This window comes from Arhodomonas aquaeolei DSM 8974 (assembly GCF_000374645.1).
Taxonomy (GTDB): domain Bacteria; phylum Pseudomonadota; class Gammaproteobacteria; order Nitrococcales; family Nitrococcaceae; genus Arhodomonas; species Arhodomonas aquaeolei.
This window is the reverse complement of sequence record NZ_KB894815.1, coordinates 1-55,194: the sequence shown is the minus strand read 5'-3', so window position 1 is coordinate 55,194 and position 55,194 is coordinate 1. Positions and strand designations below refer to the sequence as shown.

The window sequence follows — 55,194 nt, the reverse complement described above, 5'->3', positions numbered from 1 at the left end:
TTCGATACAGCCTACAGGGCCCTCATGGTAGCGCGCTTACCCGGCCTGCCGGCTGGGAGGTGCGTCGCAGACTGACTGCCTCGTGGAATACGCACGCGCCTGCGTCGACGGGCTCAGGCCGGTGCCACGACGACCCGGTCGCGTCCCGTTGCCTTCGCCTCATAGAGGGCGGCATCGGCGCGCTCGGTCAGCATTGCCAGGGTCCAGCCGAAACGCATCTCCGCCACCCCGAGACTCACCGAGACGGGGCCGACGCCGGGGAACGGGGCGTCGGCGACGGCACGGCGGATCCGCTCGGCAAGCACCGTCGCACCGCGGAGATCCGTGTGTGCGGCCAGCACCAGGAACTCCTCGCCGCCCCAGCGCCCGAACTGGTCCGCCTCGCGGAGGATCGCGGCGACCCTGTGGGTGAGCTCGATCAGGGTACGGTCGCCGACCGGATGACCGAAGCGGTCGTTCACGGACTTGAACCAGTCGATATCGAAAAGCACCACGGAGAACGGTGTCGAGTAACGCGTGAACGCCGACTCCGCGGCCTGCAGCAGCGTGTAGAGCCTGCCGCGGTTGGTGACACCGGTAAGCCGGTCGTGGGTGGCCAGGTGCTCGAGCTCCGTTAGCAGACGCTTGTGCTCGCTGATGTCGTGGAACACGCAGACGTAATGCTCGACCCGCCGGGCATGGTCGTAGACAGCGGCGATCGATTCCCAGTGGGGCTGGACGACACCGTCGCGGCACCGGTTCCAGATCTCGCCCTCCCACCGGCCGTGCTCGCGCACCGCCGTCCACATGCGCGCGAAGAACGCCTCATCGTGGTGCCCGGAGCGCAGCAACGCCGGTGTCGCCCCCACCGCTTCCGACGCCGGGTAGCCGGTGAGGGTGGTGAACGCGGGATTCACGCGCTCGATCACGCCGTTCGCGTCGGTGATCATCAGCGCCTGGCTGGTGCGGAAGGCCTTGGCCAGTAGCCGCTGCTCGGCGGCAAGCGCCCGCCGTTCGCTGATGTCCTCCACGATCCCGTCGATCCAGCGCTCGCCGGCGCTGTCGCGGACCCGCGCGGTGACTGCGACCCAGACCTCCCGTCCGTCCAGCGTCCGCAGCGGCAGCTCGCGGGCACGCAGCACACCCGCACGCATCAGCTCGGCCGCCACTGCACGCGCCTGGGCGGAATCGGGGTGGAAAGAGGCGGCGGACCGGCCGATGAGCTCATCGGGTGTCGCCGCCCCGAGGATCCGGGCCATCGCGGGATTGGCATCGGTGACCCGCCCGCCGTCAGCGGGGCGGCTGCTGTACACGCCCACCGGCAGCGACTCGAAGATCCGCCGGTAGCGCTCCAGCCACTGCTGATAGCGATGCGCGCGGGTGACATCGTGAACGATGGAGTGGAGGTACTCCCGGCCGTCGATGAACACGGGTCCCGAGTACACTTCCACCTCCCGCAGCTCACCGTTCGCGGTACGGTGGCGGAAGCGGAAGAAGCGCTCCTGCTCCCGGCGGGCCCGGTCGATCTCCCCCGTCAGCATGTCCGGGGCAAGCGTGTTCAGATCGCCGACGTGCAGCGTGGTGATCTCACCGCGGGTATAGCCATAGAACGCGAGGGCCGAGTCGTTGGCGTCCGCGATACGCCCCGTCGCCGCCTCGATGAGCAGCTTCGGGGCAATGTTGAGGTGGAAGCTCTGCCGGAAATACGTCCGTTCGGCACGGCTGCGCTGCACCGCCTCGCGCCGCTCGTCCAGGGCCTCCAGCATCACATCGGCCCCGTCTTCCAGCGCCCGGACGGTCACGACCAGCCACCGGCCCGGCACGCCGCCGGGCACGGGCAGACACAGTCGCAGCACACCCTCGCCGCCGGCGAGCACCGCCTCGAACGCGGAAGAGCACACGGCGCCGGGATCGAGCAGTGCCACGATATGCCGGCCAACCGGTTCGTCGACGCCCGTCAATCGCACTGCGGCGGGGTTGGCCTCGGCGACCGCACCCTCCGCAGTGACCTGAAGACGGCCCACCGGGGCGGCCTCGACGAACCCCTCCAGTGCTGCAAGCCGCCGCCGCAGCGCATGCTCGCCGGATATCTCTCCCTCAGCGGGTCGGCCCGTCGTCACACGCCGCCCACCCCGGGGCCGGCGAGCGCACCTGCAGGCAGCCCCCACCGGCCGTGCCCGCCGGGAGCGACGAGCCGGGAAGGATACGTGTGTGAATCAATTCGCATGCCCGGCATTATGCCAAGCAGCGGAGACAGGTGAGATGTTTAGTGAATCAGACACCTGTGCTTAATGATAACGATTTCCCCCCGTCCGCGGCGGCCGTGGACTGCTCAGCCGACGTCCTCTCCCGCCGGCTCCCGCTTGCGCCCGGTAACCATGGCGCGGGCCAGGTTCTCACCGTGACGAACGCTGGCCAGGACCACGCCCGCGACGTGAAGACCGATCAGCACCAGCAGCGAATTCGCCAGGAAGGCGTGAGTCTCCTCGACCCACTCGACCCCCCAGAAGGCGTCCAGGGTGTACATCCAGCCGGTCAGCGCCGTGCCCGCGAGCGCGAGCAGCAGCACCACGATCATCGCCGCCCCGGCCGGATTGTGCCCGAGGTGGCGACGCTCACGACCGGATGCCATATCGACGATATAGCGCAGCACGGTGGCGGGCGGGCGCACGAACTGGGTGAAACGGGCGTAGCGTGGTCCGACCAGCCCCCAGAGCAGCCGGAAGCCGATCAGCCCGGCCACGATATAGCCGGCCCACTCGTGGATTTCCCCCCACTCGTCACCGGTGAGCCAGGCCACGGTCACCGCCGTGACCATCCCCCAGTGGAAGACCCGGACTGCCGGGTCCCACACACGGATCGTGCGCTCGCCCATCGCGTCAGTCCTCTCCCTTGACGCGCACCGGCTCCAGCGTCTTCGGGTTGAAATAGGCCTCCACCCGGTCACCGTTCTCGTCGTACGCGTACGCCTCGTAGCAGCCATCCTCAGTGCGGATGCTCTTCACTTCCCAGCCCTTGTCCATCAGCGCCTGTCGGAAGGTATCCCGGCTCTGCCACTCGGACTTCGGCACGTCACAGCCGTCCGCCGCCTGCGCCGCACCGGCCGCCGCGACACCGAGCATCACCATCGAAAGCACAAGTCCGCGCTTCATCACTCAAGCTCCTTCAATCACCGAATGACGGTGGCCATCATCCCGGCGCAACCTGACAGGATCCTGAAAGACGGTGACGAATCGTGAAGCCGGTGTCCGGGTTACAATCGGCGCCCGGACACCGAAGGGGACGGCCATGCGCATACTGCTGGTGGAGGACGACGCGAGCCTGGGCACCGCCGTCGTCGATCAGCTCGCCGCCGACGGGCACGCCGTCGACCGGGTGGATCACCTCTGCCGGGCCCGGCCCGCCCTGGCGGCGGTGGCCTACGACCTCTGCCTGCTCGACCTGATGCTGCCCGACGGCGACGGGCTCACGCTGCTCGGCGAGCTGCGCGGGCGCGGCGAGCGGCTGGCGGTGATCATCCTCACCGCCCGGGACCAGATATCGGACCGGATCCGCGGCCTGCGGGCCGGCGCGGACGACTATCTGGTGAAACCCTTCGATCTCGCCGAGCTCTCCGCCCGCGTGCTCGCCGTGGGCCGGCGCAGCGCCGGCGACGCCGGACCGCGGATCGAGGTGGCGGGGGTCGTGATCGATGAGGCCGCGCGGACCGTCCACCGCGATGGCGAGCCGGTACGCCTGACCCAGCGCGAGTGGGCCCTGCTGGAGGCGCTGGCGCACAACCGCGGGCGCGTGCTCTCGCGGGGCCAGCTCGAAGACCGGCTCTACGCCTTCGGTGCCGAGGTGGAAAGCAACACCATCGAGGTCTACATCAGCCGGCTGCGCAAGAAGCTCGGCACAGGCCTGATCGCCACGGAGCGAGGCCTCGGCTACCGGATGGTGCGCTCGTGAACGGCAGGGCCTTCAGCCTGCGCCGGCGTCTGGCGGGGATGCTCACCGCCGGTGTGCTCACACTGTGGCTGGTAGCCACGGCACTGTCGTGGGTGCTGGTTCGTCACGAGCTCAACGAGGCCTATGACGAGTCCCTGGCACAGGCCGCACACCGGCTGCTCGCGCTCGGGGCCGCGGGGCCGGCCGGCAGGGAACCGACGACGGTCGGCGCCGGCGAGGGGCTGCTCACCTACCGCGTCCGCGACGCCGCCGGCCGGGTGGTGCTGAGCTCCCGCAATGCCCGCGACACCGGCTTCCCCGCACCGTTGCGGCCCGGTTTCGTCACGACCGCGTCGCACCGGGTGTTCACCGAGCGCGACGCCGACACCGGTCTGCTCATCCAGGTCGCCGAGCCCCTCGCCCACCGCCGCGAGGCGGCGATGGAAACGACGCTGAGCCTGCTCCTGCCGCTGCCGTTCCTGGTGCCGCTGAGCCTGCTCGGCGTGTGGTGGCTGGTGCGCCGGACCACAGCGCCGGTGCTCTCGCTGCGCGGCGAGATCGAACGCCGCGCCCCCGGCGATCTGGCCCCACTGACCGCGAGCGGCCTGCCCGCGGAGATCCGTCCGCTGGCGGATGCCGTCAACCGCCTGATGGCACGGCTGCGTGACGCACTGGCGGCGGAACGCAGCTTCACCGCGAACAGCGCCCACGAGCTGCGCACGCCCATCGCCGGGGCCCTGGGCCATACCCAGCGGCTGCTCGCCGACACCGGCGACCCGGCCGTGCGCGAGCGCGCGCGGCACATCGAGGCCGGCCTGCGTCACCTCGCCCGGGTCTCCGAGAAGCTCATGCAGCTCGCCCGCGCCGAGGCCGGGGTCTTCGCCGCCGACACGCTCCAGCCCCTCGACGACGTGCTCGCCCTGGTGGTCGACGAGTTCAGTCGCCACGCCGGCAGCGGCGATCGGGTGACACTCACGGTACCGGACGGCGTGCGGCTTGCCGGCGCGCTGGATCCCGACGGCTTCGCCATCCTGCTGCGCAACCTCATCGAGAACGCCCTGCGCCACAGCCCGGCGGACAGCCGGGTGGCGGTGGTGGTGGACGGCGCCCGGCGCCTGCGGGTGATCAACGACTCGCCCGTGATCCCCGCCACCACGCTCCGGCAACTGCGGGCGCGTTTCCGGCGGGGGACGACCCGGCCCGGCGGCACCGGGCTCGGGCTGGCCATCGTCGAGGCGATCGCCGAGGGCGCCGGGGCCTCGGTGACCCTGAACTCCCCCGCCCCCGGCCGTGCCGACGGCGTCGAGGCAGTGGTCACCCTGCCGGACGGCACCCATCCGGCATGAGCGCGGGCACGCCGGTCATCGCCCCCGCTGGCGCTCACCGCGGGCCAGCAGCGCCCGGGCGCGCAGGAGCACGGGGCGGTCCACCATCCGGCCGTCCACGGAGAACACCGCGCCATCCGCCGGGGCGGCATCGACCACGCGCCGCGCCCAGTCCAGGTCCGCCTCGCTGACCGCGAACGCCGCGTGGACGGGCCCGATCTGGGCGGGATGGATGCACAGCGCCCCCGAGAAACCGAGCCCCTGTGCCGTCTCCAGCTCGGCGCTCAGGCGCCCGGTATCGGTGTAGTTGGCGATGGAGCCGGGGAAGCCGATCGCCTCGATCCCCGCGGCCCGCGCCGCCCAGGCGACGCGGCGGGCGGGCTCGGTGAGCAGCGCCGCCCCGGGCGTGCCGCCCAGGTCCAGGGCCAGGTCCTCAGGCCCCAGGGCCAGGGCCGCGAGACGCGGCGTGGCCGCGGCCAGCCCGCCCGCGGCCAGCAGCCCCCGCGCGCTCTCGATCATGCCGATCACCGGCACTCCGCCCGGTTCGAACCCCCGCTCCGTCTCCAGCTCGGTAAGGATGCCGTCGGTGACCACGGGCTCGTGGGCGTGCTCGACCTTGGGCAGCACGATGCCCGCCAGCGACGGCCCGACGGCGGCCTCCAGGTCGTGGACCTGCTCCCGGGTGCCGGCGTTGACGCGCACCAGCACGGCGACGCCGTCGGCCGCCAGCCGGGCGACCGCCTCGGGCAGGGCGGCCCGCGCCGCCGGCCGCCGCCCGGGGGCGACGGCGTCCTCCAGATCCAGGATGCAGGCGTCGGCACCACGCCGTCCCGCCTTCTCCAGCAGGCGCTCGTTGTCGGCGGGCACGAACAGGAGCGACCGCCAGCCGGGCCATTGCGTCATCTCGTTCCTCCCTTTCCGCCGGGCGCTCTGGCGGCCCGGCTCGCGACGGGGGCGGTGAGGCCGCGATACGCCCGCCCTGTCCCCGTCTCCGCGGTCATTCCACCCGGCCGGTCAGCGCCAGCGCCCCGTCCGGCCGGGTGACCCACAGGCGCGCGCCGTCGTCCTCGGGCACGCCGGCGGTGGTGAAGGCCATGTCGTCGAACACCGGCGCGCGGGAGCGGTACTCGAACCGGCGCACCGGCGTCCCGCGCTGCTGCACGGCCAGGTCGAGCATGAGCGTCGCCATCAGGGGGCCATGGACGACCAGCCCCGGATAGCCCTCGACGCCGGTGCAGTAGGACCGGTCGTAGTGGATGCGGTGGCTGTTGTACGTGAGCGCCGAGTAGCGAAAGAGCAGCACCGGGTCGGGGCGCCAGGTCGCCCGCCACGCGGGCTCGGGCATGTCGTCGCTCCCGGCGGTGTCCGCCCCGCCGCCCGGTGCCGGGGCGCGGTAGACGATATCCTGGGCCTCGTCGATGCGCCCGCCGCGCTCGCCCTCGATCTCGTGGCTGACGGTGACGAACACCAGCGGCCCGCTGCGGCCCGCCTTGGGCACCACCTCCGCCACGGTGGAGCGGCAGTGCACCCGCTCGCCCACCTGCAGCGGCCGCTCGATGGTCATCCGGCTGCCCGCCCACATCCGCCGGTGGCCCGCCGGCAGCGCCGGCAGGAAGGCCCCGAGGCGCTCGTGACCGTCGCCACCGGAGGCGGAGGCGCGGTAGAGCGGCGGGAACAGCAGCCACTGCCAGCACGGCGGCAGCGGCGTGCCGTCCGCGGGCAGGGACGCCTCCCGGTCCAGGGCCGCATTGAAGGCGGCGACGCGCCAGGCGTCGACGGTATCGACACCCTCGCGGGTCCGCCCGATCCACGCCCGCGGGTCGGTTTCACTCATGGCCGAACTCCCGGCGTATCGCCTCGGTGTTCTCGCCCAGCGACGGACAACGGCCGAGGTGGTCACCGTACCACCGGGCCTGCACCGGCGGCGCGGGGATCTCGGCGTCGGCACCGCCGGCCAGGGCCACATGGGCCTGGCGCAGGGCCGGGTGGTCCAGCACGTCGGCGGGCTCGTTGAGCTTGCCGTAGGCGATCCGCGCCCGGTCGAGGCGCTCGATCAGCGCCGCCTCCGACAGGGCGGCCGTGGCCTCGGCGACGGCCGCCTCGACCCGCTCGCGCTCGGCGGTACGCCGGGCGATGCTGGCGAAGGCAGGCTCCTCGAACAGATCCGGGCGCCCGAGCACGTCCCGGCACAGCCGCTCCCATTCCCGCTCGTTCTGGATCGAGATCACCACCTCCGTGCCGTCGGCGGTGGGGAACGCCCCGTAGGGCACGATGGAGGGGTGGCGCATGCCCATGTACGCCGGCGCCTCCCCGGCGTAGCGGGTCTGGAGCAGCGGCACGGCCATGAGGTCGGCCATGCTGGAGAACAGCGACGCCCCCAGGCGCTCGCCCTCGCCGGTGCGCTCACGGCGGATCAGCGCCTCCAGGATGGCGCCGTAGGCGTTGATGCCGGTGACGATGTCGGCGATGGACACGCCGATGCGCCCGCGCCCGCTGATGCTGGAGAGCCCGCTCTCCGCCTGGATGAGCATGTCGTAGGCGCGCATGCTGGCGTAGGCGTTGTCCTCGCCGTAGCCCGAGATGCCGCAGACGATCAGCCGGGGGAAACGGGCGTTGAGCGCCTCCCAGCCGTAGCCGAGGCGGTCGATCGCGCCGACCGAGAGGTTCTGCACGAACACGTCGGCGCGCTCCAGCAGGCCCTCGAAGACGGCGCGGTCGGCGTCGTCGCGCAGGTCCAGGCACACCGACTCCTTGCCGTGGTTGGCCCATACGAAGTAGGTGGCCTCGCCCTTGACGTATTCGTCGTAGCCCCGGGCGAAGTCGCCCTCGGGGCGCTCTATCTTGATCACCCGGGCGCCGGCATTGGCCAGCCGGGCGGTGCACACCGGCGCGGCGACCGCCTGCTCCAGCGAGACGACCAGCGAGCCAGCGAGCGGCTTGTCCTGGGCCTGCGTATCCATGGTGACTCCTTCAGAACGACCGCGGCATCCCCAGAACGTGTTCCGAGAGATACGCGAGGATGAGATTGGTGGAGACGGGCGCGACCTGGTAGAGCCGGGTCTCGCGGAGCTTGCGCTCGATGTCGAACTCGCGCGCGAAACCGAAGCCGCCGTGGGTCTGCAGGCAGGTATCGCCGGCCCGCCAGGAGCAGTCCGCGGCGAGCAGCTTGGCCATGTTGGCCTCGGCGCCGCAGGACTCGCCCGCGTCGAACCGCCCGGCGGCCTCGTGGACCATGAGCTCGGCGGCCCGCATGTCCGCGTACGCCCGGGCGATGGGGAACTGCACGCCCTGGTTGCGCCCGATGGGCGCCCCGAAGACCTCGCGTTCGCTGGCGTAGGCGCTGGCGTGCTCGATGAAGAAGCGCGCATCGCCGATGCACTCGAAAGCGATCAGGATGCGCTCGGCGTTCATGCCGTCGAGGATGTAGCGGAAACCGCGCCCCTCCTCGCCGATCAGCGCGTCGGCGGGCACCGAGAGGTCGTCGAAGAACAGCTCCGTGGTGTGGTGGTTCATCATCGTCTCGATGGGCTGGACGGTGAGGCCGTTGCCCGCCGCCTCGCGCAGATCGACGAGGAAGACGCTCAGCCCCTCGGTCTTGCGCGAGACCTGGTCCCGGGGCGTGGTGCGCGCGAGCAGCAGCATCAGGTCGGAGTGCTCGACGCGGCTGATCCACACCTTCTGGCCGTTGATCACGTAGCGATCGCCACGGCGCTCGGCGAACGTCCGGATCGCGGTGGTCTCGGTGCCGGCACCGGGCTCGGTCACACCGAAGGCCTGCAGGCGCAGCTCGCCGGAGGCGATGCCCGGCAGGTACGCCGACTTCTGCGCCTGCGAGCCGTGGCGCAGCAGCGTGCCCATGGTGTACATCTGCGCATGACAGGCCCCGGGATGACCGCCGGAGCGCGCGATCTCCTCGAGGATCACGCCCGCCGCCGTGAGCCCGAGCCCGGCGCCGCCGTATGCCTCCGGGATCAGCGCCCCGAGGAAGCCGTCCTCGGTGAGCCGCCGCACGAACGCGTCGGGATAGCCCCGGGTGGCGTCGAGCTCGCGCCAGTAGCTGCCCGGGAAGTCGCTGCACAGACGGGCAACGGCGTCGCGTATCTCGCGGATGGTGTCGGGCTCGTTCATCGATCCTCCCCTGCATGAGTCCTCGGATCGCGCGCCGGGTCCAGCCGCGCGAATGCCTGCCGCTCGGCGGCGTCGAGGCGCGGCACCAGGCCCTGCTCCCACTCCAGGTAGCGGCGCGCGGCATCGAGGTTGCCGTCGTGGCGGTCGTGGACGAAGAACAGCCGGTCGATGCAGGCCCGGTCCGGCGGCTCGTCCGGCGTCTCCACCACCGGCCCGCCGGCGGCGGCCCAGGCGTCCAGGCCGCCGTCGATCAGCGCGACGCCGTCGATACCGTGATCAGCGAGGTCGCCCGCCACCAGGGCGGCACGATCCGGGTCGTCGGCGAGCAGGCGCACGCCGCTGCGTTCCCGCGCCAGCACGGGGATGAACTCGCCGAGGCGGGAGCGGGTCAGCCAGCGCGCCCCCGGCGGGTGGCCGTGGCGGTGGGCGGCACTGCCGCGCAGGTCGAGGACCGGCGGCCCGTCGCCGCCCGCATCCTCGGCGACCGCCGCCACCGCCTCGCAGCGGGCGAGCGCCGGCAGCGCGGCCGGCGCCGGTGCGTCCGGCAGCAACGCCGTCTCCGCCACTGGCAGCACCCGCGCGTCCAGCCCCATCAGGCGCAGCCAGTAGGCGCACAACGGCGCGCGCACGCCGTCGTCGTCCGCCAGCACGACCCGGGCGGTGGGCACGGCGATCCACGCCTCGGTGGCCTGGATGAGCTCCACGCCCGGGGCACGTACGGTGCCCGGCAGGGGCGGCGCGGCGGGGTCGCCGGGCTGACGCACGTCCAGGCAGTAGACGGGCTCGCCGGCGGCCCGCCAGGCGGTGACGTCACCGGCGGTGACGGCGCTCACGCCGGCATCGGCGGCGAGCGCGCGGATGCGCGCGCGCAGCCCCGGCGACGGCGTGGCGGGCGCGTCCGTGGCGACGACGTCCTCCGCCCCGTGGGCGCGGGTCAGGCCGGCGAGCTCCCAGCCCATGGTGCCGTTGCGCAGGGCATAGACCGGGTTGGACACGCCGAGCTCGATCAGCGTCTGGGCGCCGATGATGCCGCGGGTACGCCCGGCGCAGTTGATCACGATGGGGGTATCGGGGTCCGTGACCAGCGATTCCAGGCGCACGGGCAGCTCCACGTTGGGACAGCAGCGCGCCCCGGGGATGCTCATGCGCCGGTATTCCGCCGGCGGCCGCGCGTCGAAGAGGTGGAAGCGTTCGCCCTCCTCGATACGCGCGGCCAGCTCGCCGGCGTCGATCATTGGCGTGTGCCGGCGCATCTCCACCAGCTCGCCGAAGGCCTTGCTCGGCACGTGGACCCCGGCGAACTCGCCGTAGCCGGCGCGGCGCCAGGCGCGCAGCCCTCCCTCCAGCCCGAACACCCGCCGATAGCCGAGCGCCCGCGCCCGGCGCACCGCGAGCCGGGCCGTTGTGCCGCCCTCGTCGGCGATCACCAGCGGTACACCGGGGTCGGGGACGAGCCGGGGCAGGTCGAGCTCGAAGCGGCCGTAGGGCAGGGGCACCGCCCAGAAGGGGTGGCGCAGGCCGAACTCGCCGGGCTCGCGGACGTCCAGCAACGCCAGCGTCTCGCGGGCGTCGAGCCGGGCCTTGAGCTCGCGGGGGCTGAGGGTGTCCATGCGCATCACCGCCGGGTCTGCACGCCGATGTCCATGGGCGCGCAGGTACCGGCCTCCGGATCGAAGCGCGTCCGCCCGGTGAGCGTCTCCAGCGCACGGCCGTAGAGATGGAGGTGGCGGATGACCCCGCCCGGCGGGATCCGGACCGAGTGGATGTCGTCGGCGAGCAGCGCCACACCCTTGCCCGGGGCGAGCTCGACCTCCTCGCGCACGGCCAGCCGGGCACGGCCCTCGACCGAGCCGTCGTCGAGACGGCGGTAGAGGGTGTTGTGCTCCACGCCCTCCACCGCGGCCACGCACGCCCAGGTGGTGTGGTCGTGGGGCGGGATGCGCTTGCCCGGGCGCATGACGTTCAGGTAGAGGGCATAGCGGCGGTCCGGGTCCTCGCTCAGCAGGTAGCGCGCCTGGCGCTCGTCCACCGACGGCGCGGGGAAATCCGCCTCGCCCCACAGGGCGGGCTCGCGGGCCAGCTCGATGAGGGCCTCCAGGGCCCGGCCCAGCGGCTCGCGCTCGCGCACCTCGCCGGGCAGCAGCGCCCGCACCCGTGCCAGGGTCTCGTTCACCCGGGCCTCACGTTTCGCCTGCGTGTCCATTGCCTTGCCTCCTCAGTACACCCGGGCCACCGGCTCGACGCTGGCGAACTCCGGCGTGCCGGTCTGCAGCCGCACGGGGCGCTCGCCCAGGCGCACGGCGCCGTTCGCGTCCAGCCAGGCGAGGCTGTGACGCATCCACTCGGTGTCATTCCGATCAGGGAAGTCCTCGCGGGCGTGGGCGCCGCGGCTCTCGGTGCGGTGGCGGGCGGCGTGCACGGTGGCCGCGGCGCAGCCGAGCAGGTTCTCCAGCTCCAGGGTCTCGATCAGGTCCGTGTTCCAGATGCGCCCGCGGTCGGTGACCGACACATCGGCGAAGCCCGCCAGCAGGGCGTCGATCCGGCGGCAGCCCTCCTCCAGGGTCTCGCCGGTGCGGAACACCGCCGCGTAGTCCTGCATGTCCCGCTGCAGGCCATCGCGCAGGCGAGCGGTGGGCGTCTCGCCGTCGGCGGTACGCAACCGCTCCAGGCGCTCGATCGCTGGCGTCGATGCCGCCGCCGGCAAAGCGCCGCGGTCCGGGCCCTCGCCGCGCAGCACCTCGGCCGCGCGAAGCGCGGCGGCGCGGCCGAAGACAATGAGGTCGAGCAGCGAGTTCGAGCCCAGGCGGTTGGCGCCGTGCACGGACACGCAGGCGGCCTCGCCGATGGCCATGAGGCCGGGGACCACCGCCTCCGGGTCGCCGTCACGGGGGGCGACCACCTCGCCGTGACGGTTCGTGGGGATGCCGCCCATGTTGTAGTGGACCGTGGGCAGCACCGGGATCGGCTCGCGGGTGACATCAATCCCGGCGAAGATACGCGCGGTCTCAACGATCCCCGGCAGGCGTTCGTTGATGACCTCCGGGCCCAGGTGGGCGAGGTGGAGATGGATATGATCGCCGCGCTCGCCGACCCCCCGGCCCTCGCGCATCTCCACGGTCATCGCACGGCTGACCACATCGCGGGAGGCGAGGTCCCTGGCGTTGGGCGCGTAGCGCTCCATGAACCGGTCGCCGTCGGCGTTGGTGAGGTAGCCGCCCTCGCCGCGCACGCCCTCGGTGATCAGACACCCGGAGCCGTAGATACCGGTGGGGTGGAACTGCACGAACTCCATGTCCTGCAGCGGCAGCCCGGCGCGCAGGGCCATGCCCGCGCCGTCGCCGGTGCAGGTGTGCGCGGAGGTGCACGAGAAGTACGCACGCCCGTAGCCCCCGGTGGCGAGCACGGTGATGCGCGCGCGGAAGCGGTGGACGCGGCCGGTGGCGAGCTCCAGGGCGACGACGCCGCGGCAGGCACCGTCGCCGTCCATGATCAGGTCGATGGCGAAGAACTCGATGTGGAACTCCGCCCGGTGCCGGAGCGACTGCTGGTAGAGGGTGTGCAGGATGGCGTGGCCGGTGCGGTCGGCGGCGGCGCAGGCGCGGTTGGCGCGGCCCTCCCCGAAGCGGGTGCTGTGCCCGCCCAGGGGCCGCTGATAGACCCGGCCGTCGCCGGTGCGCGAGAACGGCACCCCGAAGTGCTCGAGCTCGGTGATCGCCGCCGGCGCCGCCTCGCACATGGCGGCGATGGCGTCCTGGTCACCCAGCCAGTCGGAGCCTTTGATGGTGTCGTAGGCGTGCCAGCGCCAGTCGTCCTCATCCATGTTGCCCAGCGCCGCGGCGATGCCGCCCTGGGCGGCCACGGTGTGGCTGCGGGTCGGGAAGACCTTGGTCACGCAGGCAGTGTCTAGCCCCTGGGCGGCCATGCCCAGGGTGGCCCGGAGGCCGGCGCCTCCGGCGCCAACGACCACCACGTCGTGGTTGTGCTCAATGGTCGGCTCGGCGGACATGGGCGTGTTGTCACTCCTTTTCAGTCACGGATCGTCCCGGCAGGGGACGGCGGGCCACCGGGGAGGGACGACGGTGCGGCGGCGGACCGACTGCGGCCGGGGATGGCCGTAGTCAAGCGTACAGGGAGGTATTCACGGCGTGTCCGCCGCCGCACCGTCCCTCCCCGAACCGCGCGGCGCTCACACGCAGCGCGCCCCATCCACCTCCAGTGCCACGCCGCTGATGAACTCGGCCTCGTCGCTGGCGAGGTAGAGCGCGGCGTTGGCCACATCGGCGGGGCGAGACATGCGCCCGAGGGGGATGGTGGCGAGGAACTTCTTGCGGTTCTCCGGGGTGTCCGGCACGCCCATGAAGCGCTCGAGCATCCCGGTCTCGCCGATCACGGGGCAGATGGCGTTGACCCGGATGTTCTCCGGGCCCAGCTCAACGGCCATGGACTTGCTGGTGACGATGGCCGCGCCCTTGCTGCCGTTGTACCAAGTCAGCCCAGGGCGCGGCCGGACACCGGCGGTCGAGGCGATATTGATAATGTTGCCGCCGCCGCGCTTGCGCAAGTGCGGCACCGCCTCGAGGGCGGCCAGGTAGATGGACTTCACGTTGACCGAGTAGCAGCGGTCGAAGTCCTCCTCGGTGACGTCCATCATCGGCTGGTTCACGTGGGTGAAGCCGGCGTTGTTGACGATGGTGTCGAAGCCGCCGAAGCGCTCGACGGCGGTGTCGATCATCGCCTTCACGTCGGTGCGGTTAGCGACGTCGGCGCGCACGCCGATGGCGCTGTCGCCGATCTCGGCGGCGACGGCCTTCGCGCCCTCCTCGTTGAGGTCGGCGACCACCACCTTCGCGCCCTCGCGGGCGAACACCCGGGCGATCTCCGCGCCGAAACCCGACGCCGCGCCCGTGACCACCGCGATCCTGTCCTTCATCCTCATGGGACTCTCCTCCTCGCTATCCTTCATTCATATGTGACCGGGGTTTGGGCCGCGCGGGGTGAGAGGATCCCGCCGGGACACGCTGTGAACACCTCCCTGTACGCTCGACTGCGGCCATCCATGGCCGCAGACGGTCCCGGCGGGACCCTCCCACCCGCGCGCTCCGATTGCCGTCGCATCAGCCATGGTTGAGCACGACGGTCTTGACCACCGAGAACTCGCGCAGCGCCTCGAAGCCCTTCTCGCGCCCGTGGCCGCTCTTCTTCATGCCACCGAAGGGCAACTCGATGCCGCCGCCGGCGCCGTAGCCGTTGACGAAGACCTGCCCCGCGCGCACCCGCCGCGCCATGCGCATCTGGCGGGCTCCGTCGCGGGTCCAGATGCCCGCGACCAGGCCGTAGTCGGTGCCGTTGGCCAGGGCGACGGCGTCCGCCTCGTCGCGGAAGGGAATGGCGCAGAGCACCGGCCCGAACACCTCCTCACGGGCGATGGTGTGCTCCCGCGGCACCGGCCCGAGCAGCGTCGGCGCGACGTAGTAACCTTGCTCCGGCGTGCCTTCGGCGATGCGCCCGCGGGCGATCACCGGCACGCCGTCCGCCTCCGCGTCGGCGAGCATGCGCTGCACCCGCTGCTGCTGGGCGCGACTGACCAGCGGCCCACAGTTCGCGTCCGCGTCGTGGCTGGCGGTGACCAGCTCGCCGAAGGCGGCGGTCAGGCGCTCGATGAAGGCGTCGAAAACGCTCTCCTGCACCAGCACCCGGCTGCCGGCGGAGCAGGTCTGGCCGGCGTTCTGGACGATGGCCTTCTGCACCACCGGCAGCACGGCGTCGAAGTCGGCGTCGTCGAAGACGATCTGCGGCGACTTGCCGCCGAGCTCCAGCACGCAGCCGACGTGATTGCGCGCCGCCGCCTGCTGGACCAGCGTCCCCACCTCCGGGGAGCCGGTGAAGGCGAGGAAGTCGATATCCGGGTGGGAGGCCAGCGGCGCGCCGGCCTCCTCGCCGAGGCCGGTGACCACGTTGATGGCCCCCGGCGGGAAGCCCGCCTCGATGGCGAGGTCGGCGATGCGCAGCGGCAGCAGGCAGGCCTCCTCGGCGGGCTTGAGCACGGTGGCGTTGCCCATCGCCAGCGAGGGCGCGAGCGAGCGCCCGAACATCTGCGCCGGGTAGTTCCACGGAATGATGTGACCGGTCACGCCAAAGGGCTCGCGCAGGGCCATCACCGTGTAGCCGTCGAGGAACGGGATGGTCTCGCCGTGGACCTTGTCCGCCGCCGAGCCGTAGTACTCGAAGTAGCGCGCCGCGGCGACCATGTCCGCGCGGCCCTGGCTCAGCGGCTTGCCGGTGTCCCGGCTCTCGAGCTGGGCGAGCTCCTCGGCGTTGGCCTGGATCAGCTCGCCGACGCGCATCAGCAGCCGGCCGCGCTCGATGGCGGTGAGCCGGCCCCACTCGCCCTCCTCGAAGGCGTGACGGGCGGCGGCGACGGCCTCGTCCACCTCGGCGGCACCGCCGCGGGCGATCTGCGCGAACGCACCGTCGTCCGAGGGCGCGTGCACGGCGACCGCGCCACCACCGGCGGCGGCGCGCCACTGGTTGTCGATCAGGATCGTGACCGCTTCGCCGTCCGGCGAGATGTCGAGCTTCGTGCGGGTCATGAAATCTCCTCCTGTGTGGCGGCGTCCGCGTGGCTGCGCTCCAGGCTGCCCTCGCTCACCTCGCCGCGCTCTATGACGAGTGTCCGGTCGGCGAACTGCCGCAACAGCGCCGGGTTCGATTCGGTGATCACCAGGGTGATGTCTCGGTCACGCTCGCGCAGGGTGCGCAGCGCCTCCGCGTAACGGTTGGCCAGTGCCGGGGCGAGGCCCTGGAAGGGCTCGTCGAGGAGCACGACCCGGGTGCCGATCATCAGCGCCCGGCCGAGGGCGACCATCTTGCCCTGGCCGCCGCTGACCGTGCCGCCGGGGCGCTCGGCCATGTCCCGGAGCTCCGGGAGGATCTCGTAGACCCCGTCCAGCCGGCGCCGGATCTCCTCCGGTGCCACCCGCGCGGCGCGGGCCGGCAGCAGGATGTTCTCGCGCACGTTGAACGCGGAGAACAGCCGCCGGTCCTCGGGGGCGTAGCCGATCCCCAGACCAGGCCGGGCGTGGGCGGGGATGTCGTCGATGCAGCGATCGCCGAGATACAGCGAGCCGCTGTCCGGGGCGATGAACCCCATGACCGTGCGCAGGGTCGTGGTCTTGCCCGCGCCGTTGCGCCCGATCAGCGCCACGGTCGCCCCGGGCTCGAGGGTGAAGTCCACGTCGCGCAGGACGGGCACCCCCTGGATACGCGCATTGATGCCTTCAAATCGCAGCATGGCTACAACCCAATCACGTCGCGTTGCACGCCGGCGTCGGCGAGCACCTCGGCGGGCGTCCCCTCGATACGGATGCGCCCGGCGTCCCAGACCGCCACCCGCTCGGCGTAGCGCTCCACCATCTCCATGTCGTGCTCGACGAACACCGCCGTGACCTGCTGGTGGGCGAGCACCCGCAGCAGGGTGTCCATCACCTGGAACTTCTCCTGGGAGCTCACCCCGCTGGTGGGCTCGTCCATCAGCAGCACCCGCGGCTTGAGCGCCAGCGCCAGGGCGATGTCGATGAGCTTGCGCTGGCCCTCCGGCAGCGCGGTGACCACCTGGGCGGCGACGTCCGCCACGCCCATGAGCTCGAGCAGCTCCATCATCTCGTCGCGGGCTGTGGACGCGGACAGCGGCCGCCACAGCGAGCGCACCCGGTCCCGGGCGGCGGCGCCGATGAGCATGTTCTCGATCACCGTGTGCTCGAGGAACAGCTGCGGGATCTGGAACGCCCGGGCGATGCCGCGCCGGGTGATCCAGCGCGGGCTGCGCCCGGTGATCTCGGTGCCGTCGAAGCGCACCGTCCCGGACTTGGGCCGCAGGTAGCCGGTGCAGATATTGAGGAACGTGGTCTTGCCCGCCCCGTTGGGGCCGATGATCGCGAGATGGTCTGACTCGTGGACCGACAGGTCCACGCCGTCGGCGGCCTTCACCCCGCCGAACTCGATGTGCAGGTCACGGGCCTCGATGAGTGCCTGGCTCATGATGCCTCCCTCCCCGCCGGCGCGAACCGGCCGGATATCCGGTGCCACAGGCCGACGAGCCCCTCGGAGGCGAACAGCACGATCACCAGCAGGACCACGCCCAGCAGCAGCTGCCACATGTCCGCGGCGAGCACGGCGAGGTACATGCGCACGCCCTCGTAGACCAGCGCCCCGGCGAACGCGCCCAGCACGTGGCCGGCCCCGCCGAGGATGGCGATGAACACGAACTCCCCGGAGCGCACCCAGTAGGCATACTCCGGCGTCACCAGGCCCTGCATGACCGCCGCCAGGGTGCCGCCCACGCCGGCGAGCATCGCCGAGATCACGTAGGCCACCAGCAGCGTGCCCCGCGCCGAGATGCCCAGGTACTCCAGGCGGGTCTCGTTGGTCTTGATCGCCGCCAGGGCCCGGCCCGGTGCCGAGTTGAGGTAGCGGTGCACCAGCCAGCCGAGCACAGCCGCCGTCGCCAGGGCGACGTAGAACAGCGTGTACTCGAAGGGCAGCCGCTCCAGGCCGATGCCGAGCACGCTCGGACGCGAGAGGATCAGCCCGTCGCTGCCGCCGGTGTAGTGGTAGAACTTCTCCAGCACGGCGTAGAAAACCATGGAGAACGCCAGGTTGAGCATGCCGAAGAAGATGTAGCGGTAGCGCACCACGAACAGCCCGACCAGCAGGCCCAGCACGCCGCTGCCGAGGGCGCCGATCACCAGCAGGGTGAGCAGCTCGCCGCCACCGAGCAGCCGCGCGGCGAAGGCCGCCACGTAGGCGCTGGCCGCGAAGAACAGGGCGTGCCCGAAGGAGACCTGGCCGGCACGCAGCAGCACCACGATGCCGAGCACCGCGAGCCCTTTGGCGATCGCCAGCACCAGGAAGGTCTTGCTCCAGGGCGCGAACAGGGGCATGAGCGCGATCAGCGCCACCACCCCGAGCAACAGAAACCGGCCGCCGCGCATGTCAGATCTTCCTCGTCTGGACCGTGCCGAACAGCCCGTTGGGACGGACCAGCAGCACGAGCATCATGATGAAGTAGGGCATCAGCACGTCGAGCTCGGGCATCAGGTAGATCGCGAACGAGCGCCCCAGGCCGATCAGCACCGCGGTGACCGCGGCCCCCTCGACCTGCCCCAGGCCCGCGGTGACCACCACCGCGAAGGAGAGCACGATCATGTCCGCGCCCATGCCGAGCTGCACCGCCGTGGTCGGCGCCGCGAAAGCGCCGCCCAGGGCGGCCAGCACGGTGCCGATGGTGAAGGTCAGCAGGAACACCCGGTTGGCGTTCACCCCCATGGCCGTCGCCGCCTCGCGGTCCTCGGCGGTGGCGGTGATGAGGTGGCCGAGCAGGGTGTGATGCAGGAACCACCGCAGCCCTACCAGCGTGAGCACGGCCACACCGGGCAGCAGCAGCACCTGGTAGGCGTTGTAGGGGATGCCGAGCACGTTGATGGTGCCCATCGCGTCGACCAGGCTGCTCGCCGCGTAGGGCTGCACGCCGAAGACCAGGCGCTGGACGTCCTCGAGGATCATGAAGATGGCGAAGGTGACCAGCAGCTGCAGCACCTCCTCCTTGACGTAGATGTAGCGCAGCACGAAGCGCTCGATGACCAGCCCGAGCACGCCGCCGGCCATCGCCGCGCCGATGACCAGCGCCGGCAGGTGCAGCCAGGGGCTGAGCCCGGCGGAGGCGATCGCCAGGCCGATGCCCGCCGACAGGTACGCGCCGATGGCGTAGAAGCCGCCGTGGGCGATGTTGAGGATGCGCATCACGCCGAAGATCAGCGTCATCCCGACCGCCACCATGAAGACCTGCGAGGCATACGCCAGGCCGTCGAGCACGGCGAGCGTGAAGATGATGAGGTCCACGGTTCCCCTCCCGCTTCAGGCCGCGGGGCGCCGGAGCGCCCCGCGATCAGGCCGTCGTCGATCCGCCGGGCTTAGTGGCAGCCCGGATAGGTGGTGACGTCGGTGTCCAGGAGGTCCGCCGACAGGCCCTTGAGCCACTCGGTGGAATCCTCGCCGGCCGGGGTCGTGATCGCCTCGGCAGGGAAGACCGTGATGTCGCAGAGCTCGGCGATGTCCTTGCCCTCGACCTGCTTGGCGGTGCCGAGCATCTGGTCCTCCAGGCCCTGGTGATCCGCCGGGCGGATGGTGATCTCGCTGGTCGCACCGCGGAAGCTCAGACCCTCGAAGGCATCGGCCAGGGCCTCGGTGTCCGGCCACTCGCCGCCGTTGGCCTCGATGGCGCGGTCGTAGGCGGCCTGAAGCGCGTCGAACGCCTGGACCATGTGGAAGGCGGAGTAGATCGGCACGTTGCCGGTCTTCTCGCGGAAGCTGCTCACGAACTCGTTGAACTTCTCGTCGTCGGCATAGCCGGGATGGGCATAGTAGTGATCGCCACGGGCACCGACGATCGCCCCGGTGGGCATGTCCTCACCCAGGCGCTCCAGCGAGCTCTCGGCGAGGGGCAGCACCAGCGTCGAGCGCTCGTCGAGCCCGCGCTGCTTGGCCTGGCGCACGAAGTTGTCGAGATCGCCACCCCAGGAGGTGGAGAGCACCACGTCCGGGCGCATCGCCAGCAGCCGCGTGATCTCGGTGGAGAAGTCCGGGGTCCCGAACTTGGGGAAGAACTCGGCAACCACCTCGACGTCCGGCTTCAGGGTCTGCAGGGCGGTGCGGAAAATATTCCAGGAGTCGCGGCCCCAGGCGTAGTCCTGGTTGACGACGGCGATGGTCTCGAAGTCGGGGTGGGTCTTCAGCAGATACAGCACCGAGGCCAGCATCTCGGGGGTCGCGTTCGCCTGCGTGCGGAAGACGTAGTTGTAGTCGCCCTCCTCGAACACCCGCTGGGTGCCGCAGTCCCACATCAGGTTGATCACTTCGAGGTCCTCGGCGAGCGGCGCCACCTTCAGGCAGTTGCCGCTGGAGATCGAGGCGAACATGACGTCATAGTCCTCACTCTGCACCAGCCGACGGTACTCGGAGAGCAGATGCGCACTGCCCGCCCCCTCGTCGATGAAGCTCAGATTGACCGGCACGCCGTGGATCCCGCCGTTGGCGTTGATCCGCTCGGCCATGATCTCGGCGGCGGCACGGGCGGGCTCACCGAACACGGAGGCCGGGCCCGAGAGGAACGCGGAAATGCCGATGTCGATCTGCTCTGGCTTGTCGGCGGCGCCGGCCGTGCCGATGCCGAGCGCGCAGACGCCGGCGAGGAATGCGCGCCCCAGCGGGCGCAGCGGATTGCTCGTACCCATCATCTCTCTCCTCCAGCGAGGTTGTTCGTTCTGGTCGCTCCCCGTGGGGCGGCGACTCCGGACAAGCATGGCCGAGGAGAGGAATATCTCAATTATATATTTTTGATCCCGGCTATCGTTTTGCCGCATACCCCTGGGTATCGCAGAGCTCACCGCGCCAGCGCCCGTCCTCCACCAGCCCGCGGGCGCAGTGGGTGAGCAGCTCCGCCACCGCGCGGGCGGCATGGGAGATCGGGCGGTCCGAGGGCTCGGCGACGTAGACCGTGCGATCGATAGCAGGATTGACGATGCGCCGCGCCACCAGCTCACCGCGGGAGAGCTCCTCGTAGACCGCGGAGTGCGAGAGCACCGCCTGTCCGAGCCCGCGGCGCACCAGCGCCTTGATCTGGGTGAGGGCGTCGATCTCGGTGCGGATCCACAGCCGCACGCCGTTGTCCCGGGCGGCCTTCTCCACCAGCTCGCGCAGGCCGTGGGGACGGGCGGGCAGGATCAGCTCGAAGCGCTCGAGCTCCTGCATGTCCACCGTCTCATCGTCGCGGCCGGCCCCGGGGAGGCTGACCAGGTAGAGGTCCTCGGTGAGCAGCTGCCGGGCGGAAATACCCGGGGAGCGCTGCACGCCGTAGAGCATGGCGAGGTCGAGCTGGCCGGCGCGCAGCCAGTCCAGGATATAGCCGCTCATGCTCTCGACCACCCGCAGGGAGACATTGGGCAGCTCGTGATGGGCCATCTCCACCAGCGGCACGCCGAGCACCAGGCTCACCGAGTTGGGCAGCCCCAGGCGCACGCTCCCGTGGGGGTCGACGCTGCCCGCACGCAGCGCCTCCCGCGCCTGCTCCAGCTGGGAGAGGATGCTGCGCGCGTAGCCGAGCAGCTCCACGCCCGCCTCCGTCGGCGAGACCCCGCGGGCGGAGCGGGTGAGCAGGGTCACGCCCAGCTCCTCCTCCAGGTTGCGCACGTGCTGGCTGAGCGACGGCTGGGCGACATACAGCGACATCGCGGCCCGCTTGATGGAGCCGCTCTCCACGATCGCCACGAAATAGCGCAGCTGCCTCAGGTCCATCGGATGCTCTCCTCACAGCGGTGTTGCCCGGCCCCTCGCCCGGGCGACGCCGATAACCTATCCCGCCTATAGGAATTTTGTATCAATATCAGCGAGCACAATAGAAATCCTGAATTATGCTCCAGCACAGGTGCCGCGGATACCCCGACGGAACCGGCACCCCGTCCGCCGTAACGGCGGGCAGTACAACAACTATCGACTCTACAGGAGAGAAACCATGTCCAGTCACGGCATTACCATCGCCGCGCGTCCCCTGGCGCTCGCGGCCGCCGCAGTGCTTGGCCTGGCGGCCACGGCCCCCGCGTTCGCCGAGACCCCGATGGAGCGCCTGCAGGCGGACGCCCCGAAATCCTGGGGCCAGTGGGGCGACGACGACCAGGTCGGTGCGCTCAACTACCTCGGCGCCGAGCAGGTGAAGAACGGCGCGGCCGCCGTCTCCGGCGGCGAGATCTTCTCGCTGCAGATCCCGATGAGCCACAACTTCGGCCCGGTCTTCCCCGGGCGCATCCCGATGATGCATTACATGTCCCAGGACGAGAGCACCTTCGCCGCGGGCAAGAAGGACCCGCTGCCCGGCGGCGTGAAGTTCTCCGACGACGTCGCCTTCATGTATCTGCAGGGCACCACCCACGTCGATGCCCTGGGCCACGCCTGGTACGGCGAGCGGATCTACGGCGGTGTCTCCGCCGAGACCACCGTGGACGGCCACAGCCACGCGGACGTCGCCGCTATCGGCAAACGCGGCGTGGTGGGCCGGGCGGTGCTGCTCGACGTCGGCCGCCACATGGGCGGCGACGACACCCGCCTGGACAACGGCGAGTGCATCACCCTGGCGGACCTGAAGGCCACGGCCGAGGCCCAGGGCACCACCATCGGCAAGCGGGACATCGTCATCGTGCGCACCGGCTCCATGGCCCGCTATTTCGACGAGAAGACCAACAGCGAGTGGGACGCCATGTCGGAGCCGGGCCTGTGCTATAGCCACGAGATGGTGCAGTGGTTCGCCGACATGGAGACCCCGATGATCGCCGCGGACAACCTGGGCGTGGAGAAGGTGGTGCAGGAGATCGACGGCGACACCGTCGTGATCCCGCTCCACGGGGCGCTGATCCGCGACCTCGGCGTCGTCCTCTCCGAGATCTACTGGCTGGAAGGACTCGCCGACGACAGCGCCGAGGACGGGCAGTACACCTTCATGTTCGCCGCGGCACCGCTGCAGGTCGAGGGCGGCACCGGTGCACCGGTGAACCCCATCGCCATCAAGTAGGAGCGAGGGCGGCGGTGCCGAGGCATCGCCGCCCTGCTGGCGGCCCGGGGATCACCGGCCATAAACTCGGGGCGGACCGGCACACCGCCGGCGGACACCAGCAGGAACCCCGGATGCCCGACGTGGAATACCGCACCGACACCCCGGTCACCACTGCCCAGTTCACCGCGCTGCTCAACGCCTCCTCCCTGGGCGAACGACGGCCGGTGGACGACCCGGACTGCATTGCCGGCATGCTCGACAACGCCGACCTCACCGTCTCCGCCTGGGCCGGCGGACGACTCGTGGGCGTCGCCCGCTCGGTGACCGACTTCCATTACGCCTGCTACCTCTCGGACCTCGCGGTCGACCGTGCCTGGCAGGGTCGTGGCATCGGCCGCCGGCTCCTGGCGCTTACCCGCGACGGGCTTGGTCCGCGCTGCCGGGTGTTCCTGATCGCGGCCCCCGGCGCCGACAGCTACTACGAGCATATCGGGCTGACCCGCCAGCCCCGCTGCTGGGTGCTCACCAGGGACGATGCCCTGTCGTCGTGACCCCGCCCCTTGGAAAAGGTACCAAGTGAGCCTATATTCGGGATCACATGAACGGAGGTACGCCATGTCCGCCCACACCGAGGTCCAGCAGCTGGGCGAACTGCTCGGCCTGCCCGATCCCGCCGGCCTGTCCCACCTGAGCCTGTCCGAGGAGCTCGTTCACGGGCTGTCGGTATCGGCGCTGGACCGTCTCGCGCAGGAGATCGCCCCTGGGGACAAGGCGTTCCCGGAGATGATCGTCTCCCGCGCCACCCTCAAGCGGCGCCGGCGGGAAAAACGTCCACTGAGCGCCTACGAGAGCGAAAAGCTCGCACGCACGGCGGGCGTATGGCGCATGGCGCTGGACGTCTACCGCGACGAGGACCACGCCCGGCGCTTCCTCCACCAGCCCCACCCGCTGCTGGAGGGCCGGACGCCGCTGGCACTGGCCGTGGAGAGCAGCGTCGGCGCCGAGGCGGTTGAGCACATCCTCGGGCGGCTCAAGTACGGCTCCGCGGCGTGAGCGTCCAGCGCCTAGACCGGACGCTGAGCGCCTACCGCATCGGCGATCCGGACGGCGACTACCCGATCTACGACGCCACCGGCTCGCGGCGCTACCCCGGGCGCTGGAACACCGCCACCACCCCCGTGATCTACGCCTGCGAGCACTACTCCACCGCCATGCTGGAGAAGCTCGTGCATGCCGGCGGGCTAATGCCCCCGAACCAGCACTTCATCGAGATCACCCTGCCCCACGGGTTGAGCTACGAGATGGTCACCAAGGACGCGCTGCCTGGCTGGGACACCCCCGAGCCCTCCGTGTCCGCCGGGTTCGGTGCGCGCTGGGCCGCCGAGCGCCGCTCCGCGGTCCTGCTGGTGCCCTCGTTCGTCGCCCGGGTGGAGCACAACGTGGTCATCAACCCGGACCACGAGGAGTTCGAACGCATCGGCCACGGCCTGCCGACCCCGGTATGGTGGGACGACCGGCTGTTCGCCGAGTGAGACCGGCCCGCCGCCGGGGCGGCCGACCAGGAGACAGACCATGGACGCATTCATGCAGGCCGCACTGGACGAGGCCCGTCAGGGCTACCGCGAGGGCGGCATCCCCATCGGCTCCGTGCTCGTGCGCGACGGCCGCATCATCGGCCGCGGCCACAACCGCCGGGTCCAGGACGGCAGCGCGATCCGCCACGCCGAGATGGACGCACTGGAGAACGCCGGCCGCCTGCCCGCATCGGCCTACCGCGCCAGCACCCTCTACACCACGCTGTCGCCGTGCCCCATGTGCACCGGCGCCATCCTGCTCTACGGCATCCCCCGGGTGATCATCGGTGAGAACCGGACCTTCACCGGCGAAGAGGCACTGCTGCGCTCACGGGGTGTCACCGTGGAGGTCCTGCAGGAGACGGCGTGCATCGAGCTCATGAGCGCGTTCATCCGCGAGCGCCCCGAGCTCTGGAACGAGGACATCGGCGTGTGAGGCGCGGCCACCTCGACCCGGCGTGACACGGACACGCTTGAATCACGGCCGGGTGGCATCCATCCCTTTCCGGTGAATCCCTCTCGGCCCGTGCCACCGCCACGGGCCCGGGCCCCACGCCAACGGAGGCAGCATGGAATACCGCCAGCTCGGCCGCACCGGCCTCAAGGTCTCGCCGCTCAGCCTGGGGACGATGACCTTCGGCTCCAACTTCATCAACATCGCCGAGGTCGGCCAGGACGGCGCCGACCGCATGGTCGCCCGGGCCTGGGAGGCCGGCATCAACCTGTTCGACACCGCCGACGTCTACTCCTTCGGCGAGTCCGAGGAGATCCTCGGGCGGTCGCTGCGCAACGTCGGCATCGACCGCGACCAGGCCGTGATCGCCACCAAGGTCCGCGGCCCGATGAGCCCCGCCGCGGCCGAAGGCCGGGGCGACCCGAACAACGTCGGACTCTCGCGCAAGCACATCATGGCCGCCTGCGAGGCGAGCCTGCGGCGCCTTGGCACCGACCATATCGACCTCTACCAGGTCCACGGCTGGGACGTACGCACCGATGTCGAGGAGGTCCTGCGCGCCCTCGACGACCTGGTCCGCCAGGGCAAGGTGCTCTACACCGGCTGCTCCAACTGGCCGGCCCGCCACCTGGCCCGGGCGCTGACCCTGGCGGAGGCCCACGGCATGGAGCGCTTCGTCTCCCTGCAGGCGTACTACGCCCTGGTCGGGCGCGAGCTGGAGCACGAGCTGCTGCCGCTGTGCCGGGAGCAGGGCCTCGGGGTGCTGCCGTGGTCGCCCCTGGCCGGGGGCATGCTCAGCGGCAAGTTCCGCCGGGACAACACCGCCCCGGAGGACGCGCGGCGCAGCGGCTTCGACTTCCCGCCCATCGACCGCGAACGCGTCTGGGATGCGATCGACACGCTGGAGGCCGTCGCCGGCGAGACCGGCAGCACCATCCCCCGCGTCGCCCTCGCCTGGCTGCTGGCACAGCCCGGGGTAAGCAGCGTGATCGTCGGCGCCAAGCGCATGGAGCAGCTCGAGGACAACCTCGAGGCCGCCGAGCTCACCCTCAGCGACGAGCAGATCCGGCGGCTGGACGAGGTCACCCGGCCGGACCCCATCTACCCGGAGTGGATGGTCGAGCGCCAGAACGCCAGCCGCTAGCGTCCGCGAAACCGGTCACCGGGACCCGGACGGCGTCTCAGGCACGCCGCCGGGTCGCCAGTGACACGCCTGCGCTGGCGACGGCGATGCCCAGCCATCCGGCGGGCGTCACGGCCTCGCCCAGCACGACCCGGGCGATCACGGCAGCCATCGGCGGCACGAAGAAGAACAGTGACGCCACCCGGGCGACCTGTCCCGCCCGGGTCATGGCGAGCAACAGGGTGACCGCGACGAGGGAGTTCCCGATCACGAGATACCCGAGCGCGGCGGCGAACGGCACCGTCCATTCCAGGTGGCCTTCCCCGAGGAAGACCAGGGGGAGACACAGCGCCGCACCGAGGGCGTACTGGATCAGGTTCACGCTGACGGGGTGATGCCCCACGCCGAAGCGTCTCTCGTAGAGCATGGCGGCGACGATCCCCGCCAGCGCCCCCACGGCCAGTGCGACACCGGCAGGGGTCAGGCTCGTGCGGCCGCCACCGGCGAGAATCACCGTCATCGCGCCGGCGAGGCCCAGTACCAGCCCGCACCACTGTCCGGCACGCACACGCTCGCCGACCACCACCGGGGCGAACACCGCCACCAGTATCGGCTGGAGCGAGACGATCAGGGCGACCACGGTGGCGGAGGCCCCGCTATACAGCGACAGGTAGGTCAGCCCGAAGTACACCACCTGCACCAGCACACCCACGACCGCCACGTCGCGCCACTGCTGTGCCCCCCGGGGCAGCGCCGGGCGCAGGATTGCGAACAGCACCGCCATCGCCCCAGCGGCGCAGAGGTAACGCAGCTCCAGCAGCACGAACGGCGACGACGCGTGCAGCGCGACCTTGGCCACGGGGAAACCCGCAGACCAGAGCAGGACGAACACGCAGGGTGCCAGCGCCATCAGCCGCCGGGGATGGGCCGGGACGGCCCCGCTTGTCTCGGCCATGGGTAACGGCCTCCCGATCACTTGCCATAAGGGTCACGGGATTGAAGCACGGGGGGGTAACGCGCAAAAATTCACCAAATTTGCATATTATTGTGCAGATATGCGCAAATTCGACTGGCAGGATCTCCAGCACTTCCTGGCCCTCGCACACGGCGGCTCGCTCTCGGGCGCTGCCAGGGCGCTGGGCGTTGACCACGCGACGGTCAGCCGCCGCATAGCGGCGCTGGAGGCGGCACTGGACGTCAAGCTTGTCCACCGCCTGCCGCGCAGCGTGCGTCTGACACGGGAGGGCGAGGCCCTGCTCGACCGGGCCGCACTCGCCGAACGCGGCATGGTCCAGCTCGGACACTACCTCGACGCCCGCGCCGGCGCGGCGACTACGGAGGTCCGCGTCAGCGCCTCGCCGGCGGTCGCGACCCGGCTGGTGGCACCATCCCTGCCGGCGTTTCACCGCGACCATCCGGAGATCACGCTGACGCTGGCCGTCACCCCGGAGATCGCACAGCTGGACCGGGGCGAGGCCGAATTGGCGATCCGGCTCGTCGAGCCCACAGAGGGCGAACTGCTCGCCCGGCGGGCCGGCAGCATGGCATTCGGACTCTACGGCCCCCCGGGCTACGCCGCACGCCCCGGCGCAGAGTGGTCCTTCATCGGCTACGACGACACCTACGAGCACGTCACCCAGCAGCAGTGGCTGCGTTCGGTCGTCGGCAACCGGCCGGTCGTCTTCCGCTCCAGCGATCTGCTCGCGCAGCAGGAGGCAGCAGCGGCCGGCCTCGGCGCGGTATCGCTGCCCCGCTTCATCGGCGACGCGGACGACCGCCTGGTACGGCTGCCCCAGCAGCAGCCGCACCCGTCGGCCCCCATCTGGCTCGTCACCTACCCGGACCTGTTCCGCGCACCGCCCGTGGCCGCGGTCATGGCGTTCCTCGCCGGTATCGTCGCCGAGCACTGCCCCCGGGAAGACTGAGGGCCTGGACGGACGACGACGGCTCAGGCGCTCCGCCGTCCGGTCACCAGCCGCACCGCCAGCGCCCCCAGCACGAACCCCATGACGTAGCGCTGCACGGACAGCCATAGCGGCCGGCGCCGCAACCTGGCGGCGAGCGTCGACGCGGACAGCACGATCGCCAGGTTCACCGGCAGGCTGACGGCGATCTGCACCAGCCCCAGGAGCACGCCCTGGGTGAACAGCGACCCGTACGCCGGCGAGACGAACTGGGGGAACACCGAGAGGTAGAACACCGCGATCTTGGGGTTGAGGGCATTGGTCAGAAAGCCCGTCAGCAACAGCCGCCGGGGGCTTTCCTCCGGCAGCGTCCGGGCCTCGAACAGTAAGCCGGGGCCGGGGCGCACCATCCGCCAGGCGAGATAGAGCAGGTACGCCGCACCCAGCCAGCGAACGAGCTCATAGGCAAGGGGCACGGCCAGGAACAGCGCGGTCAGCCTGCCCGCGGCGGCGAGCACGTGGACGAGGAAACCGGCAATCACGCCCAGCAGCGAGAACACGCCCGCGGTCCGCCCCTGACAGATCGAACGGGAAACCAGATAGACCATGTTCGGGCCCGGACTGAGGACCATCACCAGCGCGGCGGCGGCGAAGACCAGGAGCTCCCCCGGTGGGATCATGACACGCCCTCGCGGATACGGCGGTAGTCCAGCCTGACCGGAACCGCGTTCCACGGCGAACGCCGGGCCCCTCGGGGGAATCACGATGCCCCCTTGCAGAGCGATTATCCCGCCTTCATTTAGTCAATCGGGATGACGGGGCACGGAAAGACGCTTATCAACCCTCGCAGGAGGTGCCTTGTGGACCTGATACGAATTATCTTCGCGATCCTGCTGCCGCCCCTCGGCGTGTTCCTCCAGGTCGGCCTGGGCGGACAGTTCTGGATCAACATCCTGCTCACGATCCTCGGCTACATCCCCGGCATCGTGCACGCGGTCTGGATCATCGCGCGGCGGTGAGCATCGACGCCCGGCCACGGGACGAGGCCGCCGCCCTACGCCGTCTCGAGCGCTTCGCCGTGTTCATGGACGCGGCGCTGCCCGTCCCGGGCACATCGTGGCGGATCGGTGCGGACGCCCTGGTCGGGCTGCTGCCGGGGATCGGCGACGGCGTGATGGCCGTGCTGGCGCTCTACCCCGTGTTGGAGGCCCGCCGCCTCGGGGTGAGACGGCGGACACTGGCGCGCATGCTCGCCAACATCGCCGTGGACTTCGCGGTGGGCAGCATCCCGCTGGCGGGCGATGTCTTCGACGCCGGCTTCCGCGCCAACCGCCGCAACGTCGACCTGCTCCGCCGGACACTGGCGGCGCGGCGCCGCGAATGAACGCTCGGGCGCGGACACCCGGGTCCGCTATCATGGCGCGGCAGCACACGCGAACGGAGGAGACCATGGCCGCCACCGCCGAGGAGATCATCCACGCCCTGTCCCTGGAGCCCCACGTGGAAGGCGGCTACTACCGGCGGACCTACCAGGCGGATGCCCAGCCGCGGGTGCTCACACCGGGGGGCGAGCGCCACGCCATGACCTCCATCCACTACCTGCTCACCGCCGCCGCCCCGGTCGGCCACTTCCACCGCAACCGCTCGGACATCGTGCACTACTTCCACATGGGCGATCCGGTCCGCTATCACCTCATCCACCGGGACGGACGCCTGGAGCAGGTGGAGATGGGTCACGACCTGGGCGCCGGCCAGCGCCTGCAGCTCACCGTCCCCGGGGGGGTGTGGAAGGCCTCCGAGCTGCTCGCCGGCGGACACGGTTACGGGTTCATCAGCGAGGCGGTATCCCCGGGCTTCGACTTCGCGGACATGACCCTGGCCGAACGCGACACCCTCGCCGCCGCCCACCCGGAGCACGCGGCGCTGATCCACCGGCTTACCCGGGGGTGACGACTGCGGGGGCCGCGCAACGCGGCCCCCGGCAGTGATAGACCCCGCCCGGCGGCAGGTTACGCCAGACCGGCTCGAACGCCACCGCGCGGAAGAACCGACGGTAGAGACCGTAGTACACCCACGGCATCACCGTGATCTGGCTCACCCAGGGACCACCCCGCTCGGCCAGAACGGCGAACACCCGCTCGCGCAGCACCGGCGGCAGGCTCGGCGTGGGCAACCCGCTGAGCACGCCGTCGAGCCGGGAGATGCCACGCTCGCGCAGCAGTGCGTCGAGGTCGGCGACGTCGGCGACCACCACCTCCGCCCGGGGCACGGTCCAGGCGGCGAGCGCGGCGAAGTCCGCGTCGCGCTCCACGGCGATGAGGCGGCTGTCCGGATGCATCCGTGCGGCAGCGGCACGGGTGATGCTCCCGGTGCCGGCACCGAGCTCGAGCAGCCGCTGCGGCCGCGCCGGGTCCACGCCCCGGCAGGTCGCGGCGGCGAGGTGACGGCTTGACGGCGCGAACGACGCCACCCGTCGGCCCTGCTGGAGGTACTTGCGCAGGTACAGCCGCCGCTCGCCCTGCGCGTGTACGTGCATCCGCGTCATCGTGCCTCCGCTGTGTCGCCGCCCTGATACCGGGCCCGTCGGCGTAGGCTAGCGGCGGGGTGCTACACCACCACGACAGCGGGGTTACACAAGGTCGACGGCGGTTGGCGGAGGCGCTGGGATGAAATTCGCTGATGCGCGCCCCGGTCACCGGCGCCGGAGGACTACGCCCCAAAGACGGATCGGCGTGTATCCGCTGCCGCGGCCCGGATTCAGCCGGCAGATTGTCATGCGCATGCAATCCGCAAAGCCTACGGTTGGCGAGCGCGAGCCGGTCCGGAGCACCGGCAGCGGTGTCCTTTCCCAGCAGGCAGTACGGCTATTATGCGCGACGTCACCATCCGCGCGAGACTCTGGATCACCCTGGCCGTCCTCGTCGGGGCGATCGCCGCAGTCTCGCTCACCGGCTTCTGGCAGATCTCCCGGCTGGACGCCGCGGTCACCGCCGTCGCCGACCGGGCGCTGGCCCGCGTGCGCGACGCCCAGCAGGTCCGCGGCACGATCACCGCGATAGAACGCGCGGACAAGGGCGCGCTGCTGGCCAGGGCCTCGCTGGACATCCGCGGTGCCAAGACCTACTTCGCCGAGGCTAAGCAGGCCTTCGAGACCCTGGACACACTGATCGCCCGGCTCGACGCCACAACCACCGGCTCCGCGCAGAGCGAGCGCCTGGCGCGCTTTCGCGAGACCATAGAGCGTTACCGCAAGCTCCATGGCCAGCTCCGGGACAAGGCGAACAAGGGAATGGTACAGCCGGCCATCAAGCTCAGCGAGAACCAGGGGGATGCGCTACTGGGAAGCGCCCAGGAGACGCTCAACGCCTACATCGACGGCGTCGACGCCGCGGCCGCACGGGCCCGCACCCGCGCCGTCGAGGGCGCCCGTGCGGCGCGGCTGTGGATTACCGGCGTCGCCTCCGTGGCGGTACTCACCGGCCTGCTGCTCACCGCCCTGCTTGCGGGCCACATCCGCCGCGGGCTGGCCCGTGTGGTCGCCGCCGCGGACGCCGTCGCCGGCGGCGACCTCACCGCCCGGGTGAACTGGCCACGCAACGACGAGATCGGCCGCATGAGCCGCGCGCTGGAGCGCAGCTTCGCCGAGTTCGCGGGGTCGGTAGACGCCATTCGCACCGCGGACCGGGCCCTGGGCGCGGCCGCCGACGCCCTCTACCGGCGCAGCACCGAGACCCTGGACGGGGTCCGGCAGCAGGACGAACGCCTGGAAGAGGCCGTAACCGCGGCCACCCAGAGCGCGGGCGCAGTCGAGGAGGTCGCCGCCGCGGCGAGCGAGGCCGACGGCACCACCGCGGACGTCGACGCGCGCATCCGCGACGGCCGCGCCCGGCTGGAGGCGGGCCTAGAGCGGGTGCGCGCCGCGGAGCGGGACCTTGGCGAGACCGCGGAACAGCTGGAGGCGCTGAACGGCCACTGCGAGACCATCGGCGAGGTGGTCGAGGTCATCGATGGCATCGCCCGCCAGACCAACCTCCTGGCGCTGAACGCCGCCATCGAGGCCGCTGGGGCGGGTAACGCCGGCAAGGGCTTCGCGGTGGTCGCCGAGGAGGTCCGGGCGCTCGCCCAGCGCAGCAGCCGGTCCACGGAAAACATCCAGACCAGCGTCACCGAGCTCCAGCGCCTCGCCGGCGAGGGGCGGGCGGCGATGTCGCACAGCCTGACCTCCGCACAGACCGCCCGGGAAGAGACCGGACGGGCCAATGAGGCCTTCGGCGACATCGCCACCGGCGCCCGACACATCCGCGAGCACACCGAACGCATCGCCACCGCCTCCGAGGAGCAGACCCGCGTGGGCGCAGAGCTGCGCCGCCAGCTCGAGGCGGTCAGCGAGATCGCCACGCAGACCACCTCCAGCAGCGAGGCCAACGCCGAGGTCGCCGAATCCCTACGCACCCAGGCGGCAGAGCTTGCCCAACGCGTCGAACGCTTTCGCACCGCCTAGCAGCCTCTCGGATTTAGGCTGAATTGGCTGCGAAATGGTACAGTGGTCCTTCTGGATGCTTCTTCTCGTTGCATAAGACCCACTATGCGCCTCGAATGAGCATCCAAATCGCCTCGCTGCCCCACACCCACGCTCGAATCCACCTAAACCCGACAGACCACTAGCCGTCGGCGGCGGCGCCATCCACAGCCCCATCGACGGACGCCGACTCGCCGTCCGGCCGGCACCGGCGGTCCACGAACAGGCTGTTGCCCGGCTCGCGCTTGGCGCAGTGCTTGATCTCGGCGAGCACCGTAGCGACCTGGTAGTGGCTGGTGAAGCGCCGGTCCAGCACGGGAACGGCGGCGAGGGAGATGGAGAGCAGGGGGAAGCGTTGCGGGCTGCCCTGGCGGTCACGGGTATCGATGCCGCCGCATTCGCGCTCCCGGGCATCGTAGAGGGACGGCACGTGGGCGGCGAAGTCCTCGAGCAGCGCCTGGCAGCGGTACTCCCAGTCGCTGCCCCTGAGCAGCAGCACGAAGTCGTCGCCGCCGACGTGGCCGGCGAAGTCCCCGGCGTGGAGCCGCGCCTGCAGGATCCGGGCGGTGGCCAGGATGGCCTCGTCACCGCGTTGGTAGCCGTAGAAGTCGTTGTAGGCCTTAAAGTGATCGAGGTCCGCGTGAACCACGGTGAACGGCGTACCCGCGGCGAGCAGGGCGTCGATATGCTGCTCGATGCGCACGTTTCCCGGCAGTCCGGTCAACGGGTTGGCGTGGCGGGCGCTGTGGATCTGGAGATCGGTGATCCGGCGCAGCAGGTCGAAGACGCTGCCCACGCCCAGGTAGCGCCCGTCGGCATCGGTGATGAGGATGGCCTCATCGGCGTCGTCGGCCTCGGTCACCCGCCGGCTCAACGCCTCCAGGGGCAGGTCGCCGGGGACAGTGACCGTGGAAGACTCGACGAAGGCCGTGACCGCGCGCCCGGCGAACAGGGCATGGCCGTAGTTGTGCGCGAGCCTGGAGAGTAGGGTATCCCGGCGCACGATGCCCACGGCCCGGCCGTCCCGCCCCACCAGGGGCACACAGCGGAGGTCCGCTTCCGCACGGAACCGCGCCGCGACCTCGGCGACGCTGGCCGTGGGCGCCGCCGGGACGACCTCGCGCGCGAGCACCCGCGCGGTGGGCCGCTGGACGGCGGCACCGGGCACGCCGCCGACGTCCTCACCGGGCATGGGCTGGTCCACGCTGAGTGGGCGCGCCGCCGGCCGGCCGAAGAGGTAGCCCTGGGAGTGGGTCATACCCAGCGCGCGCAGCGCCGTGTACTCCGCCTCGGTCTCGATCCCCTCGACGATGACCCGCGTGCCCATGCGCCGAGCCATGTCCAGCACCGAACGCACCACCTCGCGCTTGCCGGCATCGGACTCGACGCCGCTGGCGAAGTGGCGGTCGATCTTGACGTAGTCCGGGCGCAGCTCCGACCAGTGACGCAGCCCGGCATAGCCGGCACCGAGGTCGTCCAGGGCGACCGCGAAGCCCATCGAGCGGTAGTGATCCACGGCGTGGCGCACGATGGCATAGTCGTGGATGGGGAACTGCTCGGTGATCTCGATGACCACCCGCTCCGGGGCGACGCCGGCACGTTCGAGGAAACGCAGGGTCTCACCGGTGGGGTGATCGCTGGCGACCACGGCGTCCGGGGTGACGTTGAGGAACAGCCGCCCGGGACAGCCCGCCCGACCGAAGGCCTGGATGGCGACCTCGCGGCAGAGCAGATCCAGCTCCACCAGTCGGCCCTCACGCGCGGCCGCGTCGAAGAGCTTGAGCGGCGAATGCAGCGGCCCGGACGACGGTCCGCGAATGAGCGCCTCGTGCCCCCAGAGCCCGCCCGAGGGGCAGGTGAGGATCGGCTGGAACAGCGCGGTGAGCGCCCGCGCCGCGAATATCGCATCCAGGCTTTCGCGTTCGATCATGGCGTATCCGCTGCAACCCGATCGTTGAGCGTAATGACCGATCGTGACACGCCCGTGACACCGCGGGCGCCTACAGGGCCCGCTCCAGACGGTGCAACGGGGCACCCAGGCTGGCGTATTCCCGTGGCCGGCAGGTGAGCACCAACACCTGGTGGCGCTCCGCGGCCCGGGCGAGGGCCAGCTTCATGACCTCGAAGCGGCGCTCGTCGGCGAAGGCCAGGGCGTCATCCAGGATCACCGGCACCGGCTCACCGCGCTCGGCGACCAGGTCGGCAAAGGCCAGGCGCACGAGGATGGCGAGTTGCTCGCGGGTGCCGAGGCTCAGGTCGCCGAAGGCCTCCTCCTGCCCTCCCCGGCGCACACCGGTGAGGGTCAGCGTATCGTCCAGCACCAGCTCCGCATCCGGCATCAGCATGCGCAGGTACGGCCCCAGGCGCTCCATCACCGGCCCGAGAAAGGTCCGGCGGGCCGCGCTGGCCGCGGCCTCCAGCTCGTCGGCGACCATCTTCACCGCCCCGGCCTCCCGGTGCCGGCGGTCCCGCTCCCGCCGGGCCTCGGCCAGGGCCGTGTCCAGCTCGACCCGGCGCTCGCCCAGGCCCTGCTGCCCCAGCGCCTCCAACCGCACCTGTAGGTCACGCACGGCGCGGGCGGTGCGTTCGCGCTCCTCGCGCGCCCGGGTGACCGCCGCCTCGGCGGTCTTGAGCTGCAGGGCCACCGTCTCCGGGTCCTCGCCGGCGATGGCGGCATCCGCGCGGGCGAGGTCGTCGCGGGCGATCTCCAGCGCCTGACGGGCGGTAGCGAGCCCGGCATAGAGGGCGTCGTCGTCGCGGCTCGCACGGGCCTGCGCCAGGGTGGCGGCGAGATGCTCCCGGCGCCGGACCTGCTGATCACGCTCGGTACGTGCGGCCACCCGGGCCTCGCGGCAACGGGCGAGCGCGTCGCGGCATTCGCCGAGCCGCTTGGCGCTTTCCTCATGCTCGCGCTCCCGGGCCTCCCGCGCCTCGCGCCTTGCCGGCAACGCCGCGGCAGCGGCCTCCACGTCCGTTTCCTCCGCTGCCGGCAGGGCCTGCAGACGCGCGGCGGTCGCCTGCACGCGCTCGCGCAGGGCCACGACACCGTCCGGGGCATAGGCCGCGGCGAGCTTCTCGCTGGCCTCGGCGTCGGCGCGGGCACGCTCGCGCCGCTGGAGGGCCGCCTCCGCGCCCGCGGCGGTGTCCACGCCGAGGCGCGATATCACGCCGCGCCGGGCCTCGCGGGCCTCATCCCGGGCCTCCCGCGCCGCCGCCAGGTCCACCCCGCCGGGGCTCACCCGTACCGTGCCGACCCCTTCGAGGGCGAGCACGCCCTCGCCGGTCAGCCGCCACTGGCCCTCCGCGACGGGCTCCGCGGCGCCGCTGACCGACACGGGCACGGAGACCTCGGCATCCACCCGGGTGGCGCCGGCCTCCAGCCGCGCCTCCGCCCGGACCAGGCGACCCTCGATGCCACGCAGCTCGTCCACGTCAGCGCGCTGGATAGCGATGTCCGCCACCGATGCCCGTGCCTGCCGGGCAGCCTCCAGTGCCTCCTCCGCCCGGGCCAGGGCGTCACGGTCGGCGCGTAGCTGGCGCTCGCCGTCCACGCGCTCGCGGGCCCTGGCGGCCGCCTCCTCGGCCCGGCGCGCGGCGGCCACGGCATCGCCCGCCGCATCGTGCGCGGCGCGGGCCTCGGCCTCGGCCGCCTCCGCCCGACTCACGCGGGCGCCCGCATCCGCCAGCGTCGTGTCCGCGGCGGTGAGGACCTGCTCCAGCTCGGTGAGCTCGCGGATATGCTTGTGGCGTTCCAGCCACTCCGCCTCGTGGCGCTGGTGCTCGGCCTCGGCGACGCGCACAGCACCGGCGAGGCGCTCGCGCTCGGCCCGTCTGGCCTCCACGCGCTGGTGGGCGGCACGGGCGGCTTCCAGGCGACCCTGGCGCTCGCCGGCGGCGTCCGGATCGTCGAGTGCGGCGAGCTCATCGCGCTCGCGGGCGAGCCGGGTCACGGCCTCGTCGAACTCGGCGAGCTCGCCGTCCACCGCGGCCAACTCCGCGGACAGGGCCTCGACCCGGGCGTCGGCGTCCTTGAGGGTCTTCCCCGGGCGTCCGGTGGACGTCCAGAAACGGCCGCGCTCGGCGACGAAATGGCGGAGCAGGCGCTGGCCGCTGTCCCCGCCGAGGACGTCGCCGACCTCCGCCTCCAGCACCGCACCGAGGGACCGGCGCGCGCTCTCCGCGGGATCGACGGCATGGAAGGTAGTGCCCTGGGTCACCCAGAGCAGGCCCCAGACGCCCTGGTGGCGAGCGTCGGTGGCGCCGCGGCCGGGGCGCTCGAAACCGAGCAGCGACTGCAGCGCCTCCTCCGCGGCGTCTCCCTCCCAGCGGGCGCCTCGCCCCTCCAGGCACGCGCCGGCACCCTGGCAGAAGCGCTTCCAGAGGCGGTACTCGTCACCACCGCTGGCGAAGGTCAGGGTCACCTCCGGGCCCACCCGATGACCGTAGGGCTGGAGCTCCGAGGCCGTCCGGCCGCTCAGGCCATGCCGGTCGAACAGCGCCACGCGCAAGGCCTGGAGCACGGTGGACTTGCCCGCCTCGTTGTCGCCGCCGAGGACGTTGAGACCACCCTCCAGCGGGCCGATCTCCAGCGGTGCCACCAGGTGACGGAAGTTCTCGATGCGCAGGTGCCGAATCTCCACTGCGTCCCTCCCTGACGTGGCGGTCAGCGCAGCTCGTGGTAGGCGGCGTAGAGCCGCTGCACCGCCTCCGCGGCGTACGCCTCGCCGTTGGCCTGGCGTTCTCGCAGCGCGGCCAGCGCGTCGGCGACGAAACCGCTGCCCTCGAAGGCGGCAAGGTCCGCGTCGGTGGCCTCCGGGCGCAGCGCGGTGTCGTCCCATTCCAGGTACGCGAGCCGCGCCTGCCAGCGCCCCAACAGCTCGTCCAGCGCGGAGCGGGTCGCGAGGTCGACACCGCCGGCGAGCACAAGACGCAGGACGTGGCACTCCAGCGGCGCGGACAGGCCGGCGAGCCGGTCCTCCAGTGCCTGCAGGGCGCCCTCACCGGTGAGGTCCTGCCGCCACTCGTGCCAGTGGTAGTGGCTCGTAGGCAGGGGCGTGACCGCCGGCGCCGCACCGCTCGAGAGCTCCACCCGCAGGACGTGCCCCGGGTCGCGGCTGCGGAAGTTGTCCGTCTCCGGGGTGCCGGCGTACCAGGTGCGCTCGGCGATCTCCAGGGTCCCGTGCCAGTCGCCGAGGGCCAGATAGTCCAGGCCGGCGGTCACGGCGCGGTCCTCGGCGATGGGGTTGTGGGCCTCCGCGGCCTCGGGCAGGCGATTGCGCAGGCTGCCATGGGCGAGACCGACACGCACCGCTCCCGCCGGGGTGGCCGCGGTGTCGAACCAGTCGGTGACGTCACCGGGCTCGTGGCGGCGCCGCAGCGGCGCAGGCAGCACGGCGAGACGGCCGCCGGCGAGGACCACCGGCTCGGGGGTCAGGGCGGCGTGGACGTTGGCCGGCCGGCAGCCGAGGCGCTCGACGCGCGTCCACACGCTCTCGGCGAGGGCGGCGTCGTGATTCCCGGGCAGCAGCACCCAGGGGCCGGGCCACTCGGCCATCGCCTCCATGGTCCGGCGCAGCGCGGCGTCGGGCAGGGTCTGGCTGTCGAAGACGTCGCCGGCGACGAGCACGGCCTCCGCCCGATGCTCGCCGGCGAGCGCGGCGATACGGCGGATCACGGCGTAGCGCTGCTCGCGCAGCAGCGCCCCGGCATCGCCGGCGATCCGGCCGAAGCCCTTGCCGATCTGCCAGTCGGCGGTATGGAGCAGGCGCAAGCGACGATCCTCCCGTTTGCCATCCAGGCGTCATGTATCTCCCACAGGCGGACACCCGCGGTGCTGCCGGGAAAAAAGTGCGGCCCGGCGAACCGGGCCGAAACAAGGGTAATCGGCATGGCGCCGACTTTACAGGAGGGAAAGATATCCACCGGGCTCCGGGCACCTCCCTGTGCCCGTCCCCGGCGACGGCTCGTGCCGCCGTGCGCATTTCACTTCCAGCGTCCTACAATGGCCGACAACACCCAGGACGAAGAGGTTCCTGTTCCATGCTGGAGACCCGTAGAAACGTGCTCGGCACCTCACTGGAGGCCTGCTGCAGCGACCCCGTCACGGGCTTTTACCGCGACGGCTACTGCCGCGTCGGCGCCGACGACGCGGGCGTCCACGCGGTGTGCGCCACCCTCACCGACGAGTTCCTCTCCTTCAGCGCCGGCCGCGGCAACGACCTGTCCACGCCCCGGCCGGCGCTCGGCTTCCCGGGGCTGTCCGCGGGCGAGCAGTGGTGCCTGTGCGCGGCGCGTTGGCTGGAGGCCCACGAGGCCGGTTGCGCGCCGCGGGTGCGACTGCTTGCCAGCGACGAGGCCGCCCTGGAGGTGGTGGCGCTGGAGACCCTCAAGCCCTACGCGCTGGACCTGTCGTGATGGAGGTCTGGTTCAACCACGGCCAGGAGAGCGGCCCCTGGGGCTTGAAGATAACCCGGCTGGCCGAGGTCACCCGGGCCGCGGGTGCGACGGTAACCAGCATCGACTACCGCCACACCCGGGACCCGGACGAGCGCGTGCGCCATCTCCTCGCCCAGCCGCGGCCGGAGGGTCCGCTGGTGCTGGTGGGCTCAAGCATGGGCGGCTACGTGGCCGCCGCGGCGAGCGCCGCGCTGCGGCCGGCGGGGCTGTTCCTGATGGCGCCGGCGTTCTACCTGCCAGGCTACGAGGGAGACGTCACGCCCCACGCCGGCGACGTGGAGGTGGTGCACGGCTGGCGCGACGAGCTGATCCCGCCGGCGCACAGCGTGCGCTACACCGGGGCCTGCCGGGGGCGGCTGCACGTGCTCGACGGCGACCACGGCCTCTCGGAGGTGATCGACGACATCGCCGCGCTGTTCGCGCGGTTTCTCGACCGGGTGGGCACCGCGGCCACGCCGTGACGCCCCGGCCTCAGGCGCCGTCCAGGGCCGCCTCCACGGCGGCGCGGCGGGGTATCGGCGCCACCGCGCCCCGCCCCAGCGTGGACAGCGCCGCGGCGACGTTGGCGTACCGGGCCGCCGCCTCCGGCCGGGCCCCGCGCACGATCCCGGCGAGGAACGCCCCGTCGAAGGCATCGCCGGCGCCGGCGGCGTCCACCTGTGCCACGGGATGCGCCGGGCAGTGCACGCGCTCGCCGTCCGCGGCGACCAGCACCCCCTCGCGCCCCATTTTCAGGGCCACGACGCGGGGCCCGAGCCCCGCGTAGAAGTCCACCACCGCATCGGGGTCCGTCAGCCCGGTAAGCCGGCGCGCGTCCTCCAGGCCCGGCAGGGCGATGTCCGCCTCGCGCATGGCGGCATGGATCACCGCACGGGCCCGGGCGAGCGGCCAGAGCTTGAGGCGCAGGTTGGTGTCGTAGCTCACCGTCACGCCGGCCTCGCGCGCCGCCGCCATGGCCGCGAACACGGCGTCACAGGCCTTGGAGCTGATGGCCTGGCTGATGCCCGAGACGTGCAGCACCCTGGCGGCACGGATGTAGTCGAGGGGCAGGTCGTCCGGGCCCAGCCGGCTGGCCGCCGAACCCTGGCGGAGGTAGCTGAACACGTGCTCACCGTCGCGGTAACGGATGAAATAGACGCCGGTGTGCGCATCCCGGTCCACGGCCACCGCACTGGCGTCCACGCCCTCCGCCGCCCACAGATCGAGGAACGCCCGCCCGAAGCCGTCGTCGCCGAGGGCGGTGAGATACCCGACCGCGGCCTCCTGGCGCGCCGCGGCGATCGCGCAGTTCGAGGTATCGCCGCCGTAACCCTGGAGGAACCACGTCCCGCCGTCGCCGGGACGCTCGCTGAGCTCCAGCAGCGGCTCTCCGAGACAGACGATGTCCACCATGGCGCGTCAGCCGCCGCCAACGGCTGACGCCGCCCGGCGCTGGCCCTTCACCCGATCGTCAACGGTCATTGGAACCACTCCCCCCGCTGCACCCCCGGACCGGCCAGAGCGCCGGCGCCGGGTATCCATAATATGGACAAAAAGCCCGGATATTAAGACCATAGGCAGCATCAGGACGGGCCGTCAAACCGGCAACAGGAACGACACCGGATGACCGCAGCCGGACAACAGGACAGTGCTTCCGCGACGCGGGGGGCGGCGACCTTCGTCAAGGGGCTACGCCTGCTCCAGACCATCGCGGCGCTACCCGGACCCGCACGCCTGAAGGACATCCAGCGGGCGAGCGCGCTTCCGCGGGCGACGCTGTACCGCCTGCTCGGCGCCCTCGAGGGCGAGCGTTTCGTCGTCCGCGACCCGCTCCACGGCGGCTACCTCCTCGGCCCCGAGCTCGCCCGGCTCGGCTACCAGAGCCGTATCCAGAACGATCTGCCGCGCGGCGCCCGCGAGGCACTGGTGGCGATCCGCGACGCCACCGGCGAGACCGTGCATCTGGCGGTGCCCCGGGGCGACGTGATGGTCTACGTGGACAAGGTCGAGTCCCTGGCCTCGGTGCGCATGGCGTCCATGGTGGGCAATCAGGTGCACATGCACGCCTCCGCCGTGGGCAAGGCCTTCCTCGCCGCACTGGCACCGGAGGCCCTCGATCGCTACGCCGGACGGCTCGCCCTGGAGCCAATGACCGCCAACACCGTGACCGGCCTGCCGGCGCTGCGGGCGGCGCTGGAAACGGTGCGGGCGCAGGGCTATGCCGTCGACGACGAGGAGAACGAGCCCGGCATCGTGTGCTTCGGTCGGGCGCTCTACGGCGTGGACGGACAGCCGCTCGCCTCGGTCAGCGTGAGCGTGCCCCGCTACCGGCTCGGCGACGACTGGGCACACCGCTATGCCGGGCCGATACGTACCGCCTGCGAGGCGGCCGGCCTGCTGATGTCACCACCCGGCCACGAAGACCGGCCCGGGCGGCCCGGGTAACGACGGGCACGGCCGGGGCCCCTCAGGAGACGGTCATGGATCCACGCTTTCAGGACGCACTCGCCGAACGCCCGCTGGTGGCCATCCTGCGCGGCATCACGCCGGACGAATGCGAGTCGGTCGCCGACGCGCTGATCGACGCCGGCTTCGGCATGCTCGAGGTCACCCTCAACTCCCCGCAGCCATGGGAGAGCCTGCGCCGGCTGCGCGCCCACTGCCCGGTTCAGACCCTGGTGGGCGCGGGGACGGTACTCGACACCGGCTCGGTCACCCGCCTCGCCTCGATGGCACTGCCGCTAATGGTCACCCCGAACACCGACCCGGCGGTGATCGACGCCGCCTCGCGCGAGGGGCTGACCAGCCTGATCGGCTGCATGACGCCCACCGAGGCGCTGCTCGCCGCGCGCCACGGCGCCTCGGCGCTCAAGCTCTTCCCCGCCGCGCGCCTGGGCCCGGGCTATCTCCGGGACGTGCGTGCGGTGCTGCCCCCGGCGCTGCCGGTGTTCGTGGTCGGTGGGGTCAACGCGCAGAACCTGGCCAACTTCCATGCCGCCGGGGCGGCAGGTTACGGCATCGGCGGGGACGTCTATCGCGCCGGGCGCCCGGCAGTGGAGGTGGGTGCCGCCGCCCGGGACATCGTCACCGAATACCGGCGCGTCAGGGGAGAGGGGCAATGAGCGGGCGGATCATCGTCGTCGACTGGGGCACCACCGCGTTCCGCGCCTACCTGGTGGACGCGGACAGCGGTGCGTGTCTCGAGCGGATCGCCGCGGGCCGGGGCATGCGCGAGCTCGCCGGCGGGTCCTTCGCCGACTACTGCCGCGAACGCCTCGGCGACTGGCGCGAGGACGGCGCCGTACCCGTCTACCTCGCCGGCATGGTGGGCGCGCGCCAGGGCTGGCACGAGGCCCCGCAGCCGGCGCTGCCGGTCACCGCCGGCGACCTCGCCGATGGACTGACCGCCGCCCCCGGGCTCGACAACACCTGGCTGGTGCCCGGCGTGCGCGTGCACGGCGACGGCGGCCACGTGGACGTGATGCGTGGCGAGGAGGTCCAGATCCTCGGCGCGCTGGCGCTGGCGGCGCGCGGCGACGCGACGCTCTGCCTGCCGGGCACCCACAGCAAGTGGGCCCGCGTCGACGACGGCACGCTCCGCCACTTCGCAACGGTAATGACCGGCGAGCTGTTCGAGGCGGTGACCCGGCACACGATCGTCGGCGCGCCCGCGGCGGACAGCGACACCCCCGACGACGACGCCTTCCGCCTGGGCCTCACGGAATCCGGGCGTCGCGGCGGCCTCGGGCACCAGCTCTTTACCGCCCGCAGCCGCTGGCTCTACGGCGGGCTCGCCGCCACCGGCATCCGCGACTACGTCTCGGGACTGCTCATCGGTCACGAGATCCTGGGCATGCGCGGGCTCTACGCCCCCGACGAGGTGGTGCTGGTCGCGGACGGACACCTGCGGCCACGCTACGAGGCCGCGCTCGGGCACTTCGGTCTCAGCGTCCGCCCCGTCGCAGCGGCGGACGCCAGCCTCGCCGGCGTGCTCGCCCTCGCCCGGCGGCACCCGCACGTGGGCGGGGCGGGGTGAGCGCGGGGGACGGGCGCCCCCTCAGCGCCGGGTCAGCTTGAGCTCGATGCGCCGGTTGCGCGCCATCGCCTCCGGCGAATCCCCCTCGGTCAGCGGCTGGTACTCGCCGTAACCCGCCGCCGCGAGGCGCTCCGCGGGGATGCCCTGATCGATCAGGAAGTGGACGATGTTGGTCGCCCGCGCGGTGGACAGCTCCCAGTTGGAGGGGAAGCGCTCGGTGTTGATGGGCCTGCGGTCGGTATGGCCCTCCACCTGCAGCACCCAGGGGATGTCCCCGGGGATGCGCTGCGCCACCTGCTTGAGCACGTCCGCGAGCTGGCGCAGCTTGTCCTGTCCGTCCGCCCCGATCTGCGCCGAGCCGCTGTCGAAGAACAGCTCCGACTGGAACATGAAGCGGTCGCCGACGATCCGGATCTGCTGGATGTCGCCGAGGACCTCGCGCAGCCGTCCGAAGAACTCGGAGCGGTAGCGCGAGAGCTTCTCGACGCGCTCGGCCAGGGCCAGGTTCAACCGCTCGCCCAGGTCCTCGATCCGGGTGCGCTGTTCGCTGACGGTCTCCTGGGAGACGGACAGCGCCCGGGCGACGCGCTGGATCTGGTCGCGCAGCGCACGCAGCTCGTTGCGCAGGCGCTCGATACGGGTCTCCGCGTCCGCGGTAAGCCCCTTCTGCTCAGACAGCGCCTGATCGCGCTCGTCGATCTCGGCGACCAGGTCGCGGATGCGCATGGTGCGCTCCTCGATGGCCTTCTGGGCGAGATGGGTGCGCTCCTTGGCGTCCGCGAGCTCCGCGGACAGCGCCTTGCTGCGGTCGCGGGCCTGGGTCAGGCTCTGCTCGGTATCGCCGAGCTTGCCGGAGAGGGCCCCGACCTCCTCCTCCAGGCGCTTGCGCACCTTGCGCAGGGTGTCGATATCCGCCTGCAGCGAGGCCAGCTCGGTGAGCCGCACCTTGAGCTTCTCGCGGCTGACCTCCAGGGCCTTATCCTTCTCCGCGAGCTCGCTTTTAAGCTGCTCTTTATCGCCCTGCGCCTGCTTGAGGGACTCGGCGAGGGAATCGCGCTCGGACAGCGTGGTGTGCAGTTCATTGTAGACGCTGGACATGCGCTCCTGCAGGTGCTCGCGCTTGCCCCGCTCCATCGACAGCTCCTCGGCGAGGCGCTCGACATCGTCCTGCAGGCGCTGCAGCGCGCGGCTCTTACCCGAGAGCGCGTCGCTGAGGTAGAACTGCGTCACCACGAAGAGCATGAGCACGAACACGAACGCCAGCAGGATCGTGGCGAGCGCGTCGACGAAGCCGGGCCAGATGTTGACCGCGTTGCGACCCCGGCGGCTACCCCCGAACATCGCCGCTAACCCTGGCGGTCGTCACGGAAGTGCGCGAGGGTGCGCGTGAGCAGCCGCAGCTCCTCGCGCAGCTCGTTGACCACGTGCTCGCGGTCCCCGGCGAGGCCCTGGCGGAGCTGGTCCAGGCTGCCGGCGATGTGGCGCAGGTTGTCCCGGACCTCGCGCTCGTGGGCCTCGTTGCTGCCGGTGACATCCGCCAGGTTCTGCAGCACCCCCTGCAGCTCCGCCTGGGTCCGGGTGAGATTCATCAGCCCGCGCTGCTCGCCGCGGGACTGCTCGGCGAGGTTGGCGATCTCCTGGGTGAGCTCGGTGAGCCGGCCCTCCGAGTTGCGCCGCTCCTCCTCGCCCCGGGCCATGATGCGCTGGAGCTTGTCCAGGCTGTCCGCGGTCTGCTCCAGCAGCGCCTGGATGTAGGCGGGGACGTTACCCTCGCCGTCACCGCCGGCCCCGCCGCTGCCGAGCTTGGTCTGCCCGGACAGCCACTCCTCGAGATCGTTGTAGAACCGGTTCTGGGCGTAGCCGCTCTGCAGGTCGATGAAGCCGAGCACCAGGGCGCTGGCGAGGCCGAACAGCGACGAGCTGAACGCCGTGCCCATGCCCGAGAGGGGCTGCTGGAGGCCGTTCTTGAGCTCGGCGAACACCGCCGCGGCGTCACGGCCCTCGATCGACAGCGAGGAGATCACCCCGCCCACCGCGCGCAGAGTGTCGAGCAGGCCCCAGAAGGTGCCGAGCAGCCCGAGGAAGACCAGCAGCCCGATCATGTAGCGCGAGAGGTCGCGCTGCTCGTCCAGCCGGGAGCGGATCGCGTCCAGCAGCGTGCGCATCGACATCGTGGACAGGCTGAAGCGGTCGCCGTGGCGGCCGGTGAGCATCCGTGCCATGGAGCCGAGCAGCCCCGAGCGCGGCGGTTCCGGCGGGTTCTCGCGGTCGGCGCGGCGGAAGGCCTCGATCCAGGAGACCTCCGGGCCGAGAATCAGGACCTGGCGGAAGTTGATCAGGATGCCGATGGCGAGGACACCGAGGATCAGGCCGTTGAACACGGCGTTCGCCATGAACGCGCTGCGCAGCGGGCCGGCGAGGAGGGCGCAGGCCACCGCAACGCCGAGCAGGAAAACGCTCATCCAGATCAGCACGCGATTGGGATTTCGCACCGGGCTCTCCCTGAGGATCTGCGGCAAAGCCCTTACTCTAGCGCGAAACAGCCCCGATTGTGATCCGTTTCCGGTAATTACGTCCATTGCCATAGCCGTGCCCTCGCCATAGCCGTCCACTGGGTTAGACTCCCGGGGCGGATCAATCTGGAGGGATGCACCCACATGGAAGGCACCGGTCTGCGCGACCGTCAGGCGTGGCCGCTGCTCGCGGCCGTGATCGGCGGGGGCGTGCTCATTTACCTGCTCCGCGGGATGCTCACGCCCTTCCTCGTCGCCGCGGTGCTGGCCTATATCAGCGATCCCATCGCGGACCGGCTGGAGGCCCGGGGTCTGTCACGCACGCTCTCGGTGGTGATCGTCTTCGGCGCCACCCTCGGCGTGGTGATCGGCGTGGCACTGATGCTGCTGCCACTGCTCGCCCACCAGGTGGACTACCTCGTCCAGCGCCTGCCGGCGATCGTGGACTGGGTGCAGCGCACCGCCGTGCCATGGATGGAGGAACACCTGGGCGTGTCCGCCTCGCGGCTGGACGTGCAGACCCTGCGCGACGCCGTCACCCAGCACTGGCAGTCCACCGGCTCCGTGGCCGCGGCGGTCATCGCCCGCGCCACCCAGTCCGGACTGGCGCTGGTGGGGCTGATCACCAACCTGGCGCTGATCCCGGTGGTGGGCTTCTACCTCCTGCGGGACTGGGACGTGCTCATGGAGCGGATCCGCGAGCTGCTGCCGCGCTCGGTGCAGGGCGTGGTCGGCCGGCTCGGGGGCGAGTGCAACGAGGTGGTGGCCGCCTTCCTGCGCGGCCAGCTGCTGGTGATGCTCGCGCTCGGTGCGATCTACACCACCGGGCTGTGGCTGGTGGGGCTGAACCTCGCGATCCTCATCGGCATGCTCTCGGGGCTGGCGAACATCGTGCCCTACCTCGGCTTCATCGTGGGCATCACCACGGCGAGCGTGGCCGCGGTCTTCCAGTTCAACGACATCCTCGTACCGCTGCTGCTGGTCTGGGCGGTGTTCGGCATCGGCCAGACGCTGGAGGGCATGGTGCTCACGCCGCTGCTGGTCGGCGACCGCATCGGCCTGCACCCGGTGGCGGTCATCTTCGCGGTGCTCGCCGGCGGCCAGCTCTTCGGCTTCGCCGGCGTGCTGCTCGCCCTGCCGGTGGCCGCGGTGATCGCCGTGCTCCTGCGCCACGCCCACGACCGCTACGTGCACAGTACCCTCTATCACGGCATCGCCGGCGCGGACGGCGAGGCCGGCGAGGAACAACGAGACGACAACCCCACCCGGGACTGACCCTATGAGCGTGAACATCTCCGAACGAATCGCCCGCGACATCGACGCCGCCCCGCGGCAGGTCGAGGCCGCGGTGCGGCTGCTCGACGAGGGCGCGACGGTGCCCTTCATCGCCCGTTACCGCAAGGAGGCCACCGGCGGTCTGGACGACGGCCAGCTCCGCGAGCTCGAACGCCGGCTGGTCTACCTGCGCGAGCTCGAGGAGCGCCGCGCCACGGTGCTCGCGGCGATCGAGGAGCAGGGCAAGCTCAGCGACGCGCTGCGCGCATCCATCGAGGCCGCCACCACCAAGCAGCGCCTCGAGGACCTCTACCTCCCCTACCGCAAGAAGCGCCGGACCAAGGGCGAGATCGCCCGCGCCGCCGGGCTGGAGCCGCTGGCGGACGCCCTGCTCGCCGACCCGGGCCTGGACCCGGCCACCGCCGCCGCGGACTACGTGGACGCCGAGGCCGGCGTCGCCGACACGGACGCCGCGCTCGAGGGCGCGCGCTATATCCTCGCCGAGCGCTTCGCCGAGGACGCCGAGCTCATCGCGGGGCTGCGCGACTACGCCTGGCGCGAGGGCGTGCTGGTCTCCGAGGTGGACGAGTCACGGCGCGAGGACGGGGTGAAGTTTTCCGACTACTTCGACCACCGCGAGCCCCTCCACGGCATCCCCTCCCACCGCGCCCTGGCGCTGTTCCGCGGCCGCCGCGAAGGCGTGCTGCGCCTGCGCCTGGCGATGCCCGACGAGCTCGCCGAGGAGCGCACCGGCCCCGGGCGGGGCGAGGGCATGATCGCCGAGCGCTTCGATATCCGCCACGCCGGCCGCGCCGCGGACGACTGGCTCGCCGGCGTGGTGCGCTTCACCTGGCGGGTGAAGCTCCTGACCCGGCTGGAGACGGACCTGCTCGGCAGCCTGCGCGAGAACGCCGAGGCGGAGGCCATCGAGGTGTTCGCGCGCAACCTCCACGACCTGCTCCTCGCCGCCCCCGCCGGCCCCAGGGCGGTGATGGGCGTGGACCCGGGACTGCGCACCGGCTGCAAGGTCGCGGTGGTGGACGCCACCGGCAAGCTCGTGGACACCGCCACGATCTACCCCCACGCGCCGCAGAAGCGCTGGGATGAGGCCCTGGCCGCTCTCGACGCCCTGGTCCGCCGCCACGGCGTCGCGCTGGTCGCCGTGGGCAACGGCACCGCCTCGCGGGAGACCGAACGCCTGGTCACCGAGCTGCGCCAGGGCCACGGCGGGCTCGCCAGCGTGCTGGTCTCCGAGGCCGGCGCGTCGGTCTACTCCGCCTCGGAGACCGCGGCGCGGGAGTTCCCGGACCTGGACGTCTCCCTGCGTGGGGCGGTCTCCATCGCCCGGCGCCTGCAGGACCCGCTCGCCGAGCTGGTGAAGATCGACCCGAAGTCCATCGGCGTCGGCCAGTACCAGCACGACGTCAGCCAGCTCGCGCTCGCGCACAAGCTCGACGCGGTGGTCGAGGACTGCGTCAACGCCGTGGGCGTGGACCTCAACACCGCCTCTGCGGCGCTGCTCGCGCGGGTCTCCGGGCTGACCGCGGCGCTGGCCGAGCGCATCGTCGCACACCGGGACGGCAACGGCCCGTTTCCGGACCGGCGCTCGCTGATGGCGGTGCCGCGCTTCGGCGCCAAGACCTTCGAGCAGGCGGCGGGCTTCCTGCGCATCCGCGGAGGCGACCAGCCCCTGGACGCCTCCGCGGTCCACCCCGAGGCCTACCCGGTGGTGGAGCGCATCCTCACCGAGACCGGCAGCGGGATCGCCGAGCTGATCGGCGACAGCAAGCTGCTCGGCGGCCTGGACCCGGCCGCGTTCACCGACGAGCGCTTCGGCCTGCCCACGGTCAGCGACATCCTCGCCGAGCTGGACAAGCCCGGGCGCGACCCGCGCCCGGGCTTCCGCACCGCGACCTTCCGCGAGGGCGTCGAGCGCCCGGAGGACCTGGAGCCGGGCATGGTGCTGGAGGGCACCGTCACCAACGTCGCCAACTTCGGGGCCTTCGTCGACATCGGCGTCCACCAGGACGGACTGGTGCATATCTCCGCCATGGCGTCGCGGTTCGTGCGCGATCCCCGCGAGGTCTGCCGCCCCGGCGACGTGGTCCGGGTAAAGGTGATCGACGTCGACCTCCGGCGCCGGCGAATCGGGCTGTCCATGCGCCTGGACGACGAGGCCGGCAGCAAGGCCGGCCGGGAGCAGCCGGGGGGCAAACCGGGCGGCGCTGGCAAGGGCGAGGGCCGGGGCGGACGCCGCGGGAAGAAGCCCGAGTCGCACCCGGACACGGCCATGGGCGCCGCCTTCGCCACGCTGCAGAGCCAGCGCGAGCGCTCAGGGCGCTGATCTCCCCGGCGCGTTGGCCACCGGGACGCGGGGCGCTGGTATCATGGAGGCAGTCAGGCGTTGTGCGATTGCCATGAGTGACTCCGCGTCCCACCACGAACCGCGCTTGCCGTCGCCACCCCGCGAGCCCGACCTCGACGAGTGCTGCGGCACGGGCTGCGACCCCTGCGTGTTCGACATCTACGACCGCCGCCTGGAGCGTTGGCGCGAGCGCTGTGCGGCGATCCGCGAGGCCCACGGGCTACCTCCGGGCAAGGAGCCGCCGTGCTGATCAAGCTGCTGGTGCTCACGGTGGTGGTGGCCGCCGTGATCCTCTGGGTCTCGCCGTCGGCACGGGCGTCGATCCGCCCGCACCTGCCGCGCCTGATCCTGATCGGCGCGCTGGTGGTCATCGCGCTGCTGGTCGCCACCGGCCGGCTATCGTGGATCGGTGCGGCGATCGCCGCCACCGCCGCCGCCATCCAGCGCTTCCTCCCCACCGCGATGCGCCTGGCCCCGCTGCTGCGCTTTCTGGGCTCGCGCACGGCCCCCGCCGGGGCACCGCCACCGTCCGGCGGCGACGACGGCCCCATGACCCGCGACCGGGCCCTGGCCGTGCTCGGCCTGGAGAACGAGACCGAGCCGCCGGACCGTCAGACCGTGCTCGCCGCCCACCGCCGGCTCATGCAGCACTGCCACCCGGACCGCGGCGGCTCCGGCTACCTCGCCGCGCGACTCAACGAGGCCCGCGACTGCCTCCTCGGCGAGGACCGCGCCGCCTGAGCGGGCGCCCGGGCATACGCCGAGGCGCGCGCGGGCTGATAGACTGCTCGCGCATGCGATTCGCTTAGACCAACAAGGGCCCGAGGCGATGTACCACCGATTCTTCGGACTGGAGCACGACCCCTTCCGGCTGACACCCAGCGCGGAGATGGTCTTCGCACATCCGAGCTTCAAGCGTGCCAGGGCGTACCTGGAGTACGGCCTGATGCGCGGCGAGGGGTTCGTGGTGGTCACCGGGCCGCCCGGGTGTGGCAAGACCACCCTGGTCGCCGATCTCCTGGCGAGCGTACCCGAGGAGACGGACATCGCCCAGATCGTCACCTCCCGGCTCGGCGCCGAGGACCTGCTGCGCCTGACCGCCAGCGGCTTCGGGCTCGCCCCGGCCCACCGGGACAAGGCCACCATCCTCGCCACGCTGCAGCAGGACCTCACAGCGCGCGCCCACCGCGGCCGTCGCGCGCTACTCGTGGTGGACGAGGCCCAGGACCTGGAGGCGGAGGCACTGGAGGAGCTGCGGCTGCTCACCAACCTCACCGTCAACGGCGAACCGGCGCTGCAGATCCTCCTGCTCGGCCAGCCCCCGCTGCGCGAGCTCATCCGCCGCCCGGAGATGGAGCAGTTCCACCAGCGCCTGATCGCGAGCTGCCGCCTCGAACCCCTCGACGAGCAGCAGACCCGGGACTACGTGCACTACCGCCTGGAGCGCGCGGGCTGGGACGGCGACCCGAGCTTCTCCGAGGCCGTCTTCCGGCTGCTGCACGTCGCCACCGGCGGCGTGCCCCGGCGGATCAATCTGCTCGCCGGGCGCATGCTGCTGGACGCCTTCGCCGACTCCCGCCACACCATCCGCGCCGAGCACCTGCGCGCCGTGCTCGACGAGATGGAGGACGAGGCCCTCGACGAGGAATGGCGCGTCGCCTACGACGCCATTGCCGGCACCGAGGCGGACACGACAACGACACCGGACCGAACCGAGCCCACCGGGAGCCCCGGTGAGGATATCCGGATCACCGACACCGACGCCCCGGTGGAGGATGGCGCGTCGACGGAGCCGCTGCTCGGCGCCTGGAACGAGGAGCCCCACACCCTGCGACCCCTGGGCACCGCGAAGGCGGACCAAGGCCCGACGCCCCCGGGCCAGGAGCCGATACTCACGGATATCGTCTCGCCGGAGCCGCGCTCGGCGGGCGCCGCGGCCACGCGGACCGCCACCGGGACGGTGCCGCCGCGCCAGCGCCATACCACCGCCTGGCTCGCCGGGTTGCTGGCAGTGGTCGCCCTGGTCATCGTGCTCGGCGCGGCCACGCCGGTCTTCGACGGCCTCCACACCCTGGTCGCCGACTGGTACGCGCGCCTGCTCGGCGGAGGCTGACCCCCGCGGCGACTACTCCGGCCGGCGGTAAAGCCCCACCAGCTCGGTGTGGGCGAGCACGAGACCGGACATCGCCCGCTCCAGCGCGCCACGGTCGAACGGCACCCCGGTCTCGCTGAGCGGGGCCGCCAGGGCATACAGCCGGAAGAAATAGCGGTGCTTCCCCACCGCCGGCAGCGGCGCCATGTAGCCGACACTGTGCCCGCCGTTGAGCCCCTCCGACGCCCCTTCCGGCAGGGCTGCGGCGGTCACGCCCTCCGGCAGGCCGCCGTCCTCGGCGGGCAGGTTGTAGACCAGCCAGTGCACCTCGCGCTCCCGGGGCTGGTCCGGGTCCGGCGCGTCCGGGTCGTCGACGATCAGGGCCAGGCTCTGGGCGGCCTCCGGCACCCCCTGCCACTCGAGGGCCGGCGACAGCTCGGCCCCGTCGCCGGTATAGCGGGCGGGGATGGTGCCGTTGTGCTGGAATGCCGGGGATGTCAGCTCGAAGGCCATGCGCTCGCTCCCTGCGTTGTCGACGGTGCGTCATTGGGCGGTAACAGCGGCAAGGATAGCGGCGACGCCCCGGACGTGCGCAAGCCACTGGTGAGCCGGGGCCCGGGCCGCCTATGCTGACAGGGCCGGATCGACTCATCCCCCACCCAGCGGCATGGAGGGCCACCATGATCCCGTCCCTGTTCACCCTGCTCGCCTTCCAGCTCGTCGGCGAGATCACCGTACGCGCGCTTCGCCTGCCCCTGCCCGGCCCGGTGCTGGGCATGGTGCTGCTGGCCGTCGCGCTGGGCCTGCGCGGCGGCCCGCCAGAGCCGCTGGGCCGGATCGCGCGGGGACTGCTGGACCACCTGTCACTTCTGTTCATCCCCGCCGGGGTCGGGATCATCGCGCATCTGAGCCGCGTCGCCGATGAATGGCTCGCGATCACGGTGACCATCCTCGCCAGCACCGCGGTCACCCTGGTGGTCTCGGCAGCCACCCTGAGCTGGCTGATGCGTCGCCTGGCGCCGCAGGAGGAGTAGGCGATGGACACGCTCACGCGGATCTGGGTCTACCTCGCCGGCCAGCCGCTGCTGTGGCTGACCGTGACCGTGGGCGCCTACGGCCTGGCGCAGTGGCTGTTCCGCGCGACCCGCGAGCTGCCGCTGGCGAACCCGGTGCTGCTTGCCGTCGCCGCGCTGGTGTCCGTGCTGCTGGCCACGGACACGGACTACCAGACCTATTTCGACGGCGCGCAGTTCGTGCACTTCCTCCTCGGCCCGGCCACCGTGGCCCTGGCGATCCCGCTGTACGGCCAGGCGGAACGGCTGCGGCGGCTGTGGCTGCCCATCGGCGTGGCGCTGCTCGCCGGCTCGCTCACGGCCATCGTCTCCACCCTGGGCATCGGCTACCTGATGGGGCTAGACACCGAGACCCTGCGCTCGCTGGTGCCGAAATCCGTGACCACCCCCATCGCCATGGGCATCGCCGAGCAGATCGGCGGCCTGCCCTCGCTCACGGCGGTGCTGGTCATCCTCACGGGCATCACCGGGGCGGTGCTCGGCATCCCCATGCTGCGGCTGGTGGGCTTCCGCGACCCGGTGGCCAAGGGCTTCGCGGTCGGGGTCGCCGCCCACGGCATCGGCACGGCGCGGGCGTTCTCCCACAGCGAGGCCGCAGGCGCCTTCTCCGGGCTGGCCATGGGACTCAACGGCGCCGTTACCGCCATTCTGGTGCCGGTGTTACTCTGGCTGACCGGCGGGTGACCACCCGCCGTGGGGGCGGGCGAACAAGACACTGGCAACCCGGAACAGGGAGAGATCACTGATGCGATGGCAGCAGTTCCCGGCGGTCGCGGTGCTGGCGCTGGCCGGCGGCACGGCCGCGATGGCGGCGACCCCCGACACCCGTCACCTCGTGCTCTACCAGAACGCCGCGGCCTTCGTGAGCGCGAGCGTGGCCCTCCCCGCCGGCGGCGGGCCCCTGCCACTGGAGGGCCTGCCCGACGGCATGCGCTTCGAGACCCTGTCGGTGACGGACGACGACGGCGCGGTGCAGACCGTGCGCCGCCCGGCCCCGGCAGGCTCGACGCTGGCACGCTGGCGCGGCCGCGAGGTGGTGCTGCTGCACGACGGCCAGCGCCGCCGTGGCCGGCTGCTGGCGGTGGAGAACGGCACGCCGGTGGTCTCCGTCGACGGCCGGCTGGAGTGGATCGACGCCGCCTCGCCCTGGCGGGTCGCGCTGCCCACCGACACCCTGCCGCAGGCCACTGCCGCCACGGTGATGCCGACCGACGGCGCCTCCGGAGCGCTCGCCCTCGACTACCTCACCGAGGGCCTGAACTGGCAGGCGGACTATACCCTCCGGCTCGCGCCAGCCGGGGCGCGTCTGTCCGGCTCGGCAACGTTGCAGAACACCAGCGGCGCGGACTTCGACGGGGCCACCGTCACCCTGATCGGCGGGCAGGTGAACGACCCCGGCAACGGTGGCCCCCGGCCCATGAAGCTGGAAGCACGGGCCATGAGCGCGGACTCGGCAGCGGCGCCGGCGCCGCAGGCCGCCGGGGACTGGTACCGCTACCGCCTGCCGGGCACCCACAGCCTGGGCGACGGCGAGCGGCTGCGCGTGCCGCTGCTCAACGCCGTGCCCGTCGACGTGGAACGCCGTTACCGGGTGAGCGGCCAGGCCATGCGCCAGGGCGGCGACGAGCCGCCGGTGACCGTCACCACCGAGGTCACCCCCCGGGGCCGCAACGACGTGCCCCTGCCGGCGGGCACCGTGCGCGTGATCGACGCCACCGGCGACGCCCCGCTCTACCAGGGCGGCGACCGCATCGACCACATCCCGCCGGGGGAAGCCTTCGAGCTCTCCCTGGGCACGGCCTTCGACCTGAGCGCGGAGCGCGAGCGCACGGCCTACCGACGCATCGGCGACGACACCCACGAGATCGCCTGGCGGGTGACCGTCAGCAACGCGGGGAGGGACAACCGCACGGTGGAGGTCGTCGAACACATGGCCGGCGACTGGGAGCTGCTCGAGGCGAGCCCCGCCAGCAAGGAGCAGGACGCGGACACCGCCCGCTGGCGGCTGTCCGTCCCCGCCGGGGACGAGACGACGCTCACCTACCGGGTGCGCGTCCGCCAGTAGGGCTGTCGCACACGGCCTCTGCGGCCGTGCACGACCCACGCGGGCCCGCCGGCCGCCGTCGCAGCGCACGTCAGCCGGCGATAGCGTCGGATATGCGGGGCTGCTGGCGGTGATCGTCGGCTGCCGGGCGCAGCCGACCTACGGCAGGGATCCCGGGCGGTGACAGGCCGCGCGGGTTGGCCCCGCTCCTGGCAGACCGGTAGGTCGTGCACGGCCGTGTGCCGTGTGCCGTGTGCCGTGTGCCGTGTGCCGTGTGCCGTGTGCCGTGTGCCGTGTGCCGTGTGCCGTGTGCCGTGTGCCGTGTGCGACATCTTCATGACCGCGCCGGAATGTCGCACGCCTGCGGCGCACGACCTACGCGAGTTCCCGTAGGTTGGCTGCTCCTGGCAGCCAACATCCCGTCCTGCGGTGCCGGCAACGTCGACTACCGTGAGCGGCCGACCTCGCAACCCCGATGCGCGCGCGTTCTGACGGCACCTGCGCAGGCGGGGCGAGGCCAGGATGGCCGCCCTGGGGCCGCCATACGCAAGGGTTCTGTGCGTCAAGTTGTGCAAAAGCGGCCATGGTCGGGTTGGGGAGTCTCAGGCGGCGTTGGCTTGCCTGAGCAAGTCCTTCTTGTGCTCCTTGAGTAGCTGCATGTTCAGGTAGCGGTTGTCCTCGAGCCAGCCCTCGTGGGTTTCGGCGGCGAGCGCGCGCACCAGGCGCAGGCAACTGGCGGCGTTGGGGAAGATGCGCACCACGCGCGTGCGTCGCCGGATCTCCTCGTTGAGCCGCTCGAGCATGTTGGTGCTCTTGAGATGCTTGTGGTGG

At 71.7% G+C, this 55,194-nt stretch carries 55 protein-coding genes; 26 read left to right on the top strand and 29 right to left on the bottom strand.

Features of this window, described 5'->3' with window-relative positions:
- Nucleotides 1-113: 113 nt before the first annotated feature.
- The 3 genes from C516_RS19670 to C516_RS0114490 form a co-directional block, all read right to left on the bottom strand.
- Nucleotides 114-2,099 (bottom strand): sensor domain-containing diguanylate cyclase, encoded by a 1,986-nt coding sequence (locus C516_RS19670; RefSeq protein ID WP_169509154.1) that lies wholly within the window; start codon nucleotides 2,097-2,099, stop codon nucleotides 114-116.
- A 212-nt stretch (nucleotides 2,100-2,311) separates the two neighbouring features.
- On the bottom strand, nucleotides 2,312-2,854 hold the full coding sequence (locus tag C516_RS0114495) for a cytochrome b/b6 domain-containing protein (RefSeq protein WP_018719134.1): 543 nt from the start codon (nucleotides 2,852-2,854) through the stop codon (nucleotides 2,312-2,314).
- Nucleotides 2,855-2,858: 4 nt separating this feature from the next.
- Nucleotides 2,859-3,131: a PepSY domain-containing protein gene (locus C516_RS0114490; RefSeq protein ID WP_018719133.1), complete on the bottom strand. Its 273-nt coding sequence runs from the start codon at nucleotides 3,129-3,131 to the stop codon at nucleotides 2,859-2,861.
- A gap of 136 nt (nucleotides 3,132-3,267) precedes the next feature.
- Here C516_RS0114490 and C516_RS0114485 point away from each other — a divergent pair, with 136 nt between their 5' ends.
- Nucleotides 3,268-3,927 (top strand): response regulator transcription factor, encoded by a 660-nt coding sequence (locus C516_RS0114485; protein ID WP_018719132.1) that lies wholly within the window; start codon nucleotides 3,268-3,270, stop codon nucleotides 3,925-3,927.
- Entirely contained in the window at nucleotides 3,924-5,252 is a 1,329-nt protein-coding gene (locus tag C516_RS0114480) for an ATP-binding protein (RefSeq protein WP_018719131.1), read from the top strand. The genes C516_RS0114485 and C516_RS0114480 overlap by 4 nt, the downstream gene beginning before the upstream one ends.
- Before the next feature lie 15 nt (nucleotides 5,253-5,267).
- Here the strand turns inward: C516_RS0114480 and C516_RS0114475 are convergent, their stop codons facing one another.
- From C516_RS0114475 to C516_RS0114405, 15 genes are all read right to left on the bottom strand, one after another.
- Nucleotides 5,268-6,134 (bottom strand): HpcH/HpaI aldolase/citrate lyase family protein, encoded by an 867-nt coding sequence (locus C516_RS0114475; protein WP_018719130.1) that lies wholly within the window; start codon nucleotides 6,132-6,134, stop codon nucleotides 5,268-5,270.
- A 94-nt stretch (nucleotides 6,135-6,228) separates the two neighbouring features.
- Nucleotides 6,229-7,065: an HTD2 family dehydratase gene (locus tag C516_RS0114470; protein WP_018719129.1), complete on the bottom strand. Its 837-nt coding sequence runs from the start codon at nucleotides 7,063-7,065 to the stop codon at nucleotides 6,229-6,231.
- Nucleotides 7,058-8,191 (bottom strand): CaiB/BaiF CoA transferase family protein, encoded by a 1,134-nt coding sequence (locus tag C516_RS0114465; RefSeq protein ID WP_018719128.1) that lies wholly within the window; start codon nucleotides 8,189-8,191, stop codon nucleotides 7,058-7,060. Before C516_RS0114465 ends, C516_RS0114470 begins: the two co-directional genes overlap by 8 nt.
- Before the next feature lie 10 nt (nucleotides 8,192-8,201).
- A complete protein-coding gene (locus C516_RS0114460) occupies nucleotides 8,202-9,359 on the bottom strand; it encodes an acyl-CoA dehydrogenase family protein (protein WP_018719127.1) in 1,158 nt (385 codons plus the stop codon).
- Entirely contained in the window at nucleotides 9,356-10,969 is a 1,614-nt protein-coding gene (locus tag C516_RS19665) for a rhodanese-like domain-containing protein (RefSeq protein ID WP_051088248.1), read from the bottom strand. The genes C516_RS0114460 and C516_RS19665 overlap by 4 nt, the downstream gene beginning before the upstream one ends.
- Nucleotides 10,970-10,974: 5 nt before the next feature.
- Complete coding sequence (locus C516_RS0114450; RefSeq protein ID WP_018719125.1) at nucleotides 10,975-11,562, bottom strand: cysteine dioxygenase family protein; 588 nt, start codon at nucleotides 11,560-11,562, stop codon at nucleotides 10,975-10,977.
- 12 nt (nucleotides 11,563-11,574) lie between these two features.
- On the bottom strand, nucleotides 11,575-13,365 hold the full coding sequence (gene sdhA, locus C516_RS0114445) for a succinate dehydrogenase flavoprotein subunit (protein WP_018719124.1): 1,791 nt from the start codon (nucleotides 13,363-13,365) through the stop codon (nucleotides 11,575-11,577).
- 180 nt (nucleotides 13,366-13,545) lie between these two features.
- Nucleotides 13,546-14,295: a glucose 1-dehydrogenase gene (locus C516_RS0114440; protein WP_018719123.1), complete on the bottom strand. Its 750-nt coding sequence runs from the start codon at nucleotides 14,293-14,295 to the stop codon at nucleotides 13,546-13,548.
- A 178-nt stretch (nucleotides 14,296-14,473) separates the two neighbouring features.
- Nucleotides 14,474-15,949: an aldehyde dehydrogenase family protein gene (locus C516_RS0114435; protein ID WP_018719122.1), complete on the bottom strand. Its 1,476-nt coding sequence runs from the start codon at nucleotides 15,947-15,949 to the stop codon at nucleotides 14,474-14,476.
- Entirely contained in the window at nucleotides 15,946-16,650 is a 705-nt protein-coding gene (locus C516_RS19660; protein WP_018719121.1) for an ABC transporter ATP-binding protein, read from the bottom strand. The genes C516_RS0114435 and C516_RS19660 overlap by 4 nt, the downstream gene beginning before the upstream one ends.
- A gap of 2 nt (nucleotides 16,651-16,652) precedes the next feature.
- Nucleotides 16,653-17,396 carry an ABC transporter ATP-binding protein gene (locus C516_RS0114425; RefSeq protein ID WP_018719120.1) on the bottom strand — a complete coding sequence of 248 codons (744 nt, stop codon included), beginning with the start codon at nucleotides 17,394-17,396 and terminating at the stop codon, nucleotides 16,653-16,655.
- A complete protein-coding gene (locus tag C516_RS0114420; RefSeq protein WP_018719119.1) occupies nucleotides 17,393-18,349 on the bottom strand; it encodes a branched-chain amino acid ABC transporter permease in 957 nt (318 codons plus the stop codon). Before C516_RS0114420 ends, C516_RS0114425 begins: the two co-directional genes overlap by 4 nt.
- Nucleotide 18,350: 1 nt before the next feature.
- Nucleotides 18,351-19,256, bottom strand: coding sequence for a branched-chain amino acid ABC transporter permease (locus tag C516_RS0114415; RefSeq protein ID WP_018719118.1), 906 nt, complete (start codon nucleotides 19,254-19,256; stop codon nucleotides 18,351-18,353).
- A gap of 71 nt (nucleotides 19,257-19,327) precedes the next feature.
- Nucleotides 19,328-20,647 carry an ABC transporter substrate-binding protein gene (locus C516_RS0114410; protein ID WP_156831260.1) on the bottom strand — a complete coding sequence of 440 codons (1,320 nt, stop codon included), beginning with the start codon at nucleotides 20,645-20,647 and terminating at the stop codon, nucleotides 19,328-19,330.
- Nucleotides 20,648-20,759: 112 nt separating this feature from the next.
- The gene (locus tag C516_RS0114405) at nucleotides 20,760-21,707 is read right to left on the bottom strand and encodes a LysR family transcriptional regulator (protein WP_018719116.1); all 948 of its coding nucleotides are present in this window, start codon (nucleotides 21,705-21,707) and stop codon (nucleotides 20,760-20,762) included.
- A gap of 217 nt (nucleotides 21,708-21,924) precedes the next feature.
- On the opposite strand from C516_RS0114405, the gene C516_RS0114400 reads away from it, so the two are divergent.
- From C516_RS0114400 to C516_RS0114375, 6 genes are all read left to right on the top strand, one after another.
- Complete coding sequence (locus tag C516_RS0114400; RefSeq protein ID WP_018719115.1) at nucleotides 21,925-22,974, top strand: cyclase family protein; 1,050 nt, start codon at nucleotides 21,925-21,927, stop codon at nucleotides 22,972-22,974.
- Nucleotides 22,975-23,087: 113 nt separating this feature from the next.
- Nucleotides 23,088-23,507: a GNAT family N-acetyltransferase gene (locus C516_RS0114395; protein WP_018719114.1), complete on the top strand. Its 420-nt coding sequence runs from the start codon at nucleotides 23,088-23,090 to the stop codon at nucleotides 23,505-23,507.
- Between the two features lie 64 nt (nucleotides 23,508-23,571).
- Nucleotides 23,572-24,009, top strand: a complete 438-nt coding sequence (locus tag C516_RS0114390; protein ID WP_018719113.1) for an antitoxin Xre/MbcA/ParS toxin-binding domain-containing protein — start codon at nucleotides 23,572-23,574, stop codon at nucleotides 24,007-24,009.
- Entirely contained in the window at nucleotides 24,006-24,488 is a 483-nt protein-coding gene (locus C516_RS0114385) for an RES family NAD+ phosphorylase (RefSeq protein WP_018719112.1), read from the top strand. The genes C516_RS0114390 and C516_RS0114385 overlap by 4 nt, the downstream gene beginning before the upstream one ends.
- 40 nt (nucleotides 24,489-24,528) lie before the next feature.
- The gene (locus C516_RS0114380) at nucleotides 24,529-24,966 is read left to right on the top strand and encodes a nucleoside deaminase (protein WP_018719111.1); all 438 of its coding nucleotides are present in this window, start codon (nucleotides 24,529-24,531) and stop codon (nucleotides 24,964-24,966) included.
- A gap of 133 nt (nucleotides 24,967-25,099) precedes the next feature.
- Nucleotides 25,100-26,128: an aldo/keto reductase gene (locus C516_RS0114375; RefSeq protein WP_018719110.1), complete on the top strand. Its 1,029-nt coding sequence runs from the start codon at nucleotides 25,100-25,102 to the stop codon at nucleotides 26,126-26,128.
- A 37-nt stretch (nucleotides 26,129-26,165) separates the two neighbouring features.
- Here C516_RS0114375 and C516_RS0114370 read toward each other — a convergent pair whose 3' ends face one another.
- On the bottom strand, nucleotides 26,166-27,062 hold the full coding sequence (locus C516_RS0114370; protein WP_018719109.1) for a DMT family transporter: 897 nt from the start codon (nucleotides 27,060-27,062) through the stop codon (nucleotides 26,166-26,168).
- A 100-nt stretch (nucleotides 27,063-27,162) separates the two neighbouring features.
- Between C516_RS0114370 and C516_RS0114365 the strand changes: the two genes are divergently transcribed.
- Nucleotides 27,163-28,032: a LysR family transcriptional regulator gene (locus C516_RS0114365; RefSeq protein ID WP_018719108.1), complete on the top strand. Its 870-nt coding sequence runs from the start codon at nucleotides 27,163-27,165 to the stop codon at nucleotides 28,030-28,032.
- 23 nt (nucleotides 28,033-28,055) lie between these two features.
- On the opposite strand, the gene C516_RS0114360 is transcribed toward C516_RS0114365, so the two are convergent.
- Complete coding sequence (locus C516_RS0114360) at nucleotides 28,056-28,691, bottom strand: LysE family translocator (protein ID WP_018719107.1); 636 nt, start codon at nucleotides 28,689-28,691, stop codon at nucleotides 28,056-28,058.
- A 180-nt stretch (nucleotides 28,692-28,871) separates the two neighbouring features.
- Here C516_RS0114360 and C516_RS20900 point away from each other — a divergent pair, with 180 nt between their 5' ends.
- The 3 genes from C516_RS20900 to C516_RS0114345 all read left to right on the top strand — a co-directional run bounded on the left by C516_RS20900 (nucleotide 28,872) and on the right by C516_RS0114345 (nucleotide 29,961).
- Nucleotides 28,872-29,030, top strand: a complete 159-nt coding sequence (locus C516_RS20900) for a YqaE/Pmp3 family membrane protein (protein WP_018719106.1) — start codon at nucleotides 28,872-28,874, stop codon at nucleotides 29,028-29,030.
- On the top strand, nucleotides 29,027-29,395 hold the full coding sequence (locus C516_RS0114350) for a DUF4112 domain-containing protein (RefSeq protein ID WP_018719105.1): 369 nt from the start codon (nucleotides 29,027-29,029) through the stop codon (nucleotides 29,393-29,395). The genes C516_RS20900 and C516_RS0114350 overlap by 4 nt, the downstream gene beginning before the upstream one ends.
- A 65-nt stretch (nucleotides 29,396-29,460) precedes the next feature.
- On the top strand, nucleotides 29,461-29,961 hold the full coding sequence (locus tag C516_RS0114345) for a cupin domain-containing protein (protein WP_018719104.1): 501 nt from the start codon (nucleotides 29,461-29,463) through the stop codon (nucleotides 29,959-29,961).
- Here the strand turns inward: C516_RS0114345 and C516_RS0114340 are convergent.
- Nucleotides 29,948-30,556, bottom strand: a complete 609-nt coding sequence (locus C516_RS0114340; RefSeq protein ID WP_018719103.1) for a hypothetical protein — start codon at nucleotides 30,554-30,556, stop codon at nucleotides 29,948-29,950. The two genes, C516_RS0114345 and C516_RS0114340, sit on opposite strands and share 14 nt — an antisense overlap.
- 324 nt (nucleotides 30,557-30,880) lie before the next feature.
- Here C516_RS0114340 and C516_RS0114335 point away from each other — a divergent pair, with 324 nt between their 5' ends.
- A complete protein-coding gene (locus tag C516_RS0114335) occupies nucleotides 30,881-32,512 on the top strand; it encodes a methyl-accepting chemotaxis protein (RefSeq protein ID WP_018719102.1) in 1,632 nt (543 codons plus the stop codon).
- A gap of 160 nt (nucleotides 32,513-32,672) precedes the next feature.
- On the opposite strand, the gene C516_RS19650 is transcribed toward C516_RS0114335, so the two are convergent.
- The 3 genes from C516_RS19650 to C516_RS19645 all read right to left on the bottom strand — a co-directional run bounded on the left by C516_RS19650 (nucleotide 32,673) and on the right by C516_RS19645 (nucleotide 38,300).
- Complete coding sequence (locus C516_RS19650; RefSeq protein ID WP_018719101.1) at nucleotides 32,673-34,460, bottom strand: bifunctional diguanylate cyclase/phosphodiesterase; 1,788 nt, start codon at nucleotides 34,458-34,460, stop codon at nucleotides 32,673-32,675.
- A 70-nt stretch (nucleotides 34,461-34,530) separates the two neighbouring features.
- Nucleotides 34,531-37,170 (bottom strand): AAA family ATPase, encoded by a 2,640-nt coding sequence (locus C516_RS0114325; RefSeq protein WP_018719100.1) that lies wholly within the window; start codon nucleotides 37,168-37,170, stop codon nucleotides 34,531-34,533.
- Between the two features lie 23 nt (nucleotides 37,171-37,193).
- Nucleotides 37,194-38,300, bottom strand: coding sequence for a metallophosphoesterase family protein (locus tag C516_RS19645; protein ID WP_018719099.1), 1,107 nt, complete (start codon nucleotides 38,298-38,300; stop codon nucleotides 37,194-37,196).
- A 269-nt stretch (nucleotides 38,301-38,569) separates the two neighbouring features.
- Between C516_RS19645 and C516_RS0114315 the strand changes: the two genes are divergently transcribed.
- Nucleotides 38,570-38,944: a DUF2237 family protein gene (locus C516_RS0114315; protein ID WP_018719098.1), complete on the top strand. Its 375-nt coding sequence runs from the start codon at nucleotides 38,570-38,572 to the stop codon at nucleotides 38,942-38,944.
- Nucleotides 38,944-39,447, top strand: a complete 504-nt coding sequence (locus C516_RS0114310) for a serine aminopeptidase domain-containing protein (RefSeq protein WP_018719097.1) — start codon at nucleotides 38,944-38,946, stop codon at nucleotides 39,445-39,447. Before C516_RS0114315 ends, C516_RS0114310 begins: the two co-directional genes overlap by 1 nt.
- Nucleotides 39,448-39,457: 10 nt before the next feature.
- On the opposite strand, the gene C516_RS0114305 is transcribed toward C516_RS0114310, so the two are convergent.
- A complete protein-coding gene (locus C516_RS0114305) occupies nucleotides 39,458-40,378 on the bottom strand; it encodes a sugar kinase (RefSeq protein WP_018719096.1) in 921 nt (306 codons plus the stop codon).
- Nucleotides 40,379-40,588: 210 nt separating this feature from the next.
- Here C516_RS0114305 and C516_RS0114300 point away from each other — a divergent pair, with 210 nt between their 5' ends.
- Genes C516_RS0114300 through C516_RS0114290 form a run of 3 tightly spaced genes read left to right on the top strand, consistent with a single transcriptional unit; the run spans nucleotide 40,589 to nucleotide 43,001 of the window.
- Nucleotides 40,589-41,410: an IclR family transcriptional regulator gene (locus C516_RS0114300; RefSeq protein ID WP_018719095.1), complete on the top strand. Its 822-nt coding sequence runs from the start codon at nucleotides 40,589-40,591 to the stop codon at nucleotides 41,408-41,410.
- Between the two features lie 35 nt (nucleotides 41,411-41,445).
- A complete protein-coding gene (locus tag C516_RS0114295) occupies nucleotides 41,446-42,087 on the top strand; it encodes a 2-dehydro-3-deoxy-6-phosphogalactonate aldolase (RefSeq protein ID WP_018719094.1) in 642 nt (213 codons plus the stop codon).
- Nucleotides 42,084-43,001 (top strand): 2-dehydro-3-deoxygalactonokinase, encoded by a 918-nt coding sequence (locus C516_RS0114290; protein WP_018719093.1) that lies wholly within the window; start codon nucleotides 42,084-42,086, stop codon nucleotides 42,999-43,001. The genes C516_RS0114295 and C516_RS0114290 overlap by 4 nt, the downstream gene beginning before the upstream one ends.
- A 21-nt stretch (nucleotides 43,002-43,022) precedes the next feature.
- Here C516_RS0114290 and C516_RS0114285 read toward each other — a convergent pair whose 3' ends face one another.
- Nucleotides 43,023-44,342: a peptidoglycan -binding protein gene (locus tag C516_RS0114285; protein ID WP_018719092.1), complete on the bottom strand. Its 1,320-nt coding sequence runs from the start codon at nucleotides 44,340-44,342 to the stop codon at nucleotides 43,023-43,025.
- Nucleotides 44,343-44,347: 5 nt separating this feature from the next.
- Nucleotides 44,348-45,493, bottom strand: a complete 1,146-nt coding sequence (locus C516_RS0114280) for a MotA/TolQ/ExbB proton channel family protein (RefSeq protein WP_026321205.1) — start codon at nucleotides 45,491-45,493, stop codon at nucleotides 44,348-44,350.
- Nucleotides 45,494-45,658: 165 nt separating this feature from the next.
- On the opposite strand from C516_RS0114280, the gene C516_RS0114275 reads away from it, so the two are divergent.
- The 5 genes from C516_RS0114275 to C516_RS20600 all read left to right on the top strand — a co-directional run bounded on the left by C516_RS0114275 (nucleotide 45,659) and on the right by C516_RS20600 (nucleotide 51,267).
- Nucleotides 45,659-46,789: an AI-2E family transporter gene (locus tag C516_RS0114275; RefSeq protein WP_018719090.1), complete on the top strand. Its 1,131-nt coding sequence runs from the start codon at nucleotides 45,659-45,661 to the stop codon at nucleotides 46,787-46,789.
- A 4-nt stretch (nucleotides 46,790-46,793) separates the two neighbouring features.
- Nucleotides 46,794-49,133: a Tex family protein gene (locus C516_RS0114270; protein ID WP_018719089.1), complete on the top strand. Its 2,340-nt coding sequence runs from the start codon at nucleotides 46,794-46,796 to the stop codon at nucleotides 49,131-49,133.
- A gap of 73 nt (nucleotides 49,134-49,206) precedes the next feature.
- Nucleotides 49,207-49,404: an oxidoreductase-like domain-containing protein gene (locus tag C516_RS0114265; protein ID WP_018719088.1), complete on the top strand. Its 198-nt coding sequence runs from the start codon at nucleotides 49,207-49,209 to the stop codon at nucleotides 49,402-49,404.
- Nucleotides 49,398-49,895 carry a J domain-containing protein gene (locus tag C516_RS19640; protein WP_018719087.1) on the top strand — a complete coding sequence of 166 codons (498 nt, stop codon included), beginning with the start codon at nucleotides 49,398-49,400 and terminating at the stop codon, nucleotides 49,893-49,895. The genes C516_RS0114265 and C516_RS19640 overlap by 7 nt, the downstream gene beginning before the upstream one ends.
- Before the next feature lie 88 nt (nucleotides 49,896-49,983).
- Nucleotides 49,984-51,267: an ExeA family protein gene (locus C516_RS20600; protein ID WP_018719086.1), complete on the top strand. Its 1,284-nt coding sequence runs from the start codon at nucleotides 49,984-49,986 to the stop codon at nucleotides 51,265-51,267.
- 12 nt (nucleotides 51,268-51,279) lie between these two features.
- Here C516_RS20600 and C516_RS0114250 read toward each other — a convergent pair whose 3' ends face one another.
- A complete protein-coding gene (locus C516_RS0114250; protein ID WP_018719085.1) occupies nucleotides 51,280-51,759 on the bottom strand; it encodes a YbhB/YbcL family Raf kinase inhibitor-like protein in 480 nt (159 codons plus the stop codon).
- A gap of 167 nt (nucleotides 51,760-51,926) precedes the next feature.
- On the opposite strand from C516_RS0114250, the gene C516_RS0114245 reads away from it, so the two are divergent.
- The 3 genes from C516_RS0114245 to C516_RS0114235 all read left to right on the top strand — a co-directional run bounded on the left by C516_RS0114245 (nucleotide 51,927) and on the right by C516_RS0114235 (nucleotide 54,384).
- Nucleotides 51,927-52,280 (top strand): CidA/LrgA family protein, encoded by a 354-nt coding sequence (locus tag C516_RS0114245; RefSeq protein ID WP_018719084.1) that lies wholly within the window; start codon nucleotides 51,927-51,929, stop codon nucleotides 52,278-52,280.
- A 3-nt stretch (nucleotides 52,281-52,283) separates the two neighbouring features.
- A complete protein-coding gene (locus tag C516_RS0114240; protein WP_018719083.1) occupies nucleotides 52,284-53,003 on the top strand; it encodes an LrgB family protein in 720 nt (239 codons plus the stop codon).
- Nucleotides 53,004-53,064: 61 nt separating this feature from the next.
- On the top strand, nucleotides 53,065-54,384 hold the full coding sequence (locus C516_RS0114235) for a DUF4139 domain-containing protein (protein ID WP_018719082.1): 1,320 nt from the start codon (nucleotides 53,065-53,067) through the stop codon (nucleotides 54,382-54,384).
- A gap of 581 nt (nucleotides 54,385-54,965) precedes the next feature.
- Here C516_RS0114235 and C516_RS19630 read toward each other — a convergent pair.
- Nucleotides 54,966-55,194, bottom strand: a 229-nt coding sequence (locus tag C516_RS19630; RefSeq protein ID WP_018719081.1) for an IS256 family transposase, incomplete at its 5' end; no start/stop codon positions are given.

Excerpts from the sequence above, each read along its gene's own strand:
- C516_RS0114495 (WP_018719134.1), bottom strand. The coding sequence starts at position 2,854 with ATGGGCGAGCGCACGATCCGTGTGTGGGACCCGGCAGTCCGGGTCTTC.
- C516_RS0114490 (WP_018719133.1), bottom strand. The coding sequence starts at position 3,131 with ATGAAGCGCGGACTTGTGCTTTCGATGGTGATGCTCGGTGTCGCGGCG.
- C516_RS0114485 (WP_018719132.1), top strand. The coding sequence starts at position 3,268 with ATGCGCATACTGCTGGTGGAGGACGACGCGAGCCTGGGCACCGCCGTC.
- C516_RS0114475 (WP_018719130.1), bottom strand. The coding sequence starts at position 6,134 with ATGACGCAATGGCCCGGCTGGCGGTCGCTCCTGTTCGTGCCCGCCGAC.
- C516_RS0114470 (WP_018719129.1), bottom strand. The coding sequence starts at position 7,065 with ATGAGTGAAACCGACCCGCGGGCGTGGATCGGGCGGACCCGCGAGGGT.
- C516_RS0114465 (WP_018719128.1), bottom strand. The coding sequence starts at position 8,191 with ATGGATACGCAGGCCCAGGACAAGCCGCTCGCTGGCTCGCTGGTCGTC.
- C516_RS0114460 (WP_018719127.1), bottom strand. The coding sequence starts at position 9,359 with ATGAACGAGCCCGACACCATCCGCGAGATACGCGACGCCGTTGCCCGT.
- C516_RS19665 (WP_051088248.1), bottom strand. The coding sequence starts at position 10,969 with ATGGACACCCTCAGCCCCCGCGAGCTCAAGGCCCGGCTCGACGCCCGC.
- C516_RS0114450 (WP_018719125.1), bottom strand. The coding sequence starts at position 11,562 with ATGGACACGCAGGCGAAACGTGAGGCCCGGGTGAACGAGACCCTGGCA.
- sdhA (WP_018719124.1), bottom strand. The coding sequence starts at position 13,365 with ATGTCCGCCGAGCCGACCATTGAGCACAACCACGACGTGGTGGTCGTT.
- C516_RS0114440 (WP_018719123.1), bottom strand. The coding sequence starts at position 14,295 with ATGAGGATGAAGGACAGGATCGCGGTGGTCACGGGCGCGGCGTCGGGT.
- C516_RS0114435 (WP_018719122.1), bottom strand. The coding sequence starts at position 15,949 with ATGACCCGCACGAAGCTCGACATCTCGCCGGACGGCGAAGCGGTCACG.
- C516_RS19660 (WP_018719121.1), bottom strand. The coding sequence starts at position 16,650 with ATGCTGCGATTTGAAGGCATCAATGCGCGTATCCAGGGGGTGCCCGTC.
- C516_RS0114425 (WP_018719120.1), bottom strand. The coding sequence starts at position 17,396 with ATGAGCCAGGCACTCATCGAGGCCCGTGACCTGCACATCGAGTTCGGC.
- C516_RS0114420 (WP_018719119.1), bottom strand. The coding sequence starts at position 18,349 with ATGCGCGGCGGCCGGTTTCTGTTGCTCGGGGTGGTGGCGCTGATCGCG.
- C516_RS0114410 (WP_156831260.1), bottom strand. The coding sequence starts at position 20,647 with ATGGGTACGAGCAATCCGCTGCGCCCGCTGGGGCGCGCATTCCTCGCC.
- C516_RS0114405 (WP_018719116.1), bottom strand. The coding sequence starts at position 21,707 with ATGGACCTGAGGCAGCTGCGCTATTTCGTGGCGATCGTGGAGAGCGGC.
- C516_RS0114400 (WP_018719115.1), top strand. The coding sequence starts at position 21,925 with ATGTCCAGTCACGGCATTACCATCGCCGCGCGTCCCCTGGCGCTCGCG.
- C516_RS0114395 (WP_018719114.1), top strand. The coding sequence starts at position 23,088 with ATGCCCGACGTGGAATACCGCACCGACACCCCGGTCACCACTGCCCAG.
- C516_RS0114390 (WP_018719113.1), top strand. The coding sequence starts at position 23,572 with ATGTCCGCCCACACCGAGGTCCAGCAGCTGGGCGAACTGCTCGGCCTG.
- C516_RS0114380 (WP_018719111.1), top strand. The coding sequence starts at position 24,529 with ATGGACGCATTCATGCAGGCCGCACTGGACGAGGCCCGTCAGGGCTAC.
- C516_RS0114375 (WP_018719110.1), top strand. The coding sequence starts at position 25,100 with ATGGAATACCGCCAGCTCGGCCGCACCGGCCTCAAGGTCTCGCCGCTC.
- C516_RS0114370 (WP_018719109.1), bottom strand. The coding sequence starts at position 27,062 with ATGGCCGAGACAAGCGGGGCCGTCCCGGCCCATCCCCGGCGGCTGATG.
- C516_RS0114365 (WP_018719108.1), top strand. The coding sequence starts at position 27,163 with ATGCGCAAATTCGACTGGCAGGATCTCCAGCACTTCCTGGCCCTCGCA.
- C516_RS0114360 (WP_018719107.1), bottom strand. The coding sequence starts at position 28,691 with ATGATCCCACCGGGGGAGCTCCTGGTCTTCGCCGCCGCCGCGCTGGTG.
- C516_RS0114345 (WP_018719104.1), top strand. The coding sequence starts at position 29,461 with ATGGCCGCCACCGCCGAGGAGATCATCCACGCCCTGTCCCTGGAGCCC.
- C516_RS0114340 (WP_018719103.1), bottom strand. The coding sequence starts at position 30,556 with ATGACGCGGATGCACGTACACGCGCAGGGCGAGCGGCGGCTGTACCTG.
- C516_RS0114335 (WP_018719102.1), top strand. The coding sequence starts at position 30,881 with ATGCGCGACGTCACCATCCGCGCGAGACTCTGGATCACCCTGGCCGTC.
- C516_RS19650 (WP_018719101.1), bottom strand. The coding sequence starts at position 34,460 with ATGATCGAACGCGAAAGCCTGGATGCGATATTCGCGGCGCGGGCGCTC.
- C516_RS0114315 (WP_018719098.1), top strand. The coding sequence starts at position 38,570 with ATGCTGGAGACCCGTAGAAACGTGCTCGGCACCTCACTGGAGGCCTGC.
- C516_RS0114310 (WP_018719097.1), top strand. The coding sequence starts at position 38,944 with ATGGAGGTCTGGTTCAACCACGGCCAGGAGAGCGGCCCCTGGGGCTTG.
- C516_RS0114305 (WP_018719096.1), bottom strand. The coding sequence starts at position 40,378 with ATGGTGGACATCGTCTGTCTCGGAGAGCCGCTGCTGGAGCTCAGCGAG.
- C516_RS0114300 (WP_018719095.1), top strand. The coding sequence starts at position 40,589 with ATGACCGCAGCCGGACAACAGGACAGTGCTTCCGCGACGCGGGGGGCG.
- C516_RS0114295 (WP_018719094.1), top strand. The coding sequence starts at position 41,446 with ATGGATCCACGCTTTCAGGACGCACTCGCCGAACGCCCGCTGGTGGCC.
- C516_RS0114290 (WP_018719093.1), top strand. The coding sequence starts at position 42,084 with ATGAGCGGGCGGATCATCGTCGTCGACTGGGGCACCACCGCGTTCCGC.
- C516_RS0114285 (WP_018719092.1), bottom strand. The coding sequence starts at position 44,342 with ATGTTCGGGGGTAGCCGCCGGGGTCGCAACGCGGTCAACATCTGGCCC.
- C516_RS0114275 (WP_018719090.1), top strand. The coding sequence starts at position 45,659 with ATGGAAGGCACCGGTCTGCGCGACCGTCAGGCGTGGCCGCTGCTCGCG.
- C516_RS0114270 (WP_018719089.1), top strand. The coding sequence starts at position 46,794 with ATGAGCGTGAACATCTCCGAACGAATCGCCCGCGACATCGACGCCGCC.
- C516_RS0114265 (WP_018719088.1), top strand. The coding sequence starts at position 49,207 with ATGAGTGACTCCGCGTCCCACCACGAACCGCGCTTGCCGTCGCCACCC.
- C516_RS20600 (WP_018719086.1), top strand. The coding sequence starts at position 49,984 with ATGTACCACCGATTCTTCGGACTGGAGCACGACCCCTTCCGGCTGACA.
- C516_RS0114250 (WP_018719085.1), bottom strand. The coding sequence starts at position 51,759 with ATGGCCTTCGAGCTGACATCCCCGGCATTCCAGCACAACGGCACCATC.
- C516_RS0114245 (WP_018719084.1), top strand. The coding sequence starts at position 51,927 with ATGATCCCGTCCCTGTTCACCCTGCTCGCCTTCCAGCTCGTCGGCGAG.
- C516_RS0114240 (WP_018719083.1), top strand. The coding sequence starts at position 52,284 with ATGGACACGCTCACGCGGATCTGGGTCTACCTCGCCGGCCAGCCGCTG.
- C516_RS0114235 (WP_018719082.1), top strand. The coding sequence starts at position 53,065 with ATGCGATGGCAGCAGTTCCCGGCGGTCGCGGTGCTGGCGCTGGCCGGC.